Source organism: Novosphingobium sp. 9U, from assembly GCF_902506425.1.
Taxonomy (GTDB): domain Bacteria; phylum Pseudomonadota; class Alphaproteobacteria; order Sphingomonadales; family Sphingomonadaceae; genus Novosphingobium.
On record NZ_LR732539.1, the window covers coordinates 1 to 56,636 of the forward strand.

51 protein-coding genes (1 of these 51 running past the window's edge) are annotated in these 56,636 nt (G+C 65.6%); 29 read left to right on the forward strand and 22 right to left on the reverse strand.

The genetic code is table 11. The features are described from left to right. The 4 genes from GV044_RS21180 to GV044_RS21190 all read right to left on the reverse strand — a co-directional run. The coding region (locus GV044_RS21180) for a TonB-dependent receptor plug domain-containing protein (protein WP_371741664.1) at positions 1-349 on the reverse strand (349 nt) is incomplete at its 3' end. A 638-nt stretch (positions 350-987) separates the two neighbouring features. Further along, positions 988-1,203 (reverse strand): hypothetical protein, encoded by a 216-nt coding sequence (locus tag GV044_RS21975; RefSeq protein WP_201299196.1) that lies wholly within the window; start codon positions 1,201-1,203, stop codon positions 988-990. A gap of 36 nt (positions 1,204-1,239) precedes the next feature. Next, a complete protein-coding gene (locus tag GV044_RS21185; RefSeq protein WP_201299197.1) occupies positions 1,240-2,271 on the reverse strand; it encodes a hypothetical protein in 1,032 nt (343 codons plus the stop codon). Between the two features lie 13 nt (positions 2,272-2,284). Then, the gene (locus tag GV044_RS21190; protein ID WP_159874452.1) at positions 2,285-4,642 is read right to left on the reverse strand and encodes a TonB-dependent receptor; all 2,358 of its coding nucleotides are present in this window, start codon (positions 4,640-4,642) and stop codon (positions 2,285-2,287) included. A 111-nt stretch (positions 4,643-4,753) separates the two neighbouring features. Between GV044_RS21190 and GV044_RS21195 the strand changes: the two genes are divergently transcribed. From GV044_RS21195 to GV044_RS21205, 3 genes are all read left to right on the forward strand, one after another. Further along, a complete protein-coding gene (locus GV044_RS21195) occupies positions 4,754-5,485 on the forward strand; it encodes a GntR family transcriptional regulator (protein WP_159874453.1) in 732 nt (243 codons plus the stop codon). After that, entirely contained in the window at positions 5,482-6,549 is a 1,068-nt protein-coding gene (locus GV044_RS21200; protein WP_159874454.1) for a serine hydrolase, read from the forward strand. The genes GV044_RS21195 and GV044_RS21200 overlap by 4 nt, the downstream gene beginning before the upstream one ends. Positions 6,550-6,896: 347 nt before the next feature. Then, positions 6,897-7,631, forward strand: coding sequence for a metallophosphoesterase (locus GV044_RS21205; protein ID WP_159874455.1), 735 nt, complete (start codon positions 6,897-6,899; stop codon positions 7,629-7,631). Positions 7,632-8,389: 758 nt separating this feature from the next. Here GV044_RS21205 and GV044_RS21210 read toward each other — a convergent pair. Both GV044_RS21210 and GV044_RS21215 read right to left on the reverse strand, forming a co-directional pair. Continuing rightward, the gene (locus tag GV044_RS21210; RefSeq protein WP_159874456.1) at positions 8,390-8,836 is read right to left on the reverse strand and encodes an ester cyclase; all 447 of its coding nucleotides are present in this window, start codon (positions 8,834-8,836) and stop codon (positions 8,390-8,392) included. Between the two features lie 60 nt (positions 8,837-8,896). Then, positions 8,897-9,649: an SDR family NAD(P)-dependent oxidoreductase gene (locus GV044_RS21215; RefSeq protein ID WP_159874457.1), complete on the reverse strand. Its 753-nt coding sequence runs from the start codon at positions 9,647-9,649 to the stop codon at positions 8,897-8,899. A 112-nt stretch (positions 9,650-9,761) separates the two neighbouring features. Between GV044_RS21215 and GV044_RS21220 the strand changes: the two genes are divergently transcribed. Beyond that, positions 9,762-10,661, forward strand: a complete 900-nt coding sequence (locus GV044_RS21220) for a LysR substrate-binding domain-containing protein (protein ID WP_159874458.1) — start codon at positions 9,762-9,764, stop codon at positions 10,659-10,661. Positions 10,662-10,858: 197 nt separating this feature from the next. On the opposite strand, the gene GV044_RS21225 is transcribed toward GV044_RS21220, so the two are convergent. Then, positions 10,859-13,414: a TonB-dependent receptor gene (locus tag GV044_RS21225; protein WP_159874459.1), complete on the reverse strand. Its 2,556-nt coding sequence runs from the start codon at positions 13,412-13,414 to the stop codon at positions 10,859-10,861. A gap of 168 nt (positions 13,415-13,582) precedes the next feature. Between GV044_RS21225 and GV044_RS21230 the strand changes: the two genes are divergently transcribed. The 6 genes from GV044_RS21230 to GV044_RS21255 are packed head-to-tail and all read left to right on the forward strand — an operon-like array spanning position 13,583 to position 19,277. Beyond that, on the forward strand, positions 13,583-14,533 hold the full coding sequence (locus GV044_RS21230; RefSeq protein ID WP_159874460.1) for an aldo/keto reductase: 951 nt from the start codon (positions 13,583-13,585) through the stop codon (positions 14,531-14,533). Then, on the forward strand, positions 14,533-15,630 hold the full coding sequence (locus GV044_RS21235) for an ABC transporter substrate-binding protein (protein WP_201299198.1): 1,098 nt from the start codon (positions 14,533-14,535) through the stop codon (positions 15,628-15,630). Before GV044_RS21230 ends, GV044_RS21235 begins: the two co-directional genes overlap by 1 nt. Beyond that, complete coding sequence (locus GV044_RS21240; protein WP_159874461.1) at positions 15,627-16,493, forward strand: ABC transporter permease; 867 nt, start codon at positions 15,627-15,629, stop codon at positions 16,491-16,493. The genes GV044_RS21235 and GV044_RS21240 overlap by 4 nt, the downstream gene beginning before the upstream one ends. After that, complete coding sequence (locus GV044_RS21245) at positions 16,490-17,263, forward strand: ABC transporter ATP-binding protein (RefSeq protein WP_371741665.1); 774 nt, start codon at positions 16,490-16,492, stop codon at positions 17,261-17,263. The genes GV044_RS21240 and GV044_RS21245 overlap by 4 nt, the downstream gene beginning before the upstream one ends. After that, positions 17,260-18,117 (forward strand): NADPH-dependent oxidoreductase, encoded by an 858-nt coding sequence (locus GV044_RS21250; RefSeq protein ID WP_159874462.1) that lies wholly within the window; start codon positions 17,260-17,262, stop codon positions 18,115-18,117. Before GV044_RS21245 ends, GV044_RS21250 begins: the two co-directional genes overlap by 4 nt. A gap of 44 nt (positions 18,118-18,161) precedes the next feature. Beyond that, positions 18,162-19,277, forward strand: a complete 1,116-nt coding sequence (locus GV044_RS21255) for an LLM class flavin-dependent oxidoreductase (RefSeq protein ID WP_159874463.1) — start codon at positions 18,162-18,164, stop codon at positions 19,275-19,277. A 133-nt stretch (positions 19,278-19,410) separates the two neighbouring features. Here the strand turns inward: GV044_RS21255 and GV044_RS21260 are convergent, their stop codons facing one another. Both GV044_RS21260 and GV044_RS21265 read right to left on the reverse strand, forming a co-directional pair. Continuing rightward, complete coding sequence (locus GV044_RS21260; protein ID WP_159874464.1) at positions 19,411-19,623, reverse strand: DUF2945 domain-containing protein; 213 nt, start codon at positions 19,621-19,623, stop codon at positions 19,411-19,413. A gap of 8 nt (positions 19,624-19,631) precedes the next feature. Further along, on the reverse strand, positions 19,632-19,997 hold the full coding sequence (locus GV044_RS21265; RefSeq protein WP_159874465.1) for a DUF3140 domain-containing protein: 366 nt from the start codon (positions 19,995-19,997) through the stop codon (positions 19,632-19,634). 173 nt (positions 19,998-20,170) lie between these two features. On the opposite strand from GV044_RS21265, the gene GV044_RS21270 reads away from it, so the two are divergent. Both GV044_RS21270 and GV044_RS21275 read left to right on the forward strand, forming a co-directional pair. Beyond that, positions 20,171-20,557: a BlaI/MecI/CopY family transcriptional regulator gene (locus tag GV044_RS21270; RefSeq protein WP_159874466.1), complete on the forward strand. Its 387-nt coding sequence runs from the start codon at positions 20,171-20,173 to the stop codon at positions 20,555-20,557. After that, on the forward strand, positions 20,554-22,212 hold the full coding sequence (locus GV044_RS21275; RefSeq protein ID WP_159874467.1) for a M56 family metallopeptidase: 1,659 nt from the start codon (positions 20,554-20,556) through the stop codon (positions 22,210-22,212). Before GV044_RS21270 ends, GV044_RS21275 begins: the two co-directional genes overlap by 4 nt. A gap of 12 nt (positions 22,213-22,224) precedes the next feature. Here the strand turns inward: GV044_RS21275 and GV044_RS21280 are convergent, their stop codons facing one another. Genes GV044_RS21280 through GV044_RS21290 form a run of 3 tightly spaced genes read right to left on the reverse strand, consistent with a single transcriptional unit; the run spans position 22,225 to position 24,990 of the window. After that, positions 22,225-23,373 (reverse strand): alpha-hydroxy acid oxidase, encoded by a 1,149-nt coding sequence (locus GV044_RS21280; RefSeq protein ID WP_159874468.1) that lies wholly within the window; start codon positions 23,371-23,373, stop codon positions 22,225-22,227. A 47-nt stretch (positions 23,374-23,420) separates the two neighbouring features. Beyond that, complete coding sequence (locus GV044_RS21285; RefSeq protein ID WP_236555163.1) at positions 23,421-24,080, reverse strand: hypothetical protein; 660 nt, start codon at positions 24,078-24,080, stop codon at positions 23,421-23,423. A gap of 43 nt (positions 24,081-24,123) precedes the next feature. Further along, positions 24,124-24,990 (reverse strand): neutral zinc metallopeptidase, encoded by an 867-nt coding sequence (locus GV044_RS21290; protein WP_159874469.1) that lies wholly within the window; start codon positions 24,988-24,990, stop codon positions 24,124-24,126. A 201-nt stretch (positions 24,991-25,191) separates the two neighbouring features. On the opposite strand from GV044_RS21290, the gene GV044_RS21295 reads away from it, so the two are divergent. From GV044_RS21295 to GV044_RS21310, 4 genes are all read left to right on the forward strand, one after another. Beyond that, the gene (locus tag GV044_RS21295; RefSeq protein ID WP_159874470.1) at positions 25,192-26,718 is read left to right on the forward strand and encodes a M28 family peptidase; all 1,527 of its coding nucleotides are present in this window, start codon (positions 25,192-25,194) and stop codon (positions 26,716-26,718) included. Positions 26,719-26,788: 70 nt separating this feature from the next. Next, positions 26,789-28,249, forward strand: coding sequence for an IMP dehydrogenase (guaB, locus tag GV044_RS21300; RefSeq protein WP_159874471.1), 1,461 nt, complete (start codon positions 26,789-26,791; stop codon positions 28,247-28,249). A gap of 141 nt (positions 28,250-28,390) precedes the next feature. Next, on the forward strand, positions 28,391-29,566 hold the full coding sequence (locus GV044_RS21305) for an RsmB/NOP family class I SAM-dependent RNA methyltransferase (protein ID WP_159874472.1): 1,176 nt from the start codon (positions 28,391-28,393) through the stop codon (positions 29,564-29,566). Positions 29,567-29,580: 14 nt separating this feature from the next. Continuing rightward, complete coding sequence (locus GV044_RS21310; protein WP_159874473.1) at positions 29,581-30,123, forward strand: tetratricopeptide repeat protein; 543 nt, start codon at positions 29,581-29,583, stop codon at positions 30,121-30,123. Positions 30,124-30,173: 50 nt separating this feature from the next. Here the strand turns inward: GV044_RS21310 and GV044_RS21315 are convergent, their stop codons facing one another. Further along, positions 30,174-30,656: an RNA pyrophosphohydrolase gene (locus GV044_RS21315; protein WP_159874474.1), complete on the reverse strand. Its 483-nt coding sequence runs from the start codon at positions 30,654-30,656 to the stop codon at positions 30,174-30,176. A gap of 263 nt (positions 30,657-30,919) precedes the next feature. Here GV044_RS21315 and GV044_RS21320 point away from each other — a divergent pair, with 263 nt between their 5' ends. From GV044_RS21320 to GV044_RS21330, 3 genes are all read left to right on the forward strand, one after another. Then, positions 30,920-32,875: a 2-oxoacid:acceptor oxidoreductase subunit alpha gene (locus tag GV044_RS21320; RefSeq protein WP_159874475.1), complete on the forward strand. Its 1,956-nt coding sequence runs from the start codon at positions 30,920-30,922 to the stop codon at positions 32,873-32,875. A 17-nt stretch (positions 32,876-32,892) separates the two neighbouring features. Beyond that, complete coding sequence (locus GV044_RS21325; protein WP_159874476.1) at positions 32,893-33,942, forward strand: 2-oxoacid:ferredoxin oxidoreductase subunit beta; 1,050 nt, start codon at positions 32,893-32,895, stop codon at positions 33,940-33,942. A gap of 78 nt (positions 33,943-34,020) precedes the next feature. Then, positions 34,021-34,983: a metal-dependent hydrolase gene (locus GV044_RS21330; RefSeq protein ID WP_159874477.1), complete on the forward strand. Its 963-nt coding sequence runs from the start codon at positions 34,021-34,023 to the stop codon at positions 34,981-34,983. Here the strand turns inward: GV044_RS21330 and GV044_RS21335 are convergent. After that, on the reverse strand, positions 34,940-35,677 hold the full coding sequence (locus GV044_RS21335; RefSeq protein ID WP_159874478.1) for a phosphatase PAP2 family protein: 738 nt from the start codon (positions 35,675-35,677) through the stop codon (positions 34,940-34,942). The two genes, GV044_RS21330 and GV044_RS21335, sit on opposite strands and share 44 nt — an antisense overlap. A gap of 41 nt (positions 35,678-35,718) precedes the next feature. Here GV044_RS21335 and GV044_RS21340 point away from each other — a divergent pair, with 41 nt between their 5' ends. Both GV044_RS21340 and GV044_RS21345 read left to right on the forward strand, forming a co-directional pair. Further along, on the forward strand, positions 35,719-37,113 hold the full coding sequence (locus tag GV044_RS21340) for a deoxyribodipyrimidine photo-lyase (RefSeq protein WP_159874479.1): 1,395 nt from the start codon (positions 35,719-35,721) through the stop codon (positions 37,111-37,113). A 76-nt stretch (positions 37,114-37,189) separates the two neighbouring features. Beyond that, positions 37,190-38,479, forward strand: coding sequence for a cyclopropane-fatty-acyl-phospholipid synthase family protein (locus GV044_RS21345; RefSeq protein ID WP_159874480.1), 1,290 nt, complete (start codon positions 37,190-37,192; stop codon positions 38,477-38,479). 9 nt (positions 38,480-38,488) lie between these two features. On the opposite strand, the gene GV044_RS21350 is transcribed toward GV044_RS21345, so the two are convergent. The 3 genes from GV044_RS21350 to purF all read right to left on the reverse strand — a co-directional run bounded on the left by GV044_RS21350 (position 38,489) and on the right by purF (position 41,098). Then, positions 38,489-38,833 (reverse strand): PilZ domain-containing protein, encoded by a 345-nt coding sequence (locus GV044_RS21350; RefSeq protein ID WP_159874500.1) that lies wholly within the window; start codon positions 38,831-38,833, stop codon positions 38,489-38,491. A gap of 79 nt (positions 38,834-38,912) precedes the next feature. Next, positions 38,913-39,620, reverse strand: a complete 708-nt coding sequence (locus GV044_RS21355) for an SDR family oxidoreductase (RefSeq protein WP_159874481.1) — start codon at positions 39,618-39,620, stop codon at positions 38,913-38,915. Positions 39,621-39,628: 8 nt separating this feature from the next. Beyond that, on the reverse strand, positions 39,629-41,098 hold the full coding sequence (purF, locus tag GV044_RS21360; protein WP_159874482.1) for an amidophosphoribosyltransferase: 1,470 nt from the start codon (positions 41,096-41,098) through the stop codon (positions 39,629-39,631). 240 nt (positions 41,099-41,338) lie between these two features. Between purF and GV044_RS21365 the strand changes: the two genes are divergently transcribed. From GV044_RS21365 to dnaE, 5 genes are all read left to right on the forward strand, one after another. Further along, on the forward strand, positions 41,339-42,580 hold the full coding sequence (locus tag GV044_RS21365) for a lipoprotein-releasing ABC transporter permease subunit (protein WP_159874483.1): 1,242 nt from the start codon (positions 41,339-41,341) through the stop codon (positions 42,578-42,580). Continuing rightward, positions 42,573-43,277 carry an ABC transporter ATP-binding protein gene (locus tag GV044_RS21370; protein ID WP_159874484.1) on the forward strand — a complete coding sequence of 235 codons (705 nt, stop codon included), beginning with the start codon at positions 42,573-42,575 and terminating at the stop codon, positions 43,275-43,277. Before GV044_RS21365 ends, GV044_RS21370 begins: the two co-directional genes overlap by 8 nt. 61 nt (positions 43,278-43,338) lie before the next feature. Beyond that, positions 43,339-43,623 carry a hypothetical protein gene (locus GV044_RS21375; RefSeq protein ID WP_159874485.1) on the forward strand — a complete coding sequence of 95 codons (285 nt, stop codon included), beginning with the start codon at positions 43,339-43,341 and terminating at the stop codon, positions 43,621-43,623. Between the two features lie 134 nt (positions 43,624-43,757). Beyond that, positions 43,758-44,237 carry a glutathione peroxidase gene (locus tag GV044_RS21380; RefSeq protein ID WP_159874486.1) on the forward strand — a complete coding sequence of 160 codons (480 nt, stop codon included), beginning with the start codon at positions 43,758-43,760 and terminating at the stop codon, positions 44,235-44,237. A gap of 96 nt (positions 44,238-44,333) precedes the next feature. Further along, positions 44,334-47,894, forward strand: a complete 3,561-nt coding sequence (gene dnaE, locus GV044_RS21385; RefSeq protein ID WP_159874487.1) for a DNA polymerase III subunit alpha — start codon at positions 44,334-44,336, stop codon at positions 47,892-47,894. Positions 47,895-47,961: 67 nt separating this feature from the next. On the opposite strand, the gene era is transcribed toward dnaE, so the two are convergent. From era to lepB, 3 genes are all read right to left on the reverse strand, one after another. Further along, the gene (era, locus tag GV044_RS21390; RefSeq protein WP_159874488.1) at positions 47,962-48,855 is read right to left on the reverse strand and encodes a GTPase Era; all 894 of its coding nucleotides are present in this window, start codon (positions 48,853-48,855) and stop codon (positions 47,962-47,964) included. Between the two features lie 207 nt (positions 48,856-49,062). Beyond that, positions 49,063-49,743, reverse strand: coding sequence for a ribonuclease III (gene rnc, locus GV044_RS21395; protein WP_159874489.1), 681 nt, complete (start codon positions 49,741-49,743; stop codon positions 49,063-49,065). 49 nt (positions 49,744-49,792) lie between these two features. Continuing rightward, positions 49,793-50,665 carry a signal peptidase I gene (gene lepB, locus GV044_RS21400; protein ID WP_159874490.1) on the reverse strand — a complete coding sequence of 291 codons (873 nt, stop codon included), beginning with the start codon at positions 50,663-50,665 and terminating at the stop codon, positions 49,793-49,795. A 168-nt stretch (positions 50,666-50,833) separates the two neighbouring features. Between lepB and pgi the strand changes: the two genes are divergently transcribed. Next, positions 50,834-52,351, forward strand: a complete 1,518-nt coding sequence (pgi, locus tag GV044_RS21405; RefSeq protein ID WP_159874491.1) for a glucose-6-phosphate isomerase — start codon at positions 50,834-50,836, stop codon at positions 52,349-52,351. Between the two features lie 141 nt (positions 52,352-52,492). On the opposite strand, the gene GV044_RS21980 is transcribed toward pgi, so the two are convergent. Then, positions 52,493-52,900, reverse strand: a complete 408-nt coding sequence (locus GV044_RS21980; protein WP_201299202.1) for a hypothetical protein — start codon at positions 52,898-52,900, stop codon at positions 52,493-52,495. A gap of 166 nt (positions 52,901-53,066) precedes the next feature. Between GV044_RS21980 and GV044_RS21410 the strand changes: the two genes are divergently transcribed. Then, positions 53,067-55,127: a S8 family peptidase gene (locus GV044_RS21410; RefSeq protein WP_236555165.1), complete on the forward strand. Its 2,061-nt coding sequence runs from the start codon at positions 53,067-53,069 to the stop codon at positions 55,125-55,127. Positions 55,128-55,147: 20 nt separating this feature from the next. Here GV044_RS21410 and GV044_RS21415 read toward each other — a convergent pair whose 3' ends face one another. Next, on the reverse strand, positions 55,148-55,840 hold the full coding sequence (locus tag GV044_RS21415; RefSeq protein ID WP_159874493.1) for an alpha/beta hydrolase: 693 nt from the start codon (positions 55,838-55,840) through the stop codon (positions 55,148-55,150). Positions 55,841-56,057: 217 nt separating this feature from the next. On the opposite strand from GV044_RS21415, the gene gor reads away from it, so the two are divergent. After that, positions 56,058-56,636, forward strand: the beginning of a protein-coding gene (gene gor, locus GV044_RS21420) for a glutathione-disulfide reductase (protein WP_159874494.1). 768 nt of this gene lie beyond the right edge of the window; the window shows 579 of its 1,347 coding nt (coding positions 1-579); its start codon is at positions 56,058-56,060; its stop codon lies beyond the right edge, outside the window.

Consider the following 56,636-nt stretch of genomic DNA (forward strand, 5'->3'; position numbering starts at 1 on the left):
GCATGCCCTGCACCACCTCGTCGACGACGATGCCGACGGCCTTCTCCAGGTTGTAGTCGAAGCCCTGGGTGCCCAAGCCGCGGATGGTGAAGCCGGCGCCGAGCTGTGGATTGAACGACACGCCAGGGGCGATGTAGGGGATGTCGGTCGCCGCCTTATAGCCGGAATTGCGAATGGCGTCCCGGCTGATGGCGACGACCGATACGGGGACGTCCTGAAGCCGCGCAGCGCGCCGCGTGCCTGTCACAATGATGTCGGGCGACTGTTCCGCAGGGTTGGCATCCGGTGCAGCGGCACTGACGTCGCCGGGCTCGGCCGAGGTATCGGCATAGGCAGCCTGCGAGGACATCAGGGCGATAGCAAGAGCTGCGGAAGAAATGTGATAGCGCATTAAACCCCCATATTGCTGGTCAAGGCGCCTCGGCATGGGAGGCGCACTTGCTCGGATGATGTTGATCTCCCTGCCCTCGCTTTCACTGGAGGGTTTATTGCTCCGGCCGATTGCCTCTCGACATCAAGCCCGTCACGAGACAGACGCTAGATTGCAACAAAGGGTGTTCCAATCCGATTGGGATCTCTGTTCGCTAGGCGAGCACTGCGCGGTGCCGTGTGTTCGCAGGGTCGTCGACCTCTGCTGTAGGCATCATCACCATATGGCCGAGCTCGTGCGTAAGCTTGAAGCGTTTCGCGCTCTGCTCAGATGTTTCTCCGCGCGACGATCACGCGAGCGGCGTCGCGCGCTTGGCGCACGACGCGCGGCGCGAAGCCGTCAATGTCGTCACGGGCAATCGAGAAACCCTTGGTGCCACGACTTCCGGGCGCATGTGGGCAGGCGCTCTATGGCCGATCATCCCAACTGAACGAATGGCTGATGTTGGGGGCGCTATTGGGCCACTGAATGGCCGGAACTGGGTCTTCGCCTTGTCCGGGCGGCTACATTGAAGCCACAGCGGCATTCTGCCGAGTTTGAGCTCTACGAAACCAGGATCATCTAGTTAGGACGTGCGCCAACAAGTTTTGGAAGGCCAGAGCTGTCGCCGCGACGTTCTTTGGAGAGACGCAACGCTCGTCGTCCTGCGCGACGTGGTGGTAGCGATGGGTACCGAACACGCCCGCGACGCTCGGGTAGCCAGCGGCGATGACCTCGCTCAGCTCCCCTGCGGCCAGCTCGTCGCTGGCATAAGGCGCCTCAAGCCCGGCCAAACCGGCGAACGTCGTCCTGGCGACGTCAAGGTAGGGTCAGCTAACCGAGAGGTAACGCTGAGCGTCGACGTTGGGGAGGGGCCGGCCAGTGCCCTCGTGCCAGTCCTGTGCGGCGACATTGGCGCCCAAGTGTAACCAAAACCTGGTTGCAGCAGGCAGCGGTGCTAGCGCTTTCAGGGACTCCGCGGCCCCGAGATACTCGTATTCGTGTCCGCTGTTGCAGACGAAGGCCAGGTTGTAGTTCTTCACCTGCTCGCGGGCCCAGCGTGCCAGCCACAGCCAGACCGCAACCCCAGGTCCGCGCTCGCCCGCGCAGCCGAACCAGCCCGAACGCGGCGTCGATACGACTAGCCACTGTGGCTTGCCGCGATCGAGCCGACCGATGAAGTTGAACGCGGGACGGGTGCCGCCGCGGCCGGAGAGCACCAGCGTGGCCGGTGCCCCGGCTTGCGCGGCGTTGCGGAACGGGGCCGCATCCTCGGGCGCCAGGAGCGCAACCGGCCCCAAGAACATCGGCTTGCGCCCGTCGGCGTTGAGCGCGATGATCTTGCCGGTCGGGCCGTTGGTGATCGCGATGACAGCCTTGGCGCCGCCGGCGAAGGCGGCGTCGATCGGCAACCGTACCGGCTTGGTGATCGCGGTGGACAGGCGGCCGAACGGCAGCTCGACCAGCGCGATCGCGCCTGCCAGGCTGGCGCTCGCGTATCCCTGCGCATCAACGCGCACCATGGGCCCGATCGAGCCTTCGGGGCCGGTCGGCCGGACTATGGGCTGTGGCAGGACGGGTGCGCGCAACGCGCCACTCACCAGTTCGCTGCGCTCCGCCTCGAAGAACGGCACGGAGACGGTCTGTCGCTCCAATCGGTAACTCAGCGTATCCAGCTCTCTGGCGAGCCAGTTGCCGCACGCCGTGTCGCCAGGGCCGCCGGCCTGCTTGTTGCCAAAGCCGATGTAAGACTTGAGATCGGCGGCAACTCTGTCCTGCGCCGCAGGAGCGATCCGAGCGGCGGCCAGCAACGGCATCGCCGCGCCTGCCGCCATGAAGCTGCGCCTGTCGGTAGTGGCCATCGGCTTGCTCCTTTTACCAGCGGTAGCTGATGCTGCCGCCAAACGTGCGCGGTTTGTTGTAGCGCACCGACAGCGGATAGCCCGCCTGCTGGAACTTCAACACTTCGACTTCCTGATCGGTGAAGTTGCGCAGGAACAGGGCGAACTGGAACTGCTTGTAGTCCAACCCCGCGCGCGCGCCGAAGATGTCGAAATCGGACATCGGAATGTACGGTGTCGCGAGCGTAACGGTGTCCTGTCCGCCACCGCGCTGCCCCGACCAGTTGACGTTGACGAAGCCGGCAAGCTCGTCCGCGATCGGCTGGCGGAAGTTCACGTTGGCAGAAATCGTCCAGTCGGGCACCTGGGCGACCTTCGAACCTTGCGTCGGCAGGCCGGCGATGCCGGTCGGCACCTTGTGGAACACAGCATGCTGGTTCGAGGCGTTGACCGCAAAGGAGAGCCGGCCGGTGCCCACCTCGAAGTTGCCGTCCGCCGCCACCTCGAAGCCGCGCGCGTGGATCGTGCCACCGTTCACGTTGAATAACTGCTGGGCGGTGCCGCAGGCGTTGGTGGTCGTGCAGCCATCGTTGATGCTGGTGATCGCGTCGGTGGTGCGCGACAGGTAGGCGGACGCGCGCACGAACAAGTTGGGCAGCAGGTTCGACTTGATGCCCGCCTCGTAGCTGGTGGTGTTCTCGTTGTCGTAGGTCGAAACGAACGGATTGGGCGCGGCTGCGTTGAAGGTGCCATTGTTCACAGCACCCGCGCGATAGCCGGTGCCGACCTTGGCGTAGAGCAGCGTCTGTGTGGCGTCGGATGTCTTGTAGCTTGCGGTCACCGTCCAGGTCGGCTGATCCGCCTTGAACAAGAAGCTGGTCGGCACTCCGACAAGGCGCGTGGTGTAGAGCGAGTACACCGTCAGCGCCGATCGCTTGGTGTCGTGCGAATAACGCCCTTCGCCCGAGATCGTTACCGGCCCGGCGGTGTACTGCAGCGACGCGTAGCCGGCAAAGCTGTTGACCCGCTGGCGCGTGTTGTTGTCGGTTCCGAATGCGTTGGGGAAGGGCGTGGGGCAGGCGGGCGAGGTTGCCAGCGGCTTTATGCAGACGGGTGCGGCGGGTGTGCCGGTGCACAGGCTTGCGCCCAGCCGGAACGTGCAGGGAGAGGTGACTGCCACGCGCCGATACTTGTCGCGCTGCACCAGCGCCTCCGCACCGAGCAGCCAGGAGAGCCGGCCTTCGTCGGCGCTGCCCGCCAGGTGCAGGTCCTGGTAGAACGTGCGGTCCTTCACATCGGTGGTGGTCTGGCCATAAGGATAGATGCCCAGCTGGCCAGACTGCTGCAGCGCGATCTCCGTTGCGAGGTCGACGGCCGCGGCGAACTGCTGGCTGGAACGCCAGCGGGTCGCCATCGTCGTGGAAGTGAGCTTGGCGAAGCTCAGGTCGTAGTCGGCGAGCAGCATGACGCGCTGCTGCTTCTGTTGAAGTCCGTCCTGCCCGCTGTGGGGTATGACGAAGCGCGACTGCACGAAGCCCTTGGGCAGCTGCGGGTTCACGCCACCACCGGGCACCACCAGGCTGTTGACGAAGCTTGGCAGGTCGAGGTCCTGCGCGTCGATCAGCAGGGTCGCGTCGAGCGGGCCGGAGCGGTAGCGGATCTGCCCGCGCGCGGTCCAGCCGCTGGTCCGGTCGTAGTACTTGTCGTTGGCGGGGTCATAGTAGAAGCCCTTGGTCTGGCCGTAAGTCTCGCCGCCGATCCGCATTGCGACCGTGTCGCTGACCTTCTGATTTACTACTGCAGCCAGGCGGTTCTGGTTCTGCTCGGTCGTGAAGATGTCCCGCACATAGCCGGAGTTGCGGAACGCCGGCTTGGCCAGCACGATGTTGACGACGCCGAACTCGGAGTTGCGGCCATAGAGCCCGCCTTGTGGCCCCTGCAGCACTTCGACCCGCTCCAGGTCGAAGTAGTCCAGCGTCTTGAAATTTCGGCCGCCCAGCGTGCTGCTGCCCACGTAAGCACCATTGACGAACAGGCCAACGCCCGAGTCCGCACTGGTCGCGCGCTGAGTACCAGATCCGCGAATCGACAGTTCGGCCAGGTTCTCCGACGCAACGTCGTTGAAGCGAACGCCCGGCGTGGTGTTGAGAAGATCGGCAGTGCCCACCACAGGACCCTTGGCCTCGAGCTGCTCGGCGGTAACGGCAGCGATCGTCCCCGGCACGTCGCGAATGCTCTCCTCCCGCCGACGCGCGGTCACCAGGATCTCACCCTGGTTGGTGGCAGATCCGTCCTGCGTCTTTACCGCCGGGCCGAACGGATCCTCCTGCGCGAGAGCTGGACCGGACGTGATCAGGGCGACCACCGCCGTCGAGATCAGGAGATTGCGCATCGTTGCCCCACTAGCTCTACCATTTGAGTTGACTTCTAATCAGAGGCTGGTTGCACAATGTCAACGCGATTGTTAGACAATTTGCACGATGGTACCTGAAAGCAAAACCTCATGAGCCGATCGACCATTTCCGCGTCGCTGACCTCCGACCAAGTTGCGGACGCGCTGCGCCAACGCATCCAGACGCGCCAGATCGCACCCGGCGCATGGCTTCGCGAGGTGCGCTTGTGCGAGGAGTTCGACGTCGGTCGTTCGTTGATCCGTCGGGCACTGCGTACGCTTGCGGAGGACGGCCTGGTGCGGATCCAGGAAAACCGCGGGGCCTGCGTGTCCGAGCCAACGATCGAAGAAGTGTTCGACCTCTATGAGGTGCGCGCTGCGCTCTACGGTCTGGTTGCGCGGTTTGCCTGCATGCGCGCGCCTGATGCCGCGATGGACCACATGCTTTCACGCATCGACGACCTGCTCGACGCTGCGCGCGAAGGTGCGTCCGCCGAGACGATCATGGAGATCAGCGAAGCGCTGTTCACGGCAATGACCACGCACGCCAGTGCCGATGCGCAGCGGATGGTCGAGGCGATCCGCCGCAAGACTCGCTGGCACTTCTCGTACTCGGCGCTGGCACTCAGTGCCGACGGTGCGGGCCCCTACCGCTTCTGGCGCGAGATCCGCGCCGGCTTCGTTGCGCGTGATGCAGCGCGGGCGAGCCAGGGCGCGCGCGACCTGATCCACTTCATGCAGCAGGCAGTCTCCAGCATCCTGCTGGCCAGCGGTACGCGCTTGCGCGCGCCCGGGATCGTTTCCAGCCAGTCTGATCGCGATGCGGCGGAGATCCTGGCATGACGGGGCTCATCGAGCATGGCTTCTGGCGTAGCCTCCTGGGCGTACTTGCGGCGCTCGGCATTGCTTGCAGCTCCGCCGTATGCGCGCAGCCCCCTGCTACGGCCGGGCGACCTGCTCGGGTCGCGACGGCGATGCAGGACCTGCTGGATTATGCCCGGAGCCAGAACACGACGGGTTTCCTGATCGTCCGGCATGGCCAGACCCTTGTCGAGCGAAATTGGCCGGCCCCTGCCAACGATCGCACTTTTCTGAGCTTCGCCTATGAGCGAAATGCCGATGGCGCGCTGCTCGAGGATGTCGCTTCGCAGCAGAAGAGCTTCGTCGCAGTGCTGCTTGCAATCGCGCAGGACAAGCGGCTGATCGACGTCAGCAAGCCGGTATCGCACTATCTGGGTGCTGGCTGGTCCAAGGCCGCGCCTGCACAGGAACGCGGTATCACGGTGCTGCATGTCCTGACCATGAGCAGCGGTCTGGACGAGCGGTTCGCCTTTGCCGCACCGGCCGGCTCGACCTTTTTCTACAACACGCCGGTCTATGCCACGACCAAGCGCATCCTCACGGCGGCGGTGAAGCGGTCGCTAGACGATCTCACGCGCGACTGGCTGACGGACCCGCTCGGCATGCGCGACACCGGGTGGCGGCAGCGGCCTTCCGCTCTGGCCGATGTCGGCAACGCGACCGGGCTGGTCACCTCGCCGCGCGATATTGCCAGGTTCGGAGCGATGATCCTGCACCGAGGGCTCGGCCCCGACGGGCGGCGCATCGTGTCCGAGCAGGCCATTCGCGCCATGTTGGAACCATCGGCCACGAACCCGGCATATGGCAGACTATGGTGGCTGAACGGCAGCGCCTTTACGGCACGGGCCGGGGGCGGCCGCAAAGCCGGCCCCCTGATTGCCACGGCACCGCCGGACACGGTAGCCGCGCTCGGCGCCCTCGATCGCCGCCTCTACATCGTTCCGAGCCTCGACCTTGTCGTCGTGCGCACCGGAAGCGCAGCGCCCGACAAGGATCTGGACGACCAGCTCTGGTCTCGCTTGATAAAGTTGCCAAGCCTTCAGTGAAGCGCTGGAAGGCCGGATGAAGGCCGAGCGTGACGCCAGTCTCCGGCCCAGCATAGCCTACAACGTACACGCAACCTGGAAGTACGGACGCTTGCTGCGGTCGAGGACAGGCGATCACGCTTCTATGAAAGAGTGTCCGAAGATGGGAGCCCTCAGGCCTACTGAGTGACTACTTCTGGGTCACGGCGCAACCGAGCAGCGGAGGGTGCTTACTGGGTTGAGCCGGTGAGAGCCGTTGTGAGAGGGCGCCGAGCGTCCTGGTGACCGCTCCCGCGGGAAAGGTCGGCCGTACAGCACGAAGACGCATAGGGTTTACGAACTTGGCCCCGCGTCGCTAGGACATGGCAATGAAGATCGCGGTGATGTCCGATATCCATGGTAACGTCGCCGCCCTAAACGCGGTTCTCGCCGATGCTGCCGCCCGTCAGGTGGATCGCATCGTGAACTTGGGAGACATCTGCTCCGGGGCACTATTTCCACGCGAAACCGCCGAACGGCTGATGCCGCTCGGGTTGCCGACGATCCGGGGCAATCACGAGCGCCAGCTCGCGGACCAACCTCGCGAGCGCATGGGATTGTCCGACCGCCATGCGGCGGACACCTTGCGCCCCCATCAGCTTGCGTGGCTCGCAGCATTGCCTCCAACCCTGCGCCTGACCGATGATGTGCTGCTCGTGCATGGCACGCCGGACAGCGACCTCGCGTATTTTCTTGAAACGGTGACCAAGGTCGGGCTCCGCGAAGCTACGCGCCATGAAGCCAAACAACGGGCGGGTAGCGTTGATGCGGCCGTCATACTTTGCGGCCACACACACCTTCAGCGCATTATAAAGCTCGATGACGGACGCATGATCGTAAACCCCGGAAGCGTCGGTCTTCCGGCGTATGATGATGATCGGCCGCACCCTCATCTTGTCGAGAGCGGATCGCCCCATGCACGCTACGCTGTGGTGTCGAGCGACCGCCATGGCTGGTCCGTAGACCTAATCGCCGTGAACTATGATTGGGAGAAGGCCGCGCGCGATGCAGAGGCAAACGGACGTACTGACTGGTCTCGGGCATTGCGCACGGGCCGCGTTTAGCTGCGTCCTACCCTTCTCTGGGTCGATCGCCTAGAGAAGCCGACCTAGTTCGTGCCGCGTATAAACTGCGTTGCGCGCGCCTCGAGCCTTACTTGCGAACCGTTCTCGCTACTTCGAGCACCTTCACGTGTTTCACGGCACCCGCACAGCCATACAGTGCGGTTCTGTCAACTCGCTGCCAGCTGTAGCCGCCACGAGCGGCCGGGCTCACCGCGCCGAGCTGCGCCGCCAGTTTGCCGGCGACGCTGGCTGCCGGTTTTTTGCAACTGCGATCGGCATAGTTGAGGTTGGAAACCGGAGCGCCGCGCTCGGTGTAGCCGTCGAAATCGACATCGACTTAGTTGGCCCCCGCGAATGGGCTGACCGAGCGGGATCATCCAGCCGACCTCACCGCTCGCGGCCCAGCCGTCGCCCTTGGTTTTGCCGATCGCCTGCTGACCGTAAGCAGATCAGCGCCCGATCTTCTTGAACTTGGCGTCCCAGCCACGCGCCGGAGGCCCGGGCATAAAGGCCCATCGCCACTTCGACCGCGGCATATGCGCCGACTGTCCAGGCTCGCGCTTCGATCGGAGCTGCCGTTGCTAGCAGGCGGTCGATGTCGCGATAGCCGCCTGTCAGGCCCACGCGCGCGCTTGATCCCACAGGTAGGTCCGAGCAGCGCGCGCAGGTCGTCGAGGCGGCCGGTGCGCGATCGCGGCTAAGCCATAAGGCTGCAAACGCGAAAGGGAAGCGTCGCCCGCAGCAGCGCTCCCCCTCGCTTACTTCGTCAGCGCCGCCTCCAGATTGCTGAGCACGCCGAGCTGTTGGAGCAGCACCGACGCCGCGTTGTAGCAGTGGAAGGACGTCACCTTGCCGTCCTTCAGGTGGAACACGTCGCAGCACGGCACATCCATCCGCTTGCCGGTAGGGGCTAGAGTGCCACCGGCAAGATGCAGGTCACCCAGGTGCGTGCCCCGCAGCGCCAGCTCCACGACGACCACGTCACCCTCGGCATAGAGCTGGAACAGCTCGCGATGCATGTCGGGGAAGGCGGCGGCATAGGCGTCGACGGGCGCACCGATGTTGGCGCCAAAGTACTTCTTGCCAGCCGGGACATCGTAGAAGTAGCCGTCTTCGGCGAACAGCGACACAAACCTGCCGGTGTCCTTGGTCTCTGCTTCGGCCACCGCGTAGAGCGTGCGGATGATGTCTTCGTTGGTCGTCATGATCTTGTTCCATTGTAGGGTGAGGGTAGCTGCCAACACGTTGCAGACCGAGGTTTTGCGTCAGATCTGAGCCTGGCCGCCGTCGACGAAGAGCTCCACACCGTTGACGAAGCTCGCATCCTCAGAGGCGAGGAAGAGCACGGCCTTGGCGATCTCCTCGGGCTGGCCGATCCGTCCGGCGGGGATCAAGCCGGCGAGGTAGTCCTTGGTGCCGGTCGCAGCATCGCCGCCACCGAACAGGTGATCGAGGCCCGCAGTCTCGGTCACGCCAGGGCTGATCGCGTTGACCCGGATGCGCCGGTCCTTGAGGTCCAGGATCCAGTTACGCGCGAAGCTGCGCACCGCGGCCTTGGTCGCCGAGTAGACGCTGAACGCAGGGGTGCCCGATATGCTGGTGGTCGACGCGGTGAGGATCACAGAGCCGCCGTCCCTCAGCAGCGGCAGCGCCTTCTGGACGGTGAACAGCACGCCCTTCACGTTGGTGTCGAAGGTCTGCTGGTAATGCTCCTCGGATATGGCGCCGAGCGGGGCGAGTTCGCCGCCGCCGGCATTGGCGAACAGGACGTCGATATGGCCGTGCTGCTGCTGGACCGCGTCGTAGAGCCGGTCGATGTCGGCGAGCTTTGCCATGTCGCCGCGCACGCCCGTGACCCGGCCGTCGATGGCCTTTACCGCAGCATCTAGGGCGGCTTGCCTGCGACCGGTGACGAACACCGATGCGCCTTCGGCCGCGAATGCTTTTGCCGTCGCCAGGCCGATCCCGCTGGTGCCGCCGGTCACCACTACGACCTTATTCGTGAACCTGTCCGTCATCGTCTTTCTCCAGTCTGGCGGCAAAGCGCCGCTGCCCGGTCTAAGTGCAGCTGGAACGATCGTGCGTGTAGTCGGTAGATGTGGCACACAGCGTTCCGCAGGAGGAACGCTGATGCGATCGGATCTCAATGACCTGGCTTACTTTGCCGAGGTGGTGGCACACGGCGGCTTCGCGGCCGCGGGCCGGGCGCTGCGCGAGCCCAAGTCGAAGCTGAGCCGCAGGATCGCCGCGCTCGAGCAGCGGCTTGGCCTGCGCCTGATCGAGCGATCTAGCCGTCGCTTCCGCGTGACCGATACCGGACAGGCCTTCTACGATCGGTGCCGGGCGATGCTGCACGAGGCGGAGCAGGCCGAAGCGCTGGTCGTGCAGGCTCAGGCCGAGCCGCATGGCCGCATCCGGTTCAGCTGCCCAACAGGCATGGTCGAGCCGATCTCCAGCCTCGTGTCATCGTTCCTGACGCGATATCCGAGGGTTCAACTGCAGCTCGTCGCCACCGACCGCGCGGTCGACCTGATCGAAGAGCGGATCGATCTTGCCCTGCGCGTCCGCGCCGCGCTGACGAGCGATGCGGCGCTGACGATGCGGTCGCTCGGGTCTTCGACGCGCATCCTCGTCGCCAGCCCGATGCTCGGCAGCCAGGTGACCGCCATCGAACAACTGGGATCGCTACCGCTGCTTGCCACGAGTGACGATCGCGCGACCGTAGATTGGCACCTCGAAGGCACAGAAGAACGTGCGCACGTGCTACGCTTCGAGCCGCGGCTGGGGTGCTCCGACATGGCCGCGATCCGCCAGGCGGCAGTGGACGGCATCGGTATCGCACTGCTCCCCGATCACGTCTGCCAGGACGCGCTGACGGCCGGGCGGCTGGTCCGCGTCCTGCCCGAATGGCGCGGACAGCAGGGGATCGTGCACCTGGTCTTCACCACAAGGCGCGGCCTGCCGCCCGCCGTGCGCGCTTTGATCGATCACCTCGCTAGCGACTTCCCGCGCGGTGTCGCCTCCGCGTGAGAGACGTCAAGCCGATGGATCGAGATTGCTGCGCACCGGATTGCCAATTGCCTCGCTGCTGCCGAACGAAAACCGTTCGGTGAACGCTCAGCTAATTGAGGTATCCAGCAGGCAAGCAATCTGATCCGTCTACCGGTATGATCGCGCCCACACGAGCCGCGAGCCTGCGCGACTAGGCACGCTGACCACAAGCCGCCTCAGTACTTGGCGCGGAAGGTTACGCCATAGCGCGCGGGCTGGTTGTAGTTCACCGTGCGGCCCAAATAAGCCGTCACGCCCGCCCCCGACGGCGCAGCCAGCAACGCCTGCGACACGATGTTCCTCTCGTTCGTCGCATTGTTGGCATACAGCGAGACGTCGTACTTGCCATCGGAGAGCCGGACGCCGGCGCGCAGGTTCAGGTTCGATTGCCCCGGCACCTGGGTGTACACCGATTGGGTCACGCCCGTGCTGTAGGCGCTGGTATAGGAATACTGGGCATAGCTGTAGAAGGTCGTGTCCGGGGAAATCTCGTAGTCCCACGAGGGCGTGACCGAGAGCGACCACTTGGGGGCATAAGGCGCCCGCTCGCCCTTGGCATCGATGTTGGCGACGCCATTGTAGCTCAGTTCAGCCGGGGCCGGGAGCGACGGTGCCCGCGTGTAGATCGCATCGTTGTAGTTGCCGTCGAAGGTCAGGCGGACGCCCGATCCGAAATCTGCACCGAGGCTCCACTCGAAGCCGCGGGCGCGGATATCGCCCACGTTGGTGGCGCCACGTTGCGCGGTGCCATCGGGCAAAGTGTAGGAGATCGAAGTCTGGAAGCCGTTCAGCTTCTCCTGGTAGATCGCCAGCGCCAGGTTCAAATGCCGATCCAGCAGGGAAGCCTTGATGCCCGCCTCGTAGTTCTTCGTCTTGGTCGGAGCGACAGGTGGAGCCGCCGGGTTCAGCGAGCGATTGTTGAGGTCCAGGCCGCCGGCCTGAAATCCGGTGGCGTAGGTTACATAGGCGGTGATGTCGGGCGTGATCTTGTAAGACAGGCTGGCAGTGCCCGAGAGGTTGTCGTTCGAAGTCTTGATGTCGAGCGGATAGCCCGTCGCCGCTATGCTCGTCGGATAACCCGGGACCGTATAGGCCACGCCCGGGTTGCGCTGCACGGCGTCGATTGCGTTGTAGAAGGCATTCAACTGCGCGTTGGTGACGCCGGCGGGCAACGAAGTGGGCAACTGGCTGGTATCGACCGGACTGCTGCCGTTCTTGCGATCGTAGGTGTAGCGAACGCCGCCCGTCAGATCGAGCGCGTCGGTGATGTGCCACGTCGCCTGACCATAGGCGGCAGCGTTCCTGTTCTCGACCCGCGTGTCTTCGATGATCTGCGCGCCGGTCAACTGCGATCGGAAGGAGAGGGGGATGGGCGTAAAGGCAACGCCGGCAGCCGTGTTATAGGCATTGTACCAAGGGATCACGTCAGCACCGAATTGGTGGACGATGTAGTGATCCTTGAGCTTGGAATAGTACAGGAATGCGCCGACCTGCCACTCTATGGGACCCTTGCCGTCCGAGGCGAGCCGAAACTCCTGGCTGAACTGGTTGCTCCGGCTGATCGCGGTGTTCTGGTAGATGTCGATCGGGGTCAGGTCGCTGTCCTGCGGCGGATCGAAGGTCCACAGCCGCCAGGCACTGATCGAGGTCAGGGTAACACCGCCGAAATCGTAATCCGCCGTGAGTGAAACACCGGCGTTCTTCGTTTTCATATGGTTGTAGTTGTTGGTGATGCTGGCCCGCGGATCGACGGTGGGAACCCAGTTCTGCACTCCGCCGAAGTTCTCCAGCCCGGCCAGTGCGGTACGTGCGGCGGTGACACGGGCCTGCTGGGCGGCCGTGGTGTTGATACCCCAGTTCCCTGGTCCGAATAGCTCTGTGATGCCCCCGCCCGAGCTGTAGCCTGCGGAACTGTCGCTCTCCACATTGAGGTCTCCCGACAGGTTCAGGCGCAGGTCGCCCGCATCAAGCAGGAACTGCTGGCGCACGCCCCAGCGGAAGGTTCCGGCCGTCTTGTCATTGTCAGTCGCAGTCGGCGCATAGATGCCCTTTGCCTCTGCCGCCTGCTTGAAGCCAGGACGCAAGGGAGTGTCGAGCCAGGCATCGGAACTGGTGATGTAGGCCACCGTGCGATAAGCGATGTGCTCGCTGAGCGGGCCCGTCAAGATCGCCTTGCCCTGCGCGAAATTGTACCTGCCGTATGATGCCTCGAACGTCTGGCTGGGTGTGAAGCTGGGCTTGTTGAAAGTGATATTGAGCGCGCCGGCCGCAGCGTTGCGACCAAACAGGGTCCCTTGGGGCCCGCGCAGAACCTCGAAGCTCTGCACGTCCACCAGGTCCTGTAGAACCTGGCCGGGCCGTGCCTGGTAGACACCGTCGAAGTAGACGCCGATCGCATTGTCGAGGCCGTCCGCGGCGGTCGGCGCATAGCCGATACCGCGGATCGTTACGGAGAAGTTGCGCGGATTGCCGCCCGTGGCGTTCAAGCCCGGTGCCTGGTCGACCAGGCTTTGCAGATCGATCGTGCCTTTGGTCTCCAGTGTCTCCCCACTGATGGCCTGCACCGAGATCGGAACATCCTTGATGTTCTCCGTACGCCGGCGTGCGGTGACGACCACTTCGTCGCGCGCGGCGGCATCCGCATCGAGCCCCTCGCTCGCCCAGGCATGGGATGGCGCGACCAGGGTGGACGCACTCGCCAGAAGTGCTCCCGCGAAAACCGCACGCTTCATCCGATAATCCCTCATAGCTGCTTCATCAAACCATACCGAGTCGGTAGGCTAACTAACGAGAGATTGTCTACTAGGGAGCTAGAGAATCTAACTGGCGGGAAAGTTTTTCTGTATCGCGGTCAAGCGCAGCTCGTACCAAACTCAAGCGGAGCAGTAGAAAGGAAGAGCGTGGCCACCATCGGTTCTCTGGAAGTGAGTGCACAAGGCTTCGGCGCGATGGGCCTGTCTCACGTTTACGGGCAAGCAGACGAGGCGGAGTCGATCCGGACGCTTCACCGTGCGATCGACCTTGGGGTGACGTTCTTCGACACCGCTACCGGCTATGGCAGCGGCCACAACGAGGAACTGCTGGGACGAGCGATCGCCGGCAGGCGCGATAGCGTCGTGATCGCCAGCAAGTTCACCCACGGGCAGGGAGGTGAGGGTCGCAAGGTCTCGGCACGTGAAGCGGTCGAAGCCAGCCTGCGCCGCCTGAATGTCGAGCAGATCGACTTGTACTACTTGCACCGTGTCGACCCGCAGATCCCGATCGAGGAGTCGGTCGGCCAGCTAGGAGAGCTGCGCAGCGAAGGAAAGATCGCCGCGGTCGGGGTCTCGGAAGCGAGCGCTGCGCAACTTCGCGTCGCCCATGCCGAGACGCCCGTGGACGCCTTGCAAAGCGAGTACTCGCTGTGGACCCGCGATGTCGAAGCCGAGATCCTGCCGCTCACGCGTGAACTCGGCATCGGCTTCGTCGCCTACAGCCCGCTGGGTCGCGGCTTCCTGGCAGGCGCGGGGCCGATCGAGGACGGTGATCGCCGCCGCATCCATCCGCGCTTCCAGGCCGAAGCCGTCGCGGCGAATACCCGCCGGCGCGCGACGATTGAAAGCGTGGCCGAGCGACTGGGTGTCACGCCCGCGCAAGTGAGCCTGGCCTGGGTGCTGTCCAAAGGCGTGGTGCCGATCCCCGGCACGCGGCACATCCGGCACCTGGAAGACAACTGGGCCGCCGGCGATATCCGTCTCGATGACGCGACGCTGGCCGAGCTCGAAGGAGCCTTCCCGCGCGGCGCGACTGTGGGTGACCGTTATCCGGCCGAGCAGATGGCCTCGGTTCCGCCCGAGCCCGCGCTGAGCTGATGCCGACCGCGGCCGCCCGCTGGCCGAAGGGATCGGCAGCGCTTGCAACCTTCGTGGTCGTGTCTGTCGCGGCGCTGTTCGCGATGGCACCGGCGCGTCAGGCAAAGGGCGCGAAGGCGGGGCTGGCGCTCACCGCGCCCTTGCCCGATCGAGTGCCGCCTGGCGTGGTGCTGCGCGTTGGCGATCCCGTCTCTCGGTGGGTGTTCCATCACAATGGCTGGGACGAGAAGCTGCCGTTCCGGATCGAGTGGGCGGAGATCACCGGCGGCCCGGACGTGACCGAGGCGTTCCATGCCGGTGCGCTCGATGTCGGGTTCGGTGCCAGCGTCCCGCCGATCCATGCGGTGTGGATGGGCATACCGGTACGCATCGTCGGCTATCGCGAATATGCCGATCGCGGGAACCGACAGGCTTACGTCTTCGGCATCGCGCCCAAGGCCAAGATCCGCACGCTCGCCGACCTGCGTGGCAAGCGCATCGCCTTCAGTCCCAGCCAGGTCCAGGCGCAGATCGTCATTCAGACGCTAAAGGCAGAAGGCATCGCGCGCAAGGACGTGACACTCGTCGAGCTGCCGTCGAGCATCGGCGGCGACGTTTACTCCAACGCGCTCGCCGCCGGAGTCGTCGATGCCGCGCCGATCCGTGCGGATCTGGTCGCGCGGCGATACGTCGGCAAGTTCGGCTCGGAAGGCGCGACGCTGCTGAAGCACCCGCCGTTTCGGGACGATGGTGGCGGCATCTACGTGCCGGAGGCGGTGCTGAACGACCCGGGCAAGGCGGCGGCCTTGTGCGTGTTCGTCCATTACTGGGGCCTCTCTCAAGCGTGGATCAGCACCCACAAGGCCGAACTCGCCAGCGGCTATTACGCCAAGGACCAGGGCCTCTCGCCAGAGGATGCGCGGGTGATGGCGGAGTATGCCAGCAACATCGCGGTGCCCCGCAGCTGGGGCGGCGCGATCGCATACGAGCAGGCAGCGGTGGATACGCTCGCTCCGGAGACGAAGCATCCGCGGTTCGATGCTGCCACTCTGTTCGACCCGCGCTTCCAGACCATTGCCGGCGACGCCGCAGCGACAGCGCAAGGACAACAGCCATGAACGCGCATTCCTATGACTTGCGGGTACCGGAGGAGGCGACGGCGATCGCGGCCCCCGCACCGTTGACCACCAACAGCGGCCCGTTGCGACAGCGGCTCAGCCCAGGAACGCCGGCGCGCTACGGCATCCTGCTCGGGCCGGCGCTGCTCCTGCTATACTGGTCGGTGCTGTCGGTCACCGGCTTCCTCGACCCGCGTATCCTGCCCGCGCCATGGACGGCGGTGGAGACATCGATCGAGCTGATCCGCGAGGGCCGGCTGCAAGCCAATCTCGCGATCTCGACCTGGCGCGCGATGAGTGGGCTGGCCTTTGGCGTGGCGGTCGGCGCCATCCTGGCGCTGGTGTCCGGGCTGTCCCTGCTGGGCGGCTACATCGTTGACGGGCTGGTGCAGATCAAGCGCGGCATCCCGATACTCGCGCTGATCCCCTTCATGATCCTGTGGCTGGGCATCGGCGAGGCCATGAAGATCACGCTGATCGCTACCGCGGTGTTCTTCCCCGTCTACATCAACACTCATAACGCCTTGCGCGCCATCGACATCCGCCATGTCGAACTGGCCGAGACGCTGGGCCTCAGCCGCTGGCAGTTCCTGCGCCGCGTGGTGGTGCCGGGTTCGCTGCCCGGCTTCCTCACCGGCCTGCGCTTCGGCGTCACCGCCTCCTGGCTGGCGCTGGTGGTGGTGGAGCAGCTGAACGCCACCAGCGGCATCGGCTACATGGTCACACTGGCCCGCAACTATGCGCAGACGGACATCATGTTGGTCGGGCTGGTCTTATATGCGCTGCTTGGCTTCGGGTCGGACGCGCTCGTCAAGCAGCTGGAGCGTCACGCGCTGCGCTGGCGCAGGACGTTGGGCAAGTGAGCGCGCCCTTCATCCCGCCGGCCGTACAGGTCCGCGAACTCGTCCGCACTTTCACCTTGAAGGGCGTACTGAACGGCATCGATCTCGACATCGCCCCGGGCGAGTTCGTGGCGCTGCTGGGGCGCAGCGGGTCGGGCAAGAGCACTTTGCTGCGCGCGCTCGCCGGCATCGACCACGAGGCAAACGGATCCGGCAGCATCTCCCTGCCGGAGCGTTCGTCGGTGATCTTCCAGGATGCCAGGCTGCTGCCGTGGATGCGTGCGCTCGACAACGTCGTGCTGGGGCTGGGCGCCCCCGACGCCCGGGATCGAGGGCGAACCGCGCTGGCGGAAGTCGGGCTCGCCGGACGCGAGAAGGCCTGGCCGGACGAGCTCTCGGGCGGCGAGCAACAGCGCGTGGCGCTCGCCCGTGCCCTGGTGCGCGAACCCAAGCTGTTGCTGGCCGACGAGCCATTCGGCGCGCTCGACGCGCTCACGCGCACGCAGATGCATGCGCTGCTGCGCCGCTTGTCGGACTTGCACGATCCGGCAGTGCTGCTGGTGACGCACGACATAGACGAGGCCATCGTCCTTGCCGACCGCATCGTCATCCTCGACCAGGGTCGCCTCGTCACCGATCTGCAGGTTGGCCTGCCGAAAGGCGGGACGGCCCGCCAGGACCGTATCGTCGACTTGCGCGCACAGCTCCATCGCCTGCTCGGCGTACAGGAAGTGGCGCTGGATCATCAAGGCGACGTCGAGACCGTCACCGATCTTGCGAGCACATCATGACCCTTGAAACCACGCTTGCTCCCGTGCGCGATACCTCCCACGCCTTGCGCGAGACACGCCTGTACGACCGATATCGCGACGCCCTCGAGGTGCCGATCGCATGGAACGAGACGCTCGACACGATCGTCTCGCACCGATCCGTCCGCGCCTATCTGCCTGACGCCGTGCCCGATGGTACCGTCGAGTTGCTGGTGGCCGCGGCGCAGTCTGCGGCGAGTTCCTCGAACCTCCAGCCATGGAGCGTCATTGCGGTCGAGGATCCCGCACGCAAGGCACGCCTCGCTGCACTGGCGGGCAATCAGAAGCAGATCCTGCAGGCTCCGCTGTTCCTGCTGTGGATCGTGGATCACGAGCGGCTGCATGAAGTCGGCGACAGGGTCGGCACTCCGGCCCGAGCGCTGCATTTTCTTGAAAGCTTCCTGCTGGGCGCCGTGGACACCTCGCTGGCGGCGCAGAACGCCGTGGTGGCGCTGGAAGCGATCGGCCTGGGCAGCTGCTACATCGGCGGCATCCGCAACAAGCCTGCGGAAGTGGCCGCCGAGCTCGGCCTGCCGCCTCATGCTTTTGCGCTGTTCGGTCTGACCGTCGGCCATCCCGATCCCGTGGCGCCTGCCTCCGTTAAGCCGCGTCTGCCGCAAGAGGCCGTGCTGTTCCGCGAGCGATATGGCGCGCAGCGCAGCGCCGAGCCGATCGCTGCCTACGATGTGCGACTGCGTAGCTTCCAACGCGAGCAAGGCATGATCGAACGCGACTGGTCCGAACAGGCCAGCCAGCGCGTGCGCGGCGCGGACTCGCTCGCGGGCCGAGACGTGCTGCGCCAGGTCCTGAACGGCCTTGGGTTCCGGCTCGATTGACGCCGCCTCTCCACCCGACATTCATGTAATTTCTGGAGTTTACCATGCCTTCATCGTCCGAATTCCTCTGGTACATCCCCAACCAGGTAGAGGGTGGTCATCGCGGCGACGTCAGCGACGGCAATCCGTCGAGCCTCGAGACGCTGACCGAGCACGCCGAGGCGCTGGAGCGGCACGGCTGGCGGGGCGCGCTGATCGGGACGGGGTGGGGCCGGCCGGACACCTTCACTGTCGCCGCAGCACTTGCCGCCCGAACCAAGACGTTCGAGCCCCTGATCGCCATTCGTCCGGGCTATTGGCGACCGGCGAACTTCGCTTCTGCCGCGGCGACTCTCGACGAGCTCACCGGCGGCCGCGTGCGCATCAACATCGTCTCCGGGCAGGACAACCTGGCCGCGTATGGCGACAGCGAGGGCGATCAGGCCCACCGCTATGGCCGGACCAAGGACTTCATGCGCCTGATACGCAGGCTCTGGACCGAGACCGACGTCACGTTCGAAAGCGAGCACTTCCGCGTTGCCGGCTCGACAGTCACGCCGCGGATCACGCCACGGGGAGAGCGTCTGCACCCCAGACTGTACTTCGGCGGCGCATCGGAAGCTGCCGAACGCGTAGCGGCGACCGAGGCGGACGTGCAGCTGTTCTGGGGTGAGCCGCTGGACGGCGTGGCCGACCGGATCGCGCGCCTCAAGCGCCTCAGCCGCGACCTGGATCGTGACCTGCCGCCGCTCGAGTTCGGCCTGCGCATCACCACACTGGTTCGCGATACGACCGAGCAGGCCTGGACCGACGCCGAGGCGAAAGTGGACGAGATGGCAGCGCGGCAGAGCGGGACGGATCAGCATCGCACGACCGCGGCGGTCGGCCAGCAACGCCTGCTCGACCTGCAAGCGCGCGGCGACGTTCTCGACGACAACCTCTACACCGCGCCCGGTCGCTATGGTGGCGGCGGCGCCGGGACGACGTGGCTCGTCGGATCAGCCGCGGACGTCGCGAACTCGCTGCGCAAGTATCGGGATCTCGGCGTCACGCATTTCGTACTGTCGGACACGCCGTATCTATCGGAGATTGCGCGGCAGGGTGATCAATTGCTGCCGCTCTTGCGCGACGAGCCTGCTTCGGCTGCGGAACCGGTCTCGCAGTCACATGTGGCCGCGTGATAGCGAACGCTTGTCGAACGGAACCGCCCTCAGGGATTTTCGGAGGCCCGGGATCCATCTCCTGACGTAGCGTAACAGGAACCACCTGGAGATGGATTCCCGCTTTCGCTGGGATGACAAAGGTGGGCCGCGCTTAAGACTTCTTGCGCAGCTCGTCAGGCTTGTGCGCCGCTTCCTTGCCGGACTTGGCACTCTTCACTAGGTATTCCGGGTTGTCCTTAGATGCCGCGACCTTGTGCTTCTTGATGTAGGTTTCGCTGGTCAGTTTCTTCTCCACGGTGCCGTGGGTCTTACCTTGGCTCGTGTCCCACTCGACCTTGTCGCCCTTCTTCAGTGTCTTCGTCATGTTACGCCTCACTTCTTGAGGGGATCGTGTCCCCAGTTCATCAGGGAATAGCGCCAGCGCGAGTGCTCGATGTCGTCAGCCGGGCCGCCTTGCGCCAAGTGGCGATGCACATAGCCGACGACCTTGCGCATGTGCTCCAGGTCGGCAGTCGACAGTTCCGCCTTCTTCTTGTGCTTGATCGCAACGATCTTCCGGCCCGAGTCATGGCCGACCGACTCCTTGCCGCCTCCAGGCGTGAAGCCGACAGCCTTGCTATCTTCCGACTTCAGCCAGCTCTCGAGCTCCGAAGGCGTCATGTTGACCGCGTCTGCGAAGTCCTTGGCGATAGCGTCGCGGTCCAGTTCCGCTGTGGCGTCATGCTTGGCGTTGCTCATGCTGGACCTCTCATGTTTCAAGGGATGAACAGAGCTCACGGCGTGCAAGTTCCGGTGCTGCCCCAAGGGTCACGCTGTCGTCCAGATCGGTCCCGCCCCAACCGCAGCCGTTCATTCAGCGTTAATGTTTACAAGCGTAGTCGATTACATGTGTAAACGAGCGAGGCTATAGCGTGGCGGACGTATCCGAGCAGCCCGATCGCATCTCCGACGCCGAGCATGCGGTCATGGAAGCACTGTGGCAGCGCGCACCTTTGACTGCATCTGAAGTGTGCGACAAGGTCTGCGATCATCGCGGCTGGAGCCTCGCCACCGTCAAGACGCTACTGTCGCGGCTGGTGACCAAGCAAGCGGTGAGCGCTGAGCCTGACGGCAAGCGCTTTCTCTATTCGCCCCGCATCGCGCGTGAATCCTACGTTGGAACCGAAAGCCGGCGCCTCGTCGATCGCCTGTTCGGCGGGCGCGCCGCTCCCTTGTTCGCGCATCTCGCCGATGCGGACGCACTTACTCAAGCCGATATCGCCGAGATCGAGGCCCTCTTGCAGGAGCTCAAGTCATGATCGCATGGTTGACCGACACTCTTGTGATGACCGGTGCCCTGATGGCGCTGATCCTTCTGGTGCGACGTCCGGTAGGGCGTTGGTTCGGCCCCGGCGCGGCCTACGCGCTGTGGGCTTTGCCGATGATCCGCATGCTGTTGCCGCCGCTGGTCCTGCCGCAGAGCCTGGCCGTGGCGCGCGTGACGCAAACTTGGGCGCCGCCGGTAGAGACCGGCGTGGGTGTCGCGCCTGCTGCTTACGTCTACGCTCCCACAGGCGCGACACCCATTGAGAGCGTGGGACTCATGGACTTGCCTTGGGCGACGATCCTGGTCTCGGTTTGGCTCGCTGGAGCCGTCGTGTTCCTGATCCACCGCTTTGCGTCCTACCACGCGATGCGCCGTGAGCTGCTGCGCGATGCCCGGGTCATCGGACACTCGGACGCCGTGCGCATCGTCGAGAGCTCGGCAGTGACTGCACCCGTGGCGTTCGGAGTGTTCGACCGGGTTGTGGCGCTGCCGCGCGGGTTCCTGGCCGACGCGGACTCCGACGCTTCCGATTTCGCGATCACGCATGAGCTGGAGCATCACGCTGGCAACGACCTCATCGCGAACATCGCCGTGCAGCCGCTGTTCGCGCTCCACTGGTTCAACCCTCTGGCATGGGCGGCCTGGCGGGCCTTGCGCAGCGACCAGGAGGCTGCCTGCGATGCGCGGGTCATGGCCGGCCGCACCCGGCGCGAGCGTGAGCGCTATGGGCGGCTGATCGCCTCGTTCGCCGCGAACTCGCGCTTCGCACTGGCTGCGCCGATGGCGGGGCCGCTCACGGGCGACAAGCCGATCATCCATCGGCTCAAGGCTCTGGTGCGCAACGATGTGCCGGAACGCCACCGCTTGCTCGGGCGCAGCCTGTTCGCAGTCTCGATCGTCGCCGTGCCTTTGACCGCCTCGGTGACCTATGCAGCGCAGGAGGCGGAAGACTCCGTGCTGGAGCCGGCTGTTCCCGCCTCGGCGGTGGACCCTCAGGCGTTCGTCGCGCCGGTGACGCCACAAGCCGGAGTGACCGAACGTACCGCCTCTACCCAGGGCGACGAGGGTCGGCACCGCTGGGTGCAGCAAGAGGCCGTCACCCGGGACGGCACGACCGTTCACGTCACGTCGCATCGCCCGCTCTCCGAGCAGGAGCTGGAGCGCACCATCGAGAACTCTCGCCGCGTCGAAGCCGACGCCGCAAGGGTCGAGCGCGAGGCAGAGCGGTTCAGCCGGCAAGCCGAACGTGATGCCGCCCGCGCGGAACGCGATGCTGAGAGGCAAACTCGCGTGGCGCTGGCACAGGCTCCCAAGGTCATGCAGTCGGTGTCGGCGGACGGCAAAGTGCAAACGCTGCGGATCGTCACGCCGGCGCGTCCTGGCCGGCCGCAGTTCACGCGCACCATGGTGATCGATGGCAACTGCCCGGCTGGCCAACAACGCTACGCACGCGCCGAGGCCGATGGCGCCGTCGCAGAGTCGCACGTGTGCACCGGGGCGCCCGATACCTCACGCCATGTCGCGATCGCCCTGCGCCAGGCTCGCGCCTCCGTGGCAGCGAACCCGCACATCTCGGCGGAGGTCCGCAGCGAAATCCTCAGAGACATGGACGAGGAGATCGCCGGAGCCATGCACGAGCACGACTAGGCGCCTCGATCGCTAGCGCCAGCGGAGCCGGTCTTCGGTGAGCTGATTGACGCTGGTGACGCCCATCAGCCGCATCCCGCGCTCGATCTCGTCCTTGAGCAGGGCAATGGCGCGTTCGACGCCTTCCTGGCCGGCCGCTGCCAGCGCATAGAGGTAAAGCCGCCCGCCCGAGGCGCAATCCGCGCCGGCACACAGCGCCTTGAGCACGTGGGTGCCGCGGCGAATTCCACCGTCGCAGATGATCTCTATCTCACCGCCGACCGCATCGACGATCTCGCGCACTTGATCGAAGGGCGATCGGCTGCCGTCCAGCTGCCGGCCGCCGTGGTTGGAGATCATGATGGCATCGGCGCCGATCTCCACGGCGCGGCGCGCGTCGGCCGCGCTCATCACGCCCTTCAGGCAGAAGGTGCCGCCCCACTCGTTGCGGATCTGCTCGGCGGTCTGCCAGGTCATGGAGCTGTCGAGCATGGTGTTGAAGTAGCCTGCGATCGAGACCGCTTCGCCGCTGCCGGTGCTGACGTGGGTGTCGAGATTGGGCAGGGCGAACTTCTCCCGCAGTAGGTAGTCCAGCGCCCAGCGCGGCTTGGCCGCGTAGGACAGTGCCGAGGAGGGCGTGAAGCGTGGCGGCGAGGTGAAGCCGCTGCGCGCGCACCGCTCGCGCTTGCCTGAGACGATGGTGTCGACCGTCAGGGCGATCGCGTCGAACTTGGCCGCCTGGCAGCGCTGGATCATCGAGGCGTTCAGCCCCTTGTCTTTGTGAACGTAGAGCTGGAACATCTTGGGGGTGGAGACCAGCGCGCCGATCTCTTCGATGGAGACGGTCGCCAGGCTGGAAATGCCGAACCACAGCCCGAACTTCTCCGCCGCCTTGGCGACCGCGCGCTCGCCTTGCCAGTGGAAGACGCGCTGCAAAGCCGTGGGAGACAGGATCAGGGGCAGGGCGCTGCGGCGACCCATGATGGTGACGGAGGTATCGATCTCCGCCACGCCGGCGAGCACGTCTGGCACAAGGTCGGCATCGTCGAAGGCGGCGGTGTTGCGCAGCTTGGTGATTTCATCGTCCGCAGCCCCGTCGATATAGTCGAACACCGGCCAGGGCAGGCGCTGCTGGGCAAGCTTACGGAAGTCGGCGATGTTGTGACAATCGGTCAGGCGCATGGCGCGGGTCTAAACTGCTGTGAGCGCCTGGCGCAATCGTGTCGGCTCTACTTAGTCGGCTGCACGACCGGGTTCGATGTGAACACCGGAGCCGCCTTGCTCTGCGGGGCCGGTGGATCGTTCGTCACAGCCGGGTCGGGCGTAATGCGCGCATCCTGCCCGCCACCTTCACTCGCGCGCTTCTCCTGCTCGATATGCTGCGCGACGATCGTCTCGGTCGCGGGCGAGGCGGGGTAGGGGCAATTGCGGGCGGCGCCCACACCCTTGAGGAAGCCGCGCCGGGCAAGCCCAGCCTGGATTGCGCCGCGAATGGCGCGCTCCTGCCGGTTGGCACCGGACACCTCCCGGATCAGCGAGCGGAACGGGATGAAAGTGCCGACAGCCCATTGCGCGATGCGGCCCTTGCTCAGCCGCGCCCGCTCGGCTTGCGGCAAGTCGAGGTCGGGACCCAGGATCGCATCGAGCTCACTGACGGCCGCGCTCAGCTGCTTGCAGGTATCGAGGTTCTGCAGCGCATAGGGGCGCACCTCGGCCTCGGCGAGCAGCGCGGGAATCTCTGTACGGCTGAGATTGAGGTCGGTCATCGGCGTCTTGGCGACGTCCACCGCGTCGGGTTCGCGATCGGTGATCGGCCTGGGTTCGTCGCGCGCGAGCGCCGGCGAGGCGATCAGCACCGGCACTACCATCGAGATCCACCTAGTCCGCATTACACTCCCTGGCCGTCGCATGTCCTTCAGGTGCAAGCGGCTATCAGCTCTTCAGATCGGCGAAGGTGTCGCAAGACTCGTCATTGCCGGTTTCAAGCCCTCGCTTCAGCCACTGCATACGCTGTGCGCTTGAACCGTGGGTGAAGCTTTCGGGCGAGACCTGCTGGCCGGCATTGCGCTGAAGGGTATCGTCGCCGATCGCGCTGGCAGCGTTCAGGCCTTCCTCCATGTCGCCTGCCTCGATCAAGTCGCGGTGCTGGCCGGCCCAGACGCCGGCATAGCAATCGGCCTGCAGCTCCATCCGCACCTGCAGCGCATTGGCCTGGCTGCCGCCTGCCTGCTGCTGCGCGCTGTGGACCTGGTCGGCGATGCCGGTGAGCTTCTGGACATGGTGCCCATACTCATGCGCGATCACATAGTAGCGGGCAAAATCGCCGCCGGCGCCCAGCTGCTTGTCGAGCTGGTCGTAGAAGCTGGTGTCGATGTAGATGCCCTGGTCAGCCGGGCAGTAGAACGGACCCATCGCGCTTTGTGCAGCGCCGCAGCCCGATCGGGTGCCGCCTTGGTAGAAGTGCAGGATCGGCTGCTCGAAGGTGAGGTTCGCCTTCTGGAACAACGGCGCCCAGGTGCGATTGAGCGAATCCAGCGCATTGCACGCCTCCGTGGCGTACGCGTTGCGGCTGCAGATGGTGCTCGCGTCGGTACTGGTCGGCTCGCTCTGCGAAGGCCCGACTTGCTGTGAGCCCTCGATCGCGCCGATCATCTGGCCGGGATCGATCCCGAAGACGACCGCGCCGATGAGCGCGATGACGAGTGTACCGCAGCCGAGCTTGCCTCCCCCGCCACCCGGAAAGCCCGAGCCACCTTCGGTCACGCGGATGTTGCTTGGATCGAAGGGATTGAGTCTCACGCTGGTACTGCCTCTCGGTTGCTCGTTGCGTGCGGCGCGCGTCGGTCAAAGCTCCACCGGCTCGCTTTGTTCCCTGCAATGAGCACTGCTGAACACATCGTGCGGCTTTGATGCATCTGCTCGGGTTTTTCTGTCACTTGGCCTTGATTTCTACCCGGTTAATCGTCCTAGTCTGCGCCGGTCGAACCCACATTGGACTGCATGAACAGGGGCAAAGCGAGACTCGCCATCCGGGCGGCGCTGAAAGGCGCGATGCTGACGCTTGCCTTGGCGGCAGGGGCCGGACCGGTGCTTTCGGCTGCTCCGTCGAAAGCCGATCGCGAGCTTGAGGAACGCTTGCGCGCACATATCCAGGTGCTGGCCAGCGACGAGTTCGAGGGTCGTGAGCCCGGAACCGAGGGTGAGGCCAAGACGCTGCGCTACCTCGGCAAGGAGTGGTTCAACATCGGGCTGGTCTCTGGCACCAACGATCCGGGCCACGAGTGGTTTGCGCCCGTGACACTGATCGCCCGGGAGCCTGCCGGATACGCCGCGCAGTTCCTGGTCAAGGGGCGCAGGTTCGCCGTCGCCAAGGATCAGGTCCTCGTGCTGACCTCCGGCAAGCGCAGCCTGGTGCGCGAGGCGCCGCTGCTGTTCGTGGGCAAGGCGAGCAGTCCGGAGTTCACGCGTAACGAACTGGCGGGCCGTGTTGCCGTGCTACTCGACGGTGTTGCCCCCGAAGACAGTCCGGAGGTCAGCGCCCGCCAGAACCAACTCCTGGCGCAAGGCGCGTCCGCGGTGCTGACGGTGCTCGACGGCCAGCGCTCGCTCGAACAGGTCAGTGCCCGCCGTCAACGGACCGGCTATGCGCTGTCCCAAGAGACACTGGGTGGGGATCTGGAGGCGTTCATCACGCGTGACGCCATGGCGGCGCTGATGAAGGGCACGGGGCGGACACTAGCCGACTTGTCCAATGCGGCGACCCAGCCGGGCTTCGTGCCCGTGCCGCTGGACCTGTCGGTGACGCTGGAGGCGACCACCCAAGAGACGACGATCCGCACGCACAACCTGATCGGCAAGCTGCCCGGTCGGCGGCCGGAGTCCGGCGCGGTGCTGCTTTTGGCGCATTGGGACCACTTCGGCATCTGTGCCGAGCCGCCGGCCGAGGACCTGATCTGCAACGGTGCAATTGACAATGCCAGCGGCGTGGCCGCGCTGACGGAGGTCGCGCGCCGCCTCGCTCGCGGGCCGCAGATGGATCGGGACGTCTACTTCCTGGCGACCACCGCCGAGGAGCTCGGGCTGATCGGCGCGCACGCCTTTGCCGAGAACCCGCCGCTGCCGCCCGACCAGATTGTCGCTGCCTTTAACATCGACAGCGTGGCGATCGCCCCGCGCGGCTCCCCCTTCGCCATCGTCGGACGCGGCATGACGCCGCTCGACACGCAGATCGCCGAAGTCGCCAGGGCCGAGCGGATGACGCTGGTGCCGGGCAGCGAGGCCAACGAATTCGTCAAGCGGCAGGACGGCTGGGCCTTGCTGCAGCACGATATACCTGCCGTCATGGTGACGACAGCGTATGGCAAGATCGACCGCATGCGCGCGTTCTTCGATGGCGACTATCACCGCCCCAGCGACGATCTGTCGCACCCGCTGGAACTCGGCGGTGCGGCCGACGATGTCCGGATGTTGACGGCGCTCACCCGGCGGTTCGCCGATGCGCGGCGGGTTCCCGCAAAGACGAAATGATGCCCTAGCGGTCTGAGCTCCGCTTGTTTACATGGGCCGCCACGAATCCGGACCGGAGACAAGGCACATCATGGAAATATCGCTCGGGCTCACTTTTGACGATGTCCTGCTGCGCCCGGCGAAGTCCGACATCGTCCCGACCCAGGCCGACACCCGTACGCGGCTGACGCGTGAGATCGGGCTGAACATCCCGGTGATCTCCTCGGCGATGGACACCGTCACCGAAGGCGACATGGCGATCGTCATGGCGCAGATGGGCGGCATCGGCGTGCTCCACCGCAATCTCACCATCGAAGAGCAGTGCGCTGCAGTGCGCTCGGTCAAGCGGTTCGAGAGCGGCATGGTGGTCAACCCCATCACGATCTCGCCGAATGCGACACTCGGTGATGCGCAGGCCTTGATGAGCCAGCACCGCATCAGCGGGATCCCCGTCGTCGAGCAGCCGGGCGGCAAGCTGGTCGGCATCCTCACCAACCGCGACGTGCGCTTTGCCGCCAATCCGTTGCAGCCGGTGTCCGAGCTGATGACGCGCGACAACCTCGCAACCGTTGGCCTTGGCGTCACGCAGGAGGAGGCGCGCCGCCAGCTCCACCAGCGCCGGATCGAGAAGCTGCTGGTGGTGGACGACGACTTCCGCTGCATCGGCCTGATCACGGTGAAGGACATCGAGAAGGCGGTCATGTACCCCAGCGCCACCAAGGATGCTGCGGGTCGCCTGCGCGTTGCTGCGGCGACCACCGTGGGCGACAAGGGCTTCGAGCGCACCGAGGCGCTGCTTGCGGCCGAGTGCGACGTGATCGTCATCGATACGGCGCATGGGCACAACGCCGACGTCGCGCGCGCGGTGGAGCGGGTGAAGCGGCTGTCGAACTCGGCGCAGGTTATCGCCGGCAACATCGCCACGGCCGAGGCGGCACGTGCGCTGATCGATGCAGGCGCGGACGCCCTCAAGGTCGGTATCGGGCCGGGCTCGATCTGCACCACCCGCATCGTCGCGGGTGTCGGCGTCCCACAGCTGACGGCTGTCATGGAAGCGGCGGAAGAGGCCGAGAAGTCGGGTGTGCCGGTCATCGCCGACGGTGGCCTACGGACCTCGGGTGACGCCGCGAAGGCACTGGCGGCGGGCGCATCGACGATCATGATCGGTTCGATGCTGGCCGGAACCGAAGAGGCTCCGGGCGAGACCTTCCTGTACCAGGGTCGCGCCTACAAGTCGTACCGGGGCATGGGCTCCGTGGGCGCGATGGGCCGCGGCTCCGCCGACCGCTACTTCCAAGGCGACATCAAGGACCAGATGAAGCTGGTGCCCGAAGGCATCGAGGGCCAGGTGCCCTACAAGGGCCCCGCGCGCGACGTGATCCACCAGCTGGTGGGCGGCGTGAAGGCGGCGATGGGCTACACCGGTTCCGCCACGATCGAGGACTTGCGCCGCAACTCCAAGTTCATCCGCATCACCGGTGCGGGCCTGCGCGAGAGCCATGTCCACGACGTCACCATCACCCGCGAGGCGCCCAATTACCCGACGCGGTAAACACGCGCGCGAGCGCAGCGTCGGGCCCTTCAACCTCCCCTCCCGCTTGCGGGAGGGGCCGGGGGAGGGCTTGTTCGCCAAGCTCGCCCGCTATTTGAGACAAGCCCTCCCCAAACCCCTCCCGCAGGCGGGAGGGGCTTCTTGACCCCCGCCGCCCGCGTCCAGGCTGCGATCGAGATTCTCGACCTCGTCATCGCGGCCGCCCGCAACAACGGCGCGCCGGCCGACCGCATCGTCGCAGACTGGTTCAAGGCTCGGCGCTTCGCCGGCAGCGGGGACCGGCGCGCCGTGCGCGACCTCGTGTTCCGCACCATTCGCGCGTGCGGCGAAGTGCCTGAAAACGGCCGCGCGGCCATGCTACTCCTGGCCGCAGGCGACGCCACGCTGTCCGATCTTTTCGACGGCTCTCGCCACGCACCTGCGCCCATAGCGTCGCATGAGGTACCAGCGCACTCCGGTGTCGCTCCCGCGTGGCTGGTCGAGGCGCTGGCCCTAAGCGGAATCGATGGCCCGGAAGCCACAGCCTTGCTCGATCGCGCCCCGCTCGACATCCGCGTCAACATGTTGCGTGCCGGTCGCGCGGAGCTTCCGCCCGGTGGAGAGCGCACGGTGGCGCCGAACGGCTGGCGGTACCCACACGGCACGCCTATCGAGGACACGGCAGCCTGGCGCGAAGGCATGATCGAAGTGCAGGACACCGGCTCGCAACTGGCTTGCGAGGCGGCGTCCGCCCGCCCCGGCGAAAGCGTGATCGACTTGTGCGCAGGCGGCGGGGGCAAGACCCTGGCGCTCGCCGCGGCGATGGAGGGATTGGGACGGCTGCTGGCGACCGACACCGACCGCACGCGCTTGTCGCGTCTGCCACCCCGGGCCGAGCGCGCCGGCGCGAACCTGATCGAGATCCGCCTGCTCGACCCGAACCGCGAAGCACAGCAGCTTGCCGACTGGCAGGGACAGGCGGACGCGGTGCTGGTCGACGCGCCATGCTCGGGCACCGGCACCTGGCGCCGCAATCCAGAGGCGCGCTGGCGGCTGACGCCTTCGCAGTTGGAGCGGTACGTGGCCGTCCAAGCGCGACTGCTGGACGTCGCCGCCACGCTCGTCCGCCCCGGTGGTCGTCTGATCTACGTCACCTGCTCGCTCCTCGATGCCGAGGGCGCGGGCCAAGCCCAGGCCTTTCTCGACCGCGTCGGACCGGGCTGGACCGCCGAACCGCTCGCGCTGCCGGCAGGACGACCGCGCGGGCCCGGTGTGCGGCTCACGCCCGGGCATGACGGTACCGACGGCTTTTTCATCGCGCGCTTTCGTGCGCTGTGATAGCGGTAGGGGAAATGACCAAGACATCGCTCTCGGCCAAGGACATCTTGATGCGCTACACCCCCGTTGCACTCGCTCTTTCCCTCGCCGTTGCCATCAGTTCCAGCGTTCTCCACTCTGCCCCGACCGACGCCCTCAATAGCCGTGCCGCAGCGCTCCTGGCACAGGGTCGCGGTGAGTTGACGGCGGGTCGGACCGAGGCGGCGGTCGGCGCCTTCGAGGCCGCGTTGACGGTGCAGCCTGGCAATGCACAGATCCTGATAGAACTCGCGGCAGCCACCCGGCGGATGGGCCTGCAAGGCAAGGCGATTCACTACTATCGCCAGGCGCTCGACACCGATCCACGCAACCTGGCCGCCATCGCGGGTGAGGGTGCCGCGCTCGCCGAGAAGGGCGCGACGGAGAAGGCGAACCGCAATCTAGCACGGCTGAAGACGCTGTGCGGCGGGGACTGCGCGGAAACGCGCCAGCTCGCAGCCGTGATCGCTCGTGGACCAGCGCCACGCGTGGTGAGCGCCGCGGCGATCACGCCCAAGCCGGTCGTTTCGGAGAACTGAGACCATCTGCGTTGGCGTCGTCCCGGGTCGAGCCCGGGACGACGTGGTCGTCAGATCAGCGAACGAAACTCATCGAGCACAGTCCGGTAGACGCGCTTCTTGAACGGCACGATCATTTCGGGCAGCAACTCGGGCTCTAGCCACTGCCACTCGCAGAATTCGGGCGGTTTGTGCGCGTTGAGATCGATATCGGCATCGTCGCCTTCGAAGCGAGCCAGGAACCAGGTCTGGCTCTGGCCGCGGTACTTGCCGCCCCACAGCTTGCCCATCAGGTGCTCGGGCAAGTCGTAGAGCAACTCCTCCTTGGTCTGCGCGAGGAGGCTGACGTGCTTCTCCTTGACCCCGGTCTCCTCCCACAACTCCCGCAGGACGGCAGTGCGCAAGTCCTCGCCGTCATCGACGCCGCCCTGCGGCATCTGCCACCAGTCGCCTTCGCGATTGTCGATACGCTTGCCGACGAACGCCTTGCCGCGGGCGTTCACCAGCATAACACCCACGCAGGGGCGGTACGGCAGGCGAGAAAAGTCAGTCATCGGTGTGGGTGATCTCGAACTGTGGAAGAGCCGGCGCGTCTGCCGAAACGGCATTCGGCTGCGCGCGCGTAATCGACAATGGCGCAGGTACCGGCTCTTGACCAGTCGCTTTTATCGGCCTCTAGCGAGGCTGGAGTTTGGCCGGCAATGGATTTTCTAAATTGCCGCGTGGGTTGATCGGGATCAGGGGCGATCTCACTTAGATGGACAGGGCGGGGGCGCAACTCATAACGCAGCGCCGCGCCCGGCTTTAGAGGACTATCATGGCAACACTTCCCGCCGAGCAGGACAGCGCGACCGTGGCGGCAACCGATGCGCCCGAGGCCGTTGTGGTGCGTTTCGCTGGCGATTCCGGTGACGGCATGCAGCTGACCGGTGGGCAGTTCACCTTGTCCACGGCGCTGGCGGGCAACGACCTTTCGACCTTCCCGGACTTCCCGGCCGAGATCCGCGCCCCGCAGGGCACGCTGTTCGGCGTCTCCGCGTTCCAGATCAACTTCGGCTCGACCGAGATCACCACCGCGGGCGATGCTCCCGACGTGCTCGTCGCGATGAACCCGGCGGCGCTGAAGACCAACGTCCAGGCGCTGAAGCCCGGTGGCCTGATCATCGCCGACACCGGTGAGTTCAACAAGCGCAACATGGAGAAGGCCAAGTACGAAGCCTCTCCATTCGAGGACGGCAGCCTCGCCAAGTGGGAGGTCATGGCCTTCGATATCAGCGCGTTGACGCTCGAAGCGGTAAAGCCGTTCGGCCTTGGCAACAAGGAAGCGCTGCGCTGCAAGAACATGTGGACGCTGGGCCTTGCACTCTGGATGTTCGACCGCGATCGCCAGCCGCTGATCGACTGGCTCAACGGCAAGTTCGCCAAGAACCCGATTCTGGCCCAGGCCAACATCGCCGCGCTGAACGCTGGCCATGCCTATGGCGAGACGGCAGAATTGGCCGGGCCGCTCAAGAAGCTGCACCTGGATCCCGTGCCATCGGCACCCGGGCTCTACCGCACCATCACCGGCGCGGAAGCGGTATCGCTCGGCCTGGTTGCCGGCGCGCAGCTGGCGAACCTGCCGATGTTCTTCGGCGGCTACCCGATCACCCCGGCCTCGGCGATCCTGCACAACTTGGTAAAGATGAAGGAGTTCGGGGTCACGACCTTCCAGGCCGAGGACGAGATCGCCGCGATCTGCGCTGCAATCGGTGCGTCTTATGCCGGGCAGCTGGGCGTGACCTCGTCGTCGGGCCCCGGCATCGCGCTCAAGGGCGAGGCCATGGGCCTGGCGATCATGACCGAGCTGCCGCTGGTCATTGTCAACTCGCAGCGTGGCGGCCCTTCGACCGGCCTGCCGACCAAGACCGAGCAGTCGGACCTCTACCAGGCGGTTTACGGCCGCAACGGCGATGCTCCCATGCCGGTGATCGCCACTCGCTCACCCGCCGACGCGTTCGAGTGTGCGATCGAGGCGGTGCGCCTTGCGACCGAGTACATGACCCCGGTCATGCTGCTGACCGACGGCTACATCGCCAACGCGTCCGAGCCATGGAAGGTGCCCGATCCGGCCAGCTTCGCGCCGTTCCCGAAGACCTTCCTGGAAGAGACGAACAACCCCGAAGGCCGCGTCCTGCCCTTTAAGCGCGACGATCAGGGCGTTCGCCCTTGGATCAAGCCCGGGACGCCCGGTCTGATGCACCGCATCGGCGGCATCGAAAAGGCGATCGACAGCGGTAACATCGATTACGCCCCCAATACCCACCAGTCGCAGACCGACGCCCGCGCCGCCAAGGTCAAGGGCATCGCCGCTGCCATTCCGGCGCAGGATGTCACGCTCGGCGAGGCTTCGGGCAAGCTGGCGGTGGTCGGCTGGGGTTCGACCTTCGGGCCCATCCACCAGGCCGTGCGCCGTGCCCGCCGCAAGGGCCTGGACGTGCACCACATCCACGTGCGCCACATCTGGCCGCTGCCGGCGAACCTAGGCGAGTTGCTGGGCTCTTACGACAACGTGCTGGTGCCCGAGATGAACACCGGCCAGTTCAAGACCGTGCTGCGCGACCAATTTCTCGTGGACGCGGTGCCGCTGAACAAGGTGTCGGGTCAGCCCTTCGCCATTGCCGAGATCGAGGCTGCGATCGCCAAGTTCTTCGACAGCGTTCCGGGCAACGAAGGCGGCGAGGTCTTCGTCAACGAAGGCCAGCTGCCCAGCCCCGAAGCGCACAACGACTGATAAGCGGGACGAACCCCATGAACGACATGACCCCTATCCAGACCACGCTCAAGGACTGGGAAACCGACCAGGAAGTGCGCTGGTGCCCGGGCTGCGGCGACTACGCGATCTTGAAGGCCGTGCAGCGTACACTGCCGATGATCGGCGCCGACCCGGCGAACACCGTGTTCGTCTCCGGCATCGGCTGCTCGAGCCGCTTCCCGTACTATGTCGAGAGCTACGGCTTTCACACCATTCACGGCCGCGCGCCCGCGTTCGCGACCGGCATTAAGCTGGCGAATCCAGACCTGAATGTTTGGATCGTCACCGGCGACGGCGATGGCATGTCGATCGGCGGCAATCACACGATGCACGTGCTGCGCCGCAATCTCGACTGCCAAATCCTGCTGTTCAACAACGAGATATACGGCCTCACCAAGGGCCAGTTCTCGCCCACCAGCCGTCCCGGCACGACCTCGCCGACGACGCCGCTCGGCTCCTACGACCGTCCGGCAAGCCCTTGCGCCTTTGCGCTCGGCGCCGGCGCTCGGTTCATCGCGCGTGCCTTCGACGTATCGAAGGAACTGCCGAACACTCTGATCGCGGCGCATGCGCACAAGGGCGCAGCGTTCGTGGAGATTTTCCAGAACTGCATTGTCTACAACAAGGATCGCTTCGACGACTTCACGTCCAAGGGCACCGAGGACATGCAGCTGTGGTGCAAGCATGGCGAGCCGCTGCTGTTTGGCAATCCCAAGACCGGTCCGCTCAAGGGTCTCTCGCTCGATCTCGATACGCTGTCGCTGAAGGTGGTCGAGGTCATAGACGGCGACTGGCAGGCAGCCGGCGTGGTCGTGCACAACGTGCGCAATCGCGGTTTGGCGCACATGCTCGTCGAGATGCCCCACGGTCCGTTCCCCATGGCGCTGGGCACGATCTACGACGATCCGGCGCCGACCTTCGAGGGTTCGGTTGCGCTCGAGAAGCAGCAGGCGACCGCGGGCAAGACGGCCGACCTCGCCAAGCTGCTCGGCAAGGGCCAGACCTGGACGGTCGAGCCTGAAGCCGCGCACGGTCTGATGGATTGACCTTCCGTCCTCTCCCCGGCGGGGAGAGGAGCTTAGGTGCGGTCGACTTGGCATCCGTCGCGCGCCATAGCCGGGGTCATGGATAACCTCACTCACAGCCTCGTCGGTTGGGCGCTCGCCGAGACAGGGCTGAAGCGCCGCACCCGCAAGGGCTTGGCCGCCTGCATCCTTGCGGCCAACATGCCTGACATCGACGTGTTCTGCGGCTGGGCGCCTTGGGAGCCGTTGGCGACGCACCGTGGCTTCACCCACGGTCTGGTCGGCGGCGTGCTGCTCATGCCGCCGCTGCTGGCTGCATTGCTATGGCTGCTCGACCGATGGCAGCAGCGCCGCGGGAGCACCTTCAAGAGCGGTCTGCCGATGCGCTTCGGCTGGCTCGTCGCCATCAGCTATCTGGGCGCCCTGACGCACCCGATGCTCGATCTGCAGAACACCTATGCAGTCCAGCTTCTCTCGGTCTTGAGTGCCAAGTGGTTCCACACCGATGGCCTGTTCATCGTCTCTCCCTGGCTGTTGGTCATGCTTGGCCTCGGCATCTGGCAAGCGCGACGGCGTAAAAGCGGCAAGCCGGCCGTTCTGGCGCTCGCAGTGGCTATGGTCTTCATCGTGGCGAACATCGGGATCTCGGCGCTGGCGTGGCAGGCACCATCACGCGGCGCTCCTTATGCGAGCCCCGATCGCGTCTTTGCCTCACCCGAGCCTCTCGCCTTCTGGCGCCGAGATGTGATCTGGCGTCAGCATGGTACGATCACGTACGGCCATTTCGACCCGCTGCGCAGCCTGACCTTGCTGGATGCGCTGGGCGCTTCCGTACCCGACCGCATGGCGGAGCCCGACGTCCAGCGCGCTGCTACCGCTAGCCGCCAAGTTCGCAAGTTCCTCGCCTGGTCGCAACTCCCAGTCGCTCGGGTCGAACGCCGCGGCTGCATCGCCAAAGTCACCTTCGGCGACGCGCGCTACAGCGGACCGATGGTCAGCCGCAACTTCAACGTGTCGGTCAGTGTACCGTCGGCGGTGGCGGGCTGTCCGCCGGTTCGCTGACCGCCTCCACCGCTGCTTTCGCGGGTCGGTACAGCACCGCGCTCGCCAGGAACGCCCACCCGGCGCCGCCCAGCCATCCGGCGAGCACGTCGCTGGGCCAGTGCACGCCCAGCCACACGCGGCTCCAGGCGATCACCAGGCTGACCACCAGCGCCGCTCCGATGATCGTCGCTCTCACCGAATGCCGCCGGCTCAATGCCGCGAACGCCAGGGCAATGCTGATGTAGACCACGGCCGAGTTGAAGCTGTGGCCGCTCGGAAAGCTGTTGCCCCCGGCCTCCATCAGGTGCGGCACGATCTGCGGGCGCGGGCGGCCCACCAGGTTCTTGATGCCGCTGTTGACCACCCAGGCGAGCACCACCGTCAACGCAAGCAGCAGAGCCTCGCGGCGCAGGCCGATGAACAGCAGCGCCACCACAGCCATGATCGCGACCAAGTTGCGCAGCAGCACACCGCCGAGGGCGGTCAGGTCGCGCACGCCCTCTCCAAGGCCCGACGGTCCCCACGGGAGGAGGTCCGCTCCGCGCCAGAGCAGCATACCGGCCTGGTCGAACGTGGCGGTCTGTCCGCGGGCGACGGCCCAGGCGATCCCGGCAAAGACAAGCCAGCACAGCAGCGCCAGGCCCAGCGACTTGCGCGGATCGATGCGGTGGCCGTACTTCGGGACTGCGATGGTTTCGGTTTCATTGGCCATAAGGGCAGGGAACGCGCCGCAGGCGGGCTCGTTGCGCGGGCATGAGTGCTTCAACCAAACCGCCGCGCATCGTCTGGCTGCGCCGCGACTTGCGGCTGGCGGACCAAGCTGCCTTCTGTGCCGCTGCCGAACAAGGGCCTGTGATCCCGGTCTACATCCTGGACGACGAGCGGGCGGGGGACCGCAAGCTGGGCAGTGCCTCGCGATGGTGGCTCCACGGCAGTCTCGAGGCGCTGGATGCTCGGCTCTCGGCCGCCGGATCCCGACTAGTCCTGCGCCGTGGCGACAGCGTTGCGGCGCTGGTCGCGCTGGTAGCGGAGACCGGTGCCAGCGGCGTGGAGGCCGTCCGGCACTACGAGCCCTGGTGGCGCGAGGCGGAGGAGCAGCTTGGCAGTCAAGTCGAGCTTCACCTGCACGATGGCAATTACCTGGCGCCGCCAGGCACGGTAACGACGGGCTCGGGCCAGCCATACAAGATCTACACGCCCTTCGCCCGCGCGCTTACCGCTCTGCTGCCGCTGCGCGATCCGTTGCCCGAGCCGACGCTACCGACACCTGCGAAGTGGCCGCATTCCGACAAGCTCGCTGACTGGGGCCTGCTGCCGATCAAGCCTGACTGGGCAAGCGGCTTTCGTGAGGCTTGGGCGCCCGGCGAGCAGGAGGCGCACGCACAGCTGGAGCACTTCACCGATCACGTGAAGGACTATGCGGAGGGACGCAACCTGCCGTCCGTCGATGGCTCGTCACGGCTGTCTCCACGCCTGCATTGGGGTGAAATTTCGCCGACGCAAGTGTGGCACACGCTCGAGGAGGTGCACGGGAAGGGCGCGGATACATTCCGCGGCGAGATCGTCTGGCGTGACTATGCGCAAAACGTGATCGACCAGTTTCCGCGCTACTCCGAGGAGAGCTACCGGGAGGCTTTCGCTCACTTCCCGTGGCGCGATCCGGCGAAAGACAAGGGCGCCGCGGCAGACCTGCAGGCATGGCAGCAAGGCCGGACAGGCTATCCGATCGTCGATGCTGGCATGCGGCAGCTGTGGACGATGGGGTGGATGCACAATCGCGTGCGGATGATCACCGCGAGCTTCCTGATCAAGCACCTGCTAATCGACTGGCGACATGGCGAGCGCTGGTTCTGGGATACTCTGGTCGATGCCGATTACGGCAACAACGGGGTGAACTGGCAGTGGGTCGCAGGCTCGGGAGTGGACGCGAGCATGTTCCCGCGGATCATGGCGCCGCTGACCCAATCGGCAAAGTTCGATGCTGCCGACTACATCCGTGAGTGGGTGCCCGAACTGGCCGATCTGCCGGACGCGTCGATCCATGATCCGGGAGAGGGTGAGCGTCCCAAAGCCTATCCGGAAAAGCTGATCGGGCACCGGGAAGCGCGGGAGCGGGCCTTGGCTGCGTACCGGCAGGTGCGGGCTTAGGCCGTCCTTCGCGGCGTACCGGCAATCACGCACCCGCCCGATTGCCAGCGCCGCCTATCCGTTCCATATCGCGGCCATGAACGCGCAAGTTCCGGGCAGAGGACATGAGCTCGTCGCCGCCGGGCGGCCGCTGGGCATCGGGCCGCAGTGGCTGGCACGCCTGTGGGCGGGTGGGCTCAACCGCGTGCTCGACCGGATCGATGCGGGCTTGGCGCGCGGGTCGATCATGGCGACGCTGCCGGACGGCTCGACACGCCTGCTGGGTGGACGCGAGGAGGGTTTCGACTGCGTGGTCGAGTTGCGCAGTTTCCGCGCGCTGCTGCGGCTCGCGACCGGGGGCTCGGTGGGCTGGTACCAGGCCTGGGAAGCGGGCGAGTGGACCAGCCCCGATCCGGTGCCGCTGTTCGCGCTGTTCATGGACAATGCGATCACGCTGGGCCAGGCCGCGCGCGCTAGGGGGCCGTGGCGCCTGGCCGCACGCTGGCTGCACCGCCTGCACCGCAACTCGCGCAAGGGTGCTCAGCGCAACATCCACGCCCACTACGACCTGGGTAACGACTTCTACGCGCAGTGGCTGGGCACCACGATGTTCTACTCCAGCGCCCTGTTCAGCCGCGAGAACGGCCCGAGCCAGCACGCGCAGTTCTTCAGCGAGCTCGACGCCGGGCAATCCGCCAAGGTCGCCGCGCTGGACCAGCGGCTGACGCTGTCGCCGGGCGAGCGCGTGCTGGAGATTGGCTGCGGCTGGGGCACGCTTGCCGCGTGCCTCGCCGAAGAGCGCGGCGTGCTGGTCGATGCCATCAGCTTGTCGGACGAGCAGCTGGACTATGCGGGCACGCGCTGGTCACCCAAGCGCGGTGCGGTCGATTTCCGCAAGCAGGATTATCGCGACGTCGCCGGCGCTTACGATGCGATCGTCAGCGTCGAGATGGTCGAGGCGGTGGGCCGCGAGTACTGGGGTGAGTTCCTGGACTGCATCGCCCGCAACCTGCGCCCCGGCGGCAGGGCGGCGCTGCAGTACATCTCGCTGTGCGACGAGCTGTTCGAAAGCTACGCGCAGAGCGCCGACTTCATCCAGACCTACATCTTCCCCGGTGGCATGCTGCTGAACGAGCCTGAGTTCCGGGCGCTGGCAGAGGAGCGTGGGCTCACCTGGGAAGACCATCAGCCGTTCGGCCTGGACTACGCGCGCACCCTGGCGATGTGGCGCGAGCGGTTCGACGATGCGGTGGAGGAAGGGCGTTTGCCGGTCGGCTTCGACGAGCACTTCGTCCGGCTCTGGCGCTATTACCTGATGTACTGCGAGGGCGGCTTCCTGGGCGGCGGCATCGACGTGGCGCAAGTCACGCTGCGCAAGGCCGCCTGACGCCGCGCTCTACCCGCGGTAGACGCTCTCGCCCTGCCAGCGCATCAGGATCGATTCGTAGAGCATCGGGCCCAGCAGATCGTCGAAGGCGCATCCGACCAGGCCTTGCTCCCACCAGATCACGCGCGCTTGCAGGGCATCGTGGTCGGGCAGGGTCAGCCAACACATCGTGCCGCCAGGGATCCGGCTGATCGCCGTCGCTGAAAAGCCGGAGAGCGAAAGATTGCGCACCACCGTCTGGATCTTCTTGCCGCCTGCCGGTCGCAAGGCAGCGGGAATGGAAAGGCGCGTGCGATGTGCGCTGCGGTCTTCCTGCGCTGCAAAGGCGTACTTGTCGGTCTGCGTGCTGTTCATCATCGCCGTCCGGTCTGCCACGGGGACTCGCAGTCACCCTTTCCTAACAAGACATGGCAGAGAGGAGGTTGCCGCGGTGTTACCTCGCAGGGTTAACGGACTCGCGGTGTCCGGTCATAAATGGCTCTGACAAAAGGGAAACGATGCGTGTCGCAACCACCTCGGGCGGCTTGACCGATGCGGGGTCCTCACCAGGGTAGGCGCGCTCGCGCATCTTGGTTCGGGTCGCGCCGGGGTTGACGATCGCGACGCGCACCTTGGAAATATTCGCCACCTCTTGCGCGTGGCAGTCGAGCAGCATTTCGAATGCGGCCTTGGTCGAGGCGTAGGCGCCCCAGAACGGGCGCGGGGCCGTGGCCACCGTGCTGGTCAGCCCGATGATGCGGCCATCGGCGCTCGCGCGGAGCAGATGATCGAAGTTGGCGATCAGCGCCTGGGTTGCCAGGACATTGACCGTCATCGCCTTGTTCCACGCCTTCTGATCGATTTGCGCTACCGAAGTAAGCTCTGGCAACAGCGCCGCGTTGATCACTAGGATGTCGAGCTTGTCCCAGCGCTGGCCCAGTGCCGTCGCCAGGCGCGCGATGCCGTCCGGCTCGCTCAGATCTACCGGTGCGATCGTCGCCGAGCCGCCGGCCGCGAAGATCGCCTCCTCGACTACCTCAAGCCCCTTGGTATCGCGCGCGGTCAGCACCACGTGCGCGCCGGCGGCAGCAAGTGCCTTGGCCGTCGCCGCGCCGATGCCCTTGCTCGCGCCGGTCACCAGCGCGGTCTGCCCTTCCAACATCGGCGAACTCACGCGACTTTGTGGACGGGCAGCGTCAGCAAGTCGGGCGTCTCACGCTCAGCCAGGTCGGTCAGCGAGGTCGGGTACTCACCGCTGAAGCAGGCGTCGCAGAATTGCGGGCATTTGTTGTTGCGCTCCGCCTCACCAACCGCGCGATAGAGGCCGTCGATCGACACAAAGGCTAGGCTATCGGCCTTGATGAAGGCGGCCATCGCCTCGGTGTCCATGTTCGCTGCCAGCAGCTTGGAGCGCTCGGGCGTGTCGACACCGTAGAAGCAGGAGTGCCCCGTAGGAGGGCTGGCGATGCGCATGTGCACTTCGGCCGCGCCGGCGTCGCGCATCATTTCGACGATCTTCATCGAAGTGGTGCCGCGCACGATCGAATCATCGATCAGGATGACCCGCTTGCCTTCGATGATAGCGCGGTTGGCGTTGTGCTTGCGCTTCACGTCAGCGTGGCGCGCGCCCTCCGAGGGCTGGATGAAGGTGCGCCCGACGTAGTGCGAGCGGATGATGCCGAGTTCAAACGGGATGCCCGATTCCTGCGCATAGCCGATCGCCGCCGGCACGCCGCTGTCCGGCACGGGAATGACGATATCGGCATGTGCTGGCGATTCCTTGGCCAGCTCTACGCCGATGTGCTTGCGCACTTCGTAGACCGATCGGCCGTCCATCACCGAATCGGGGCGGCTGAAATACACGTGCTCGAAGATGCAGGGGCGCGGGGCCGGGTTGCCGAACGGGCGGTGGCTGGAGATTGTGCCCTTGTGGTCGACCTGGACCATCTCGCCCGGCTCGATCGAGCGGACGAATTCGGCGCCGACCACATCGAGAGCGACCGTTTCGCTGGCAAAGATCGTCGCTTCGCCAAGCCGGCCCATGACCAGCGGGCGGATGCCCAGCGGATCCCGGCAAGCGATCATCCCCTGGTCGGTCATGCAGATCAGCGAGTAGGCGCCTTCTACCATGCGCAGCGCATCGACGAAGCGGTCGAGCAGGGTGGGGTAGCGGCTGGTCGCGACGAGGTGGATGATCACCTCGGTGTCGGACGTCGATTGAAAGATCGCGCCGCGCCGAACCAGCTCGCGCTTAAGCGCGGTGGCGTTGGAGATGTTGCCGTTGTGGGCGATCGAAAAGCCGCCCGCGGACAGGTCCGCGAACAACGGCTGGACATTGCGCAGGCCAGACCCACCGGTCGTGGAGTAGCGCACATGGCCAGAGGCCATGTCGCCCGGCAGCGTCTCGGAAATCGACTTGTCGGCAAAGACTTGGGCGACGTGGCCGAGGCCCTTGTGCGAGTAGAACTCGCGGCCGTCGAAAGTGGTGATGCCCACCGCTTCCTGCCCGCGGTGCTGCAGAGCGTGGAGCCCGAGCGCGGCGATGTTCACCGCGTCCCGAGCACCGATCACGCCGAAGACGCCGCACTCTTCGCGCAGTTTGTCCCCGTCGGCATCACGGAAGGGGTGTGTCATGTTCATGGATGTTTTCCGACCCGCGCGGCGCGTTTTCGCTGTCGGCGCATGTGATGGAAGTGGGTCGAAAAAGCAAGGGGGCAGGGGGCGATGATCGCGGCAGATTGATGTTGCATGCGCAAGACAGTGCCGACACGTGGCGCTTGGAACCTTGAACCTCACCCACCGTTACGCACCCGCCTTCGCTTGCCACCGTCACGCCGACGACCTATTCGCCGCGCATCTTCCTTGTCACCGGACACTCGCTTGCTGCTTTCCCCTTTCGAATGGATGATCGCCAAGCGCTACATGCTGCCTGGCCGGGGCGAGGCGTTCATCGCCCTTGTCGCCGGCATCAGCCTGGTCGCGGTGATGCTCGGCGTCGCTGCGCTGGTCATCGTCATGAGCGTCATGAACGGCTTCCGGGCCGAGCTGTTCGACAAGATCGTCGGGCTGAACGGCCACGCTATCATCCAGGCCTACGGCGGCAGGCTGGATAACTGGCAGAGCGTGCTGCAGGAGGTCCGTAAGACTCCTGGCGTCACGCGCGCCTCCGGCCTGATCGAGCAGCCGCTCCTCGCGACCTTCAACGGGCGTGTCGAAGCTATCCTCGTTCGAGGCAATACGGCCGAGGACATCACGCGTCTCAAGCCGCAGCTGAAGGCTGGGAGCCTTTCGCCTCTGAAGCCGGGTGCTGATCAAGTCGCGATAGGGTCACGACTGGCTGAGAGCCTCGGTGTCGGCGTTGGTGACACAATCACCATCATCAATCCTCAAGGCCGCTCGACGCCATTTGGGACGGTGCCGCGCCAGATTGCGTACCAAATCGCCGCCATCTTCGAGATCGGGGTTTACGACTACGATCAAGCCTTCGTGGTGATGCCTATCCCCGATGCTCAGACACTGTTGCTCACCGGCAATACCATCCAGATGATCGAGGTCACGACAACCGATCCCGACAAGGTCGGGGAGATCATGGCACCTCTCGTGCGGCGCTTCTCCGGTCAGGCCGAAGTCAAGGACTGGAAGACGATCAACGCCTCGCTGTTCGAAGCGCTGGCGGTGGAGCGCGTGGCGATGTTCGTGGTGCTGTCGATCATCGTGCTGGTCGCGGTGTTCAACATCCTGTCCTCGCTGATTATGCTCGTGCGGGCCAAGACGCGCGACATCGCCATCCTGCGCACCATGGGGGCGACGCGAAGATCGCTGATGAAGATCTTCGTCACCGCCGGCTTCCTGATCGGCGCGCTCGGTACCGGTGCGGGTGTGCTGCTCGGCTTCGTGTTCCTGTTCTTCCGTCAGCCCATCGTGCATGGCGTCGAGATCCTCACGGGGCAGAACCTGTGGGATCCTTCGATCCGGTTCCTGACCGAGCTGCCCAGCCGTACCGACCCTGTCGAAGTCACTGTGATATGTGTGCTCAGCCTAGTCCTCAGCTTCCTGGCGACGCTCTATCCCGCTTCGCGCGCGGCGGGCACCGATCCCGTACAGGTGCTGCGTTATGAGTAGCTCCATCCATTCTGGCCCAGTCGTCGTCCTGGATCAGCTGACGCGCAGCTTCGAGCAAGGCGGCGTGCGTATCGATGTGCTGCGCGGCGCGAACCTGGCCATCCGTCCCGGCGAGATCGTCGCGCTGCTGGGGCCATCGGGCTCCGGCAAGTCGACGATGTTGCAGGCTATCGGCCTGCTCGAAGGCGGCTTTGGCGGCAAGATCGAGATCGCCGGCATCGACGCCTCTCGTCTTGGCAAGGACCAGCGCGCGGCCGTGCGGCGCGACCACATCGGGTTCGTCTACCAGTTCCATCACCTGCTGCCCGACTTCTCGGCGATCGAGAACGTGGTGCTGCCGCAGCTTGTCGCCGACAAGCCGCACGCCGAAGCACAGGCTCGCGCCAGTGAGCTCCTATCGGCGCTGGGGCTCGCCAACCGGCTCGACCATCGTCCGAGTCAGCTTTCGGGCGGCGAGCAGCAGCGCGTGGCGGTCGCCCGCGCACTCGCCAACAAGCCGCAGCTGGTTCTGGCGGACGAGCCTACCGGCAACCTCGACGAAGCCACAGCCGATCGCGTGCTCGGTCAGTTTCTCGAACTAGTTCGGGGCGAGGGCTCGGCCGCGCTGGTGGCGACTCATAACGAGCGGCTCGCGATGGCGATGGATCGCGTCGTCCGCCTCCACGATGGCCTGCTCGAGGAAACTCACCTTCGTTGATTTACGTTAGTGCAGCGACAAGATCCAGAAACATCGCGGCAAGAAACCTCAGGAGAAAGTGATGAGCGACATCCCCACCACCATCGACGGTGAGCCCGGTCAGCCGGCCAGCGCAGGCTGGAACGACGCGGCCGAGCTGCACAAGTGCGAAGATGGTGGCGGCCTGTTCCATCGCTTGAAGACGATCCGCCGTGGCACCCTAGCAGAGCTGATCTCGTTCGTGCTTAGCCTGCCCGACGAGGACCAGGGCGACTACGCGATCCAGAAGGAAGGCGATCATCAGCTGCGTATCGGCGAGATCCGCAGCCTGTCGCGCCGCGCGGACTTTCCGCCTCGCCCGAACTGAGAGGCGGTTGCGTTCACGCCGTAAGTCTCTGATTATTAAGCGCACCTTCAGGGTGCCTGTGCGATATGGCCGCTCATGACGAGCGTCCATCCGGCCAGGCCCCCTGACTTCTGCAACAACGGGGAGGCGCAGCTGTGAAGACGATCGCCGACTTCGAAGTGAAAACCGGTAGCGGCACGCAGATCTCGCTCGCAGAGAAGGCGGGCAAGGTCCTGCTGGTGGTGAACACCGCCAGCCGCTGCGGCTTCACGCCGCAATACACCGGCCTGGAAGGTCTGTGGCAGCAGTATCGCGAGCGCGGGTTCGAGGTGTTGGCATTTCCGTGCAATCAATTCGGCAACCAGGAACCTGCCGGGGACGCGGAAATCGCCACGTTCTGCGATATCCACTTCGGCCTCAGCTTCCCCCTGATGAGCAAGGTGGAGGTGAACGGCGCCGGTGCGGCTCCGCTGTTCGACTGGCTCAAGGGCGAGGCGCCCGGCATGCTCGGAACGCGGCGGATAAAATGGAACTTCACCAAGTTCCTCATCGACCGAGCTGGCAAGGTCGTTCGGCGTTATGGACCGACCGTCAAGCCCAAGAAGCTGAGCCGGCACATCGAGGCCTTGCTCTGACACTTCCTCTCGCCGGTGGGGCGAGGACAAGTGCAATCCACCACTTCCGCTCCGACCGCCCTTGATCGGACGAACTGTCGACGCCAAAACCACTTGATGGCTTTCGCGCAGTTCGTGCCCCTTCGGATCTTCTCCAGCTTCACCATGCTCGATGGCGCGATCGAGCCTAAGGCGATTGCCAAGCTGGCGAAGGAGCGCAAGTTCCCCGCGGTCGCTATCTGCGATCGCAATGGCCTGTACGGCTCGTCCGCCTTCGCTCCGGCTTGCAAAAGCTCTGGCGTTCAGCCGATCATCGGCACCTTCCTGGCAGTCGCTCGCGACGCGGCGCCCGACGCACCGATCGACTGGCTCGCGCTCTATGCCCAGAACGAAGCTGGGTGGAACAATCTGTGCCACCTGGTCAGCCGCGCTCACCTCGATCGTCCACTCGAACGTGATCCCCACGTCGCCTTCGAAGACCTCGAAGGCTATTCGGACGGCCTGATCTGTCTGACCGGAGCAGGGGAGGGGGCGCTCGCCCGGCTCTACGCTGATGGCCGCGATATCGCCGCAGGGCACATGTGCGACGCTCTTCAGCGCTTGTTCCCCGGTCGCCTGTACATCGAGATCGCGCGCAGCGGCGACCCGGTGGAGGACGCGTCGGAAGACGCGCTGGTCGATCTCGCGTATGCCCGGGACCTGCCGCTGGTGGCGACGAACCCTGCCCAGTACGCGGAGAAGCACTTCCACCCTGCGCACGACGCCTTGCTGTGCATCGCCAACTCGACCCACATCGACGCACCGGACCGGCCGCGTTCCTCGAACGAGCGCTGGGTCAAGCCGGCCGAGATGATGGCCGATCTCTTCGCGGACTTGCCGGAGGCGCTCGCCAACACGCTGGTCGTCGCGCAGCGGTGCGCCTTCGCGCCGCCCAAGCGCAAGCCGATCCTCCCGAGCTTGGCTGGCGACAAGGCCGGCGAAGAGCGCATGCTGGTGGACGATTCGCGCAAGGGTCTCGCCGGCCGCCTCGCGCTTTACTGGCCCGAGACGACGGCGGAGGAGCTCGATGCGGTGATGGCGCTGCCCGAAGCCGAGCGGCGCGACGCATGGCAGACTAGACTGCAACCGCAAGGTGTTGGGGAAGAGTTCCTGGAGTACGCCACCCGGCTCGATTTTGAGGCCGGAATCATCATCAAGATGGGCTTTCCCGGTTACTTCCTGATCGTCGCCGACTTCATCAAGTGGGCCAAGGACAACGGTATCCCGGTCGGGCCGGGCCGTGGTTCGGGTGCAGGCTCGGTAGTCGCCTGGGCGCTCACCATCACCGATCTCGATCCGCTCAAGCTCGGCCTGCTGTTCGAGCGCTTCCTGAACCCGGAACGCGTGTCGATGCCGGACTTCGACATCGACTTCTGCGAAACGCGGCGTGGCGAAGTGATCCGCTACGTCCAGGCTAAGTACGGCCATGACCACGTCGCGCAGATCATCACCTTCGGCAAGATGAAGGCCCGCGCGGTGCTGCGCGACTGCGGGCGCATCCTGCAGATGAGCTACGGCCGGGTCGACTCGCTGTGCAAGATGGTGCCCAACCATCCGACCGACCCGTGGACGCTCGACCGCGCGGTGAACGGCGCCGCCGACTTCCGTCGTGAGTACGACAACGACAACGAGGTGAAGCGCCTCGTCGACTTGGCGCGCCTGCTCGAAGGCCTGCCGCGCAATTCCTCGACCCACGCGGCCGGTGTGGTGATCGGCGACCGTCCGTTGTCCAAGCTGGTACCGCTCTATCGCGACCCGCGCTCGGACATGCCGGTGACCCAGTTCGACATGAAGTATGTCGAAGACTCGGGCCTCATCAAGTTCGACTTCCTCGGCCTCAAAACCCTGTCGGTCCTGCGCAAAGCGACCGACCTGCTGGAGAAGCGCGGCATCCGCATCGACTTGTCGACGCTGCCCTGGGACGACGCCGGCGTCTACGAGCTGCTGAAACGCGGCGACACTGTCGGCGTGTTCCAGCTGGAATCGGAAGGCATGCGCCGCACGCTGGCGGCGGTGAAGCCGACCAACTTCGGCGACATCATCGCGCTCGTCTCGCTCTATCGGCCAGGTCCGATGGACAACATCCCGCTGTTCGGTCAGCGCAAGAACGGCCTGGCGCCGATCGAGTACCCGCACGACAAGCTCGCCGGCATCCTGGGCGAGACCTACGGCATCTTCGTCTATCAGGAGCAGGTGATGCAGGCTGCGCAGATCCTGGCGGGCTACTCGCTGGGCGACGCCGACTTGCTGCGCCGCGCGATGGGCAAGAAGGTTCAGGCCGAGATGGACGCGCAGCGCCAGCGCTTCGTCGATGGGTGCAAGGAACACTCTCAGATCGAAAAAGCCAAGGCGAACGAACTGTTCGACTTGATCGACAAGTTCGCCGGCTATGGCTTCAACAAGTCGCACGCGGCTGCTTACGCGCTGCTGGCGTATCACACGGCCTGGCTGAAGGCGCACTACCCGCACGAATTCTACGCCGCCTCGATGTGCTTCGACATGCACCAGTCGGAAAAGCTCGCGATCTTCGTCGACGACGCCCGCCGCAACGGGGTCGAACTCGCCGCTCCCGACATCAACATGTCCGAGGCCGAATTCACTGTCGAGGAAACGCCCGACAGCCACGCCGTCCGCTATGCTCTGGCGGGTATCCGCAACGTGGGCGAAAAGGCGATGGAGGCGATCGTCGCAGAACGCGAAGCGAACGGCAAGTTCGTCAGCCTGGACGACGTGTTCCGCCGCGCGCCTGCGGGCTCGATGAACCGACGCCAGCTGGAAAGCCTGGCCGCAGCGGGTGCCTTCGACGGGTTGGAGCCAAACCGCGCCAAGGTGCTCGCCAATGCCGACACCCTGTTGGCCGAAGCCGACCGCGCCTCGCGCGAGCGGACCAGCAGCCAGCACGCCCTGTTCGGCGGCGACGAGCACGAGGAGCAGGGCTTGCGCCTTGTCGAGTGTGCGCCCTGGAACCGGATGGACCAGATGGCGAAGGAGCGCGAGAACTTCGGCTTCTACTTCGCAGCTCACCCGGTCGAGCAATGGCGCAATGTTGCTTCGGCGAACGGCGCGCGCACGCATGCCAGCCTTGTCGCCGGCGGCGCCTCTGGCCGGGCCGGTGCGGCGATGGCGGTGCTCGTGGAGAACGTGCAGAAGCGCAAAACCCGCAAGGGCAAGGACTTCATCCTCGGCGATTTCTCCGACCAGTCCGGCCAGTTCAGCGCCTCCTGCTTCGAAGAAAGCTTGGTCGACAGCTTCGTGAAGTGGGCGAAGGAGGGCACCTGCGTGCTGCTCACCGTCGAACTCGACAGTCCCAGCCCCGACGAGCCGCCGCGCGTCACCGTGCGCGGCGCGCGGCCGCTCTCTGAGCTGAAGGCCGATGCGCGCATGTGCCTGACGCTCGATGTCGAGACGGTGGAAGCGGTGCAGGAGCTGGCATTGTTGCTGCGCCCGGGTCTCAAGGGCTGCGGTGAGGTGATCGCCCGGCTGCACATCGACGAGCAGCAGGTCCAGGAAGTCCGGCTAGGGCGTGACTTCGCGCTCGATGGGGATTTTGCCGATCAACTCGCCCAGGTGGCCGGGATCAGCGCAATCTCGATCAAGCCGGTCAAGGCTGGCGGGAGCCACTTGCGGCTGGTGGCGTGAATTTGCCTATTTAAATCGCCTGCTGCCGTAGCGATCTACCGAAGCTTAATCGACCCCGATTGTCCGCTCACTTCACCCAGTCGAGCCCCAGTTCCTCGTAGAGGTCCTTGGCCTCGGCCCAGTTCTCCTCGACTTTGACGTGCAGGAACAAGTGGACCTTGTGGCCCAGGATGGTCGCGAGTTCGTTGCGTGCGGCCTCGCCGATCGCCTTGATCATCGCGCCCCGCTTGCCCAGCACGATCGCCTTCTGGCTGTCCCGCGCAACGACGATCTGCTGGCGAACTTCCACCGAACCGTCCTTGCGCGGCATGTAAGCCTCGGGGCGCACGGCGGTGTCGTAAGGCAGCTCGTCGTGGAGAAGGCGATAGACCTGCTCGCGGGTCACTTCGCAGGCAAGCAGGCGTTCGCTGGCGTCGGAGACCTGGTCCTCAGGGTAGTGCCAGGGACCTTCGGGCATGAGGCCGGCCAGGTGCGCCTTGAGTTCGGGCACGCCATCGCCGGTCAGCGCGGAGATGAAGAACACCTCCTCGAACGCGAGCTTGCCATTCAGGTCTTGCGCCAGCGCCAGTAGCGGCTCCTTGGCGGTCGCGTCGACCTTGTTGAGCACCAGCAGCTTGCGCTCGGGCCGGTCTTTCAGCGTCTCGAGCAAAGGCTCGAGTTCGTGCCGGCGCTGCTTGACTGGGTCGACCACCAGCAGGATCGCGTCGGCCTCCTGCGCACCTTCCCAGGCGGCGGATACCATCGCCCGATCGAGCCGGCGCTTGGGAGCGAAGATGCCCGGCGTGTCGGCCAGGATGATCTGCACTTCGCCAGCCAGGGCGATGCCCAACAGGCGCGCGCGCGTGGTCTGCGCCTTGGCCGAAGTGATCGCCACCTTCTGCCCGACCATCGCGTTGACCAACGTGGACTTGCCCGCATTGGGCGCGCCGATCACCGCGACCAGGCCGCATTTTTCCGTCATGTACCAGTCTCCTCTTCCCCGACATGGAGGAAGGACAATCGTCAGCCTGAAGTTGTTTCAGGGTCTATCCGACCGCTTAGACCGAACGCTCCCGGTCACCAACCACGAAGCGGCAGGACGGCCAGAGCGCCAAGTCTGCGGCACGATGGACCCTGAAACGAGTTCAGGGTGACGAGGGATGGGTTGAAAGGGTGGGTGCTGAGGACATCACCCGAATCTGCGCATGAATTCTTCGGCAGCCTGCGTTTCGGCATCCTGCTTGCTGTTCGCCGTCGCCTGCGCCTCGCCGACGCCGTGGACCGATACTGCGACTGTGAACCGAGCTGCATGATCCGGACCCGAGCGGTCGAGCAGCTTGTATTCGGGCGCGCGGCGGCGGTTGCCCGCGGCCCATTCCTGCAGCGCCGACTTGGGATGCTTACGGCTGCCCGTCTTGCCGAGCACCGGCTCTTCCCAGAGCTGGCGCACCATGGCCCTAGACGCCTCGAAACCGTGCTCCAGGAAGCATGCCCCGATCAGCGCTTCCATGACGTCGCCCAGGATGTTGTCGCTGTCCTGGCCGCCATCGTCGCGCGCCTGCTTGCCCAGCCGAATGTGCGGCGCAAGCTCGATGCTGCGCGCGATGGTGGCGCAAGTCGCGCGGCTGACGAGCGCGTTGAGACGTTGGGACAGCTTGCCTTCCGGACCGTCCCCGCGCTCGTACAGCCAATCGGCGATCGACAGGCCCAGCACGCGATCGCCCAGAAACTCCAGCCGCTCGTAGTTGCGCTTGTCGGCGGTGCTCGCGTGAGTCAGCGCCTCCTCCCATAGGGCGGAATCGCGAGGCGCTACGCCCGCATGCTCGGCCAAGAATCGGATGGTCTCGGGTGAGAGCGTCACGCCCGCCATCCCGCTTTCGTGCTGAGCGAAGAAGCGGATGGACGCACTGAGGGGATACTCAGAACGTCCCGCCGATCCGGCTCCAGCGCGCGGCGGTGAACCAGGTCCAGGGCTTGATCCATTCTGCGCCGCCGTCGGTGGAGAACATCATCACCGACGCCTTGCCGACCAGGTTCGCCTGCGGGACGATGCCGATGCCTTCGCCCTCGATTGCCGGGAAGCGGCTGTCGAGCGAGTTGTCGCGGTTGTCACCCATCAGGAACAGGTGCCCCGCGGGAACCTTGAACACCTGGGTATCGTCCTGCGGCTGCGTGCCGAGGTCGAGCACGTTGTAGCTCTTGCCTTCGGGCAGCGTCTCGCGGAACTGCGGGTAAGAGCACGCCATGCTGCCATCGGGCGTCTGCGTCTCGAACTCGATCGCATAGCAACGCGTGTTGGGCGTCAGCGGCAGGATGAAGTTGCCGACCCGCTGCTTTGGCACGGCTTTGCCGTTCAGGAACACTTGGCCGCCGCGCACCTGGACGGTATCGCCCGGCAGGCCGATCACCCGCTTGATGTAGTCGACGTCGTTGCCCGGAGGCGCCTTGAAGATGACCACGTCGCCACGGTCCGGCTGACTCGCGAAGATGCGGCCCGGGATCAGCGGCAGGCTGAAGGGCAGCGAATACTTGGAGTAGCCGTACGACCACTTGGACGCGAGCAGGTAGTCGCCGTTCAGCAGGCGCGGCAGCATCGACTCGCTCGGAATGTTGAACGGCGAGAAGATGAAGCTGCGGAACACCACCACCAGCACCACCAACTTGAACAGGAAAACGAAGAAGTTCTCCTGCTTTTCCTCCTGCTTGGGAGGCGCCGCCGGTGCACCGACAGGCTGGGCGCCGAGGGGCTGCCCAATAAGCTGATCATCGGCGAGGTTGTGCGTGTCGGTCATCAAGCTGTCCATGTTGCTCGCCATGGCTCCCGTCAAGCGGCGTGCGCGGGGGAACAGCACCATGGTGGTGCCGATCTCGCACAAGATCTACCTTGGCCCTCGCAGGTGCAACAGGCATAAGGCGGCGCGATTGCGGGGCAGCGTGTCTGGCTAAGAGTGGGGAATGGCATGAGCGAGGCTACGGGTTCTGTGTGGAAGACGTTGGCGGATCTGCCGAAGCCCACGCTGGCACAGCTCTTCGCCGAAGATCCCGCGCGTCTCGACAAACTGGCGACACGCTTCGACCTTGGTGAACAGGGCATCCGTTTCGATTGGTCCAAGACCCACCTGGATGACGCGCACATCGCCGCGTTCGAGAAGCTTGCGCAGGCCGCCGATTTCGATGCGCATCGCCAGGCGCTGTTCACCGGAGAGATCGTCAACCCGACCGAAGGACGCGCGGCCGAGCACACGGCGCAACGCGGCGTCGGCAAGGACGAGAGCGTCGCGCTGGCGCGCGGCTACCACTCGCGCATGGCCGCCGTCGTCGAGGCGATCCACCAGGGCGCGATGGGCGAGGTGCGGCACCTGATCCACATCGGCATCGGCGGTTCGGCGCTAGGCCCGGCGCTGGCCGTTTCGGCTCTGGCGCGCGATGGGGCGCTGGTCGACGTGCATGTCGTCTCCAACATCGACGGCAATGCTCTCGAAGCGGCATTCGATGGCTGCGATCCGGCGACGACTATGCTGGCGATCGCGTCCAAGACGTTCACCACCACTGAGACCATGGTCAATGCCGCCAGCGCGATCGAGTGGCTGCAGGAGAATGGCGTCATCGATCCCTACGGCAGGGTCGTCGCGCTGACGGCTTCGCCGGAAAAGGCCGTGGAGTGGGGCGTGGACGAGACCCGCATTCTGCCGTTCTCCGAGAGCGTTGGCGGGCGCTATTCGCTGTGGTCGTCGATCGGGTTCCCCGTCGCCATGGCCTTGGGCTGGCCCGACTTCGCCGAGATGTTGGAAGGCGCCGCAATGGTCGACCGCCACTTCCGCGACACCGATGGCGCCGCCAACCTGCCGCTTCGCGCGGCTTTCGCCGATCAGTACTACACTCGTCTGCGGGGCTGCCAGACGCGTGGGGTGTTCGCCTACGACGAGCGGCTGACGCTGCTGCCCGACTATCTGCAGCAGCTGGAGATGGAATCCAACGGCAAGTCGGTGAAGGCGGACGGCTCTCCAGTCGACGGTCCGACCGCGCCGATCACCTGGGGCGGGGTGGGTACCGATGCGCAGCATGCGGTGTTCCAGCTGTTGCACCAGGGGACCAACCTAGTGCCGGTGGACTTCATCGCCGCGATCGTGCCGGGCCATGACCTGGACCCGGCGCACCATCGCATCCTGCTGTCCAACTGCTTCGCGCAAGGGGCGGCGCTGATGGCGGGCAAGCCGAGCGAGGATCCGGCGCGCGCCTATCCGGGCGACCGGCCATCGGCGACGATCCTGCTCGACGAGGTGTCGCCCGCCAGCTTCGGCGCGCTGATCGCGTTCCATGAGCATCGCACGTTCGCCAATGCCGTGCTGATGGGGATCAACCCCTTCGACCAGTTCGGCGTCGAGCTGGGCAAGGAAATCGCCAAGCAGATCGAGAAGGGGGGCACGACCTTCGATCCATCGACCGAGGCATTGCTGGAGTTGGCCGGGATCGCCTGAGTCGATCCGCCGGATCTGCACCGTTCCTTCACCAAGTCACTGTATCTACGCGTAGAACGGCGCCAAGCGGGGCTCAACCATAAACCGATAGATCCCTGTTCAGTCGCTCAGCAGCTTCGAGACATTGGGTTCTATGCAGATTCACTTCGCTTCGGTTCGTAGCTTTGCGCTCTGTGGCGCTGGCGCCATGGCTCTGTCAGCTTGTGGTGGCGGCGGTGGAGGGTCGGTCGCCTCGACACCGGCACCGATCGCCACGCCGGCGCCGTCTCCGACTGTGACTCCGGCGCCAGCACCTGCGCCCACTCCGACACCGACGCCCGTACCGACGCCTGCGCCAACCCCGGCGCCCGCGCCCACGCCGACGCCCGCGCCAACTCCGACGCCCACGCCAACTCCGACGCTCACTCCGGCTCCGACGCCCACGCCAACTCCGTCGCCCGCTCCGGCTCCGACGCCCACGCCAACTCCGTCGCCCGCTCCGGCTCCGACGCCCACGCCAACTCCGTCGCCCGCTCCGGCTCCGACGCCCACGCCAACTCCGACACCCACGCCAACTCCAACGCCCGCTCCGGATCGGACGCCCGTTCCAACTCCAACTCCCACGCCTGCTCCAGAGCCAGAGCCTACTCCCACGCCAACGCCTGCGCCGACGCCAAGCCCGACACCGAAACCTGCACCTGTCGGCGGCCTGGCGGCTCTGGTCCCAAAGGCGGACGTGGCGGTGCGCTCGGACGAGGACGACGAGGAGTACCGCCGCAACTACGACGCGTTCGAGTATGTCCACGCGCTCTACGCGCTCGATCACGGCTGGACCGGGCAGGGCGTGCTGGTCGGCCTGGTCGACGACGGCGTGCTGCAGAACGCGGAACTGACAGGTCAGTTGTCCGCGCTAAGCAAGGATTTCGGCACCACCACCACCGGCAGCAGCACCACCGACCGCAACGTGATCGGCGACAAGTACTCCGATCACGGCACCATGGTCGCCGGGGTGATCGCCGGCCTCAACGATGACAGCGGCATTCAGGGCATGGCTCCGGGCGCGAAGATCGTGGCGCTGCGCGTCAGCGATGTGAACACGACCACCAACGAGGAGACGCTGGGCCGCACGCTGCCGGCCGCGCTCAACTATGCGGCGGCGAACGGCATCAAGGTGGTCAACGCGTCGCTCGCCAAGGTCGATGCCAGCCAGGCCAGCCCGGTCTGGTCGAACATGGTCACTCGCTATGCAGCGTCCGGCGGATTGTTCGTGAACTCGGCCGGGAACGAGAGTGAGGCGAACGCCAAGGGCTACCTCGACCTCAACGATGCGAACCGCAACGGGTGGCTGTTCGTCACCGCACTGGACGTGACCGAAACCGGCGTGACGCTGGCGGACTATTCCAACCAGTGCGGCTCCATCGCGATGGCGCGCTGCGTTTCGGCGATGGGTTCGAACGCGACCATGGACGTGAGGGGCGAGTTGGTGCTGTTCAGCGGGACGAGCTCGGCCGCGGGGCAAGTCAGCGGCCTTGCTGCGCTGATCCTCAGCAAGTGGCCGCAGCTCTCGGGCGTGGAAGCGGGACAGGTGATCCTGAACACCGCGCACGATCTGGGCGCTGCGGGTATCGACCCGGTCTATGGCGCAGGCCTGATCGACGTCGAGGCAGCGCTCTCTCCGGTGTCGCCGACGCTGTCGAACGGTGTGACGCAGACCTCGCTTCAGGGTGCATCGATGGTCATCCCCGATGCCCTGGGGGGCGGCGCGGCCACGACCACGGCAGTCAAGTCGATGCTAGGCAAGGTGACTCTGCTCGATGGCTTTGGCCGTGACTTCAGCGGCAGCCTGGCCGGCCTCGTCGCGCATCCTGAACGCCGCGAGGGCAGCTTCGCGCGGCAGGTCGCGGCAGGTGCTGGTGCGGGCAGCTCGTCCTTCGCGGCGCCGGGCTTCACGGCTCGGTTCGGCTACGAAACACTCGGCGATGGCGCGAACGCACAAGTGCAACGTGGCCGGATGACCTCGGGTGAGTTCGCTCTGGCGCTGGGTTCCACGCGCGTGATGGCCACCTACGCCGGTCAGGACGCCATCCAGGACGAGGCCATGGGCCTGGCTCCGGCCTCCGACGTGACGCTGGCCTATGCGCCCGGTGCGAACCTGTCCGTCGGAGTGGCGCGTAGCGTGGCGGGTGGGCAGCTGTCCGTCTCAGCGCTGTCGAGCGATGGCGATTATGGCTCCGCGAGCGGTCTGATGCTGGGCTGGAGCGGCAAGCCGCTGCGGGTCAAGATGGGCTATCTGACCGAGCACGACACTCTGTTCGGCACACCGGTCGGTGCGGGTGCCCTGCGCTTCGGCAACGGCGCGCGGACTGCGTTCCTGGAGCTTTCGCGGCAGTGGCACGCGGGCGAGTGGTCGCTCGATACCTATGCTTCGGTGGGTGCGACGCGCCTCAAGATCGGCGGCGACACGCTGTTGACTTCGGCCAGGCCGATCCTGTCGCAGCGTGCCGGTTTGTCGGCGAGCCATGCGGCGTTCGGTGGCCGCGTGCGGATGGGACTGGCCTTGCCGCTGGTGGCGTTCGCGGGATCGGGTGAGCTGACCTACGCGATTGGCTATGACCTGACATCGCGATCGCTGGTCTACTCTCGCCAGAGGGTTGGGCTGACCGGGCGGATCGATCCGGTCATGAGCGTGGGCTATGAGCGGGGCGGCGCTGCCTCCGCGTTCCGCTTGGCCGCAGCCACCAACGCCAGCGGCGGGGACTGGCGCGCGCTCGCCTCGTGGAGGCTGACGCTGAAGTAAGCGCCGGTCAAGGCAGGGGATCAGCGCTGCAACGAATGTCCCAAGCCACGCCGCTCCGGCGTGCGTGTGCCTCGGGACAGTCCCGCCTCCGTCTCGCCTGCTCGCCCGAACTCCAGCTGGCCCGCGCCTGGCAGGTCCTCGCGCAGCAACGCTGCGAGTTGCTCGCGGCCGAAGCTCCAATCGCCCAGGTCGGACTCGGCGTTGATGTGCCCGCACGCTCCAGCATCGACGAACAGGCTGCCCCAGCGCCGAGCCAACGCCTGCGCGGTGTGGTGGCCCATCCAGGGATCGTTGCGACTGGCGATCAGGCGGCTGGGGAAGGGCAGTGCCTCGGTCGGCGTCGGCGCGAAGCGGGCGACACGCTCGTCCAACGGGAAGAAGTCCACTTCCGGCGGTGCCACCATCAGCGCGCCGATCACCGGCTGCTCCTCGTCCCGCTGAGCGTAGCGCGCCCACCATGCAACGGCGAGGCAGCCAAGACTGTGCGCTACGAGCACGACCGGGCGGCGGGCTTGGCGGATCGCCAGATTGAGATTGTTGATCCAGGTATTGCGATGCGGCTCGTCCCAGCGGCCCAGCTCGACCTTGCTGCAATCGGGGTGCTGCTGCTCCCAAAGGGTCTGCCAGTGCTCGGGCCCGCTGCCGAACAGTCCCGGCACAAGGAGGATCGCAGGGTTCTGCGATGCTGGCTGCGGACGTGGGCGGGGGGACATGCTTGCTCTCCGAAGGATGACCGAACTCGATGCGTGTCGTCGTCCATGTACGCAGAGGTGTATACTCTAGTTAATCAATAGACAATCTATTTGCGCCTGATCGCAACCGGGTCGCGCTGAATGGATTGAGAGTCCTGCAAGGGCCAAGTGCCTCAGGACGTCTGGCAATCCTGGCCTCGCCACCGCATATGCGCAGGCAATCAGCTGGAGTGCGCAAATGCCCGAATTCGACTACGACCTCTTCACCATCGGCGCAGGTTCGGGCGGAGTGCGCGCATCGCGCGTGGCCTCGGCCTACGGAGCGCGCGTCGCAGTGGCGGAGGAGCATCGGGTCGGCGGCACTTGCGTGATCCGCGGCTGCGTGCCCAAGAAGATGCTCGTCTATGGTGCGCACTTCGCCGAGGACCTAGAAGACGCCAAGCACTTCGGGTGGGATATCCCGAGCTGCACTTTCGACTGGGTGAAGCTGCGCGACAGCGTGCTGAACGACGTCGACCGATTAAACGGCATCTACACGCAGACGCTCGAGAACGCCGGCGTTGAAGTGATCCACCAGCGGGCTACGATCTCCGGACCCAACGAGATCACGCTGGCGAATGGCGAGAAAAAGACGGCGGCCAAGATCCTGGTCGCGACCGGAGCTCGTCCGCACGTGCCATCCTGCCCCGGCCATGAGCTAGGCATCACCTCGAACGAGGCGTTCCATCTCGACGCCATTCCGCGCCGGGTGCTGATCGCCGGGGCCGGATATATCGCCAACGAGTTCGCCGGTATCTTCCACCAGTTCGGGGCGAAG

What these genes read in the sequence shown, in the direction of transcription:
- GV044_RS21185 (WP_201299197.1), bottom strand. Translation starts at nt 2,271, where the DNA reads ATGGCCACTACCGACAGGCGCAGCTTCATGGCGGCAGGCGCGGCGATG.
- GV044_RS21190 (WP_159874452.1), bottom strand. Translation starts at nt 4,642, where the DNA reads ATGCGCAATCTCCTGATCTCGACGGCGGTGGTCGCCCTGATCACGTCC.
- GV044_RS21195 (WP_159874453.1), top strand. Translation starts at nt 4,754, where the DNA reads ATGAGCCGATCGACCATTTCCGCGTCGCTGACCTCCGACCAAGTTGCG.
- GV044_RS21200 (WP_159874454.1), top strand. Translation starts at nt 5,482, where the DNA reads ATGACGGGGCTCATCGAGCATGGCTTCTGGCGTAGCCTCCTGGGCGTA.
- GV044_RS21205 (WP_159874455.1), top strand. Translation starts at nt 6,897, where the DNA reads ATGAAGATCGCGGTGATGTCCGATATCCATGGTAACGTCGCCGCCCTA.
- GV044_RS21210 (WP_159874456.1), bottom strand. Translation starts at nt 8,836, where the DNA reads ATGACGACCAACGAAGACATCATCCGCACGCTCTACGCGGTGGCCGAA.
- GV044_RS21215 (WP_159874457.1), bottom strand. Translation starts at nt 9,649, where the DNA reads ATGACGGACAGGTTCACGAATAAGGTCGTAGTGGTGACCGGCGGCACC.
- GV044_RS21220 (WP_159874458.1), top strand. Translation starts at nt 9,762, where the DNA reads ATGCGATCGGATCTCAATGACCTGGCTTACTTTGCCGAGGTGGTGGCA.
- GV044_RS21225 (WP_159874459.1), bottom strand. Translation starts at nt 13,414, where the DNA reads ATGAAGCGTGCGGTTTTCGCGGGAGCACTTCTGGCGAGTGCGTCCACC.
- GV044_RS21235 (WP_201299198.1), top strand. Translation starts at nt 14,533, where the DNA reads ATGCCGACCGCGGCCGCCCGCTGGCCGAAGGGATCGGCAGCGCTTGCA.
- GV044_RS21240 (WP_159874461.1), top strand. Translation starts at nt 15,627, where the DNA reads ATGAACGCGCATTCCTATGACTTGCGGGTACCGGAGGAGGCGACGGCG.
- GV044_RS21250 (WP_159874462.1), top strand. Translation starts at nt 17,260, where the DNA reads ATGACCCTTGAAACCACGCTTGCTCCCGTGCGCGATACCTCCCACGCC.
- GV044_RS21255 (WP_159874463.1), top strand. Translation starts at nt 18,162, where the DNA reads ATGCCTTCATCGTCCGAATTCCTCTGGTACATCCCCAACCAGGTAGAG.
- GV044_RS21260 (WP_159874464.1), bottom strand. Translation starts at nt 19,623, where the DNA reads ATGACGAAGACACTGAAGAAGGGCGACAAGGTCGAGTGGGACACGAGC.
- GV044_RS21265 (WP_159874465.1), bottom strand. Translation starts at nt 19,997, where the DNA reads ATGAGCAACGCCAAGCATGACGCCACAGCGGAACTGGACCGCGACGCT.
- GV044_RS21275 (WP_159874467.1), top strand. Translation starts at nt 20,554, where the DNA reads ATGATCGCATGGTTGACCGACACTCTTGTGATGACCGGTGCCCTGATG.
- GV044_RS21280 (WP_159874468.1), bottom strand. Translation starts at nt 23,373, where the DNA reads ATGCGCCTGACCGATTGTCACAACATCGCCGACTTCCGTAAGCTTGCC.
- GV044_RS21285 (WP_236555163.1), bottom strand. Translation starts at nt 24,080, where the DNA reads ATGCGGACTAGGTGGATCTCGATGGTAGTGCCGGTGCTGATCGCCTCG.
- GV044_RS21295 (WP_159874470.1), top strand. Translation starts at nt 25,192, where the DNA reads ATGAACAGGGGCAAAGCGAGACTCGCCATCCGGGCGGCGCTGAAAGGC.
- guaB (WP_159874471.1), top strand. Translation starts at nt 26,789, where the DNA reads ATGGAAATATCGCTCGGGCTCACTTTTGACGATGTCCTGCTGCGCCCG.
- GV044_RS21310 (WP_159874473.1), top strand. Translation starts at nt 29,581, where the DNA reads ATGACCAAGACATCGCTCTCGGCCAAGGACATCTTGATGCGCTACACC.
- GV044_RS21315 (WP_159874474.1), bottom strand. Translation starts at nt 30,656, where the DNA reads ATGACTGACTTTTCTCGCCTGCCGTACCGCCCCTGCGTGGGTGTTATG.
- GV044_RS21320 (WP_159874475.1), top strand. Translation starts at nt 30,920, where the DNA reads ATGGCAACACTTCCCGCCGAGCAGGACAGCGCGACCGTGGCGGCAACC.
- GV044_RS21325 (WP_159874476.1), top strand. Translation starts at nt 32,893, where the DNA reads ATGAACGACATGACCCCTATCCAGACCACGCTCAAGGACTGGGAAACC.
- GV044_RS21330 (WP_159874477.1), top strand. Translation starts at nt 34,021, where the DNA reads ATGGATAACCTCACTCACAGCCTCGTCGGTTGGGCGCTCGCCGAGACA.
- GV044_RS21335 (WP_159874478.1), bottom strand. Translation starts at nt 35,677, where the DNA reads ATGGCCAATGAAACCGAAACCATCGCAGTCCCGAAGTACGGCCACCGC.
- GV044_RS21340 (WP_159874479.1), top strand. Translation starts at nt 35,719, where the DNA reads ATGAGTGCTTCAACCAAACCGCCGCGCATCGTCTGGCTGCGCCGCGAC.
- GV044_RS21345 (WP_159874480.1), top strand. Translation starts at nt 37,190, where the DNA reads ATGAACGCGCAAGTTCCGGGCAGAGGACATGAGCTCGTCGCCGCCGGG.
- GV044_RS21350 (WP_159874500.1), bottom strand. Translation starts at nt 38,833, where the DNA reads ATGAACAGCACGCAGACCGACAAGTACGCCTTTGCAGCGCAGGAAGAC.
- GV044_RS21355 (WP_159874481.1), bottom strand. Translation starts at nt 39,620, where the DNA reads ATGTTGGAAGGGCAGACCGCGCTGGTGACCGGCGCGAGCAAGGGCATC.
- purF (WP_159874482.1), bottom strand. Translation starts at nt 41,098, where the DNA reads ATGAACATGACACACCCCTTCCGTGATGCCGACGGGGACAAACTGCGC.
- GV044_RS21370 (WP_159874484.1), top strand. Translation starts at nt 42,573, where the DNA reads ATGAGTAGCTCCATCCATTCTGGCCCAGTCGTCGTCCTGGATCAGCTG.
- GV044_RS21375 (WP_159874485.1), top strand. Translation starts at nt 43,339, where the DNA reads ATGAGCGACATCCCCACCACCATCGACGGTGAGCCCGGTCAGCCGGCC.
- dnaE (WP_159874487.1), top strand. Translation starts at nt 44,334, where the DNA reads ATGGCTTTCGCGCAGTTCGTGCCCCTTCGGATCTTCTCCAGCTTCACC.
- era (WP_159874488.1), bottom strand. Translation starts at nt 48,855, where the DNA reads ATGACGGAAAAATGCGGCCTGGTCGCGGTGATCGGCGCGCCCAATGCG.
- rnc (WP_159874489.1), bottom strand. Translation starts at nt 49,743, where the DNA reads ATGGCGGGCGTGACGCTCTCACCCGAGACCATCCGATTCTTGGCCGAG.
- lepB (WP_159874490.1), bottom strand. Translation starts at nt 50,665, where the DNA reads ATGACCGACACGCACAACCTCGCCGATGATCAGCTTATTGGGCAGCCC.
- pgi (WP_159874491.1), top strand. Translation starts at nt 50,834, where the DNA reads ATGAGCGAGGCTACGGGTTCTGTGTGGAAGACGTTGGCGGATCTGCCG.
- GV044_RS21415 (WP_159874493.1), bottom strand. Translation starts at nt 55,840, where the DNA reads ATGTCCCCCCGCCCACGTCCGCAGCCAGCATCGCAGAACCCTGCGATC.